The 57,671-nt window shown below is 74.5% G+C and carries 43 protein-coding genes and 1 pseudogene; 30 read left to right on the top strand and 14 right to left on the bottom strand.

What is annotated here, in order from left to right:
- The first annotated feature begins 8 nt into the window (after window positions 1–8).
- The 4 genes from Q8791_RS26750 to Q8791_RS26735 all read left to right on the top strand — a co-directional run bounded on the left by Q8791_RS26750 (window position 9) and on the right by Q8791_RS26735 (window position 3,031).
- Window positions 9–1,193 (top strand): phosphoglycerate kinase, encoded by a 1,185-nt coding sequence (locus tag Q8791_RS26750; protein WP_330094584.1) that lies wholly within the window; start codon window positions 9–11, stop codon window positions 1,191–1,193.
- Between the two features lie 78 nt (window positions 1,194–1,271).
- The gene (gene tpiA / locus Q8791_RS26745) at window positions 1,272–2,048 is read left to right on the top strand and encodes a triose-phosphate isomerase (RefSeq protein WP_330094583.1); all 777 of its coding nucleotides are present in this window, start codon (window positions 1,272–1,274) and stop codon (window positions 2,046–2,048) included.
- 290 nt (window positions 2,049–2,338) lie between these two features.
- Complete coding sequence (gene secG / locus Q8791_RS26740) at window positions 2,339–2,575, top strand: preprotein translocase subunit SecG (RefSeq protein ID WP_330094582.1); 237 nt, start codon at window positions 2,339–2,341, stop codon at window positions 2,573–2,575.
- Window positions 2,576–2,656: 81 nt separating this feature from the next.
- Window positions 2,657–3,031 carry an RNA polymerase-binding protein RbpA gene (locus Q8791_RS26735; protein ID WP_330094581.1) on the top strand — a complete coding sequence of 125 codons (375 nt, stop codon included), beginning with the start codon at window positions 2,657–2,659 and terminating at the stop codon, window positions 3,029–3,031.
- A 377-nt stretch (window positions 3,032–3,408) separates the two neighbouring features.
- On the opposite strand, the gene Q8791_RS26730 is transcribed toward Q8791_RS26735, so the two are convergent.
- Window positions 3,409–3,666, bottom strand: coding sequence for a hypothetical protein (locus Q8791_RS26730; protein WP_330094580.1), 258 nt, complete (start codon window positions 3,664–3,666; stop codon window positions 3,409–3,411).
- Window positions 3,667–3,801: 135 nt separating this feature from the next.
- On the opposite strand from Q8791_RS26730, the gene Q8791_RS26725 reads away from it, so the two are divergent.
- Entirely contained in the window at window positions 3,802–4,482 is a 681-nt protein-coding gene (locus Q8791_RS26725; RefSeq protein WP_330094579.1) for a hypothetical protein, read from the top strand.
- Here Q8791_RS26725 and Q8791_RS26720 read toward each other — a convergent pair.
- Complete coding sequence (locus tag Q8791_RS26720) at window positions 4,474–5,235, bottom strand: IclR family transcriptional regulator (protein WP_330094578.1); 762 nt, start codon at window positions 5,233–5,235, stop codon at window positions 4,474–4,476. The genes Q8791_RS26725 and Q8791_RS26720 overlap by 9 nt on opposite strands.
- Window positions 5,236–5,521: 286 nt before the next feature.
- On the opposite strand from Q8791_RS26720, the gene hutH reads away from it, so the two are divergent.
- The 6 genes from hutH (at window position 5,522) to Q8791_RS26690 (ending at window position 14,043) form a co-directional block, all read left to right on the top strand.
- Entirely contained in the window at window positions 5,522–7,069 is a 1,548-nt protein-coding gene (gene hutH, locus Q8791_RS26715; protein ID WP_330094577.1) for a histidine ammonia-lyase, read from the top strand.
- A gap of 55 nt (window positions 7,070–7,124) precedes the next feature.
- Window positions 7,125–8,783 (top strand): urocanate hydratase, encoded by a 1,659-nt coding sequence (gene hutU, locus Q8791_RS26710; RefSeq protein ID WP_330094576.1) that lies wholly within the window; start codon window positions 7,125–7,127, stop codon window positions 8,781–8,783.
- Window positions 8,780–10,021, top strand: a complete 1,242-nt coding sequence (locus tag Q8791_RS26705; protein WP_330094575.1) for an allantoate amidohydrolase — start codon at window positions 8,780–8,782, stop codon at window positions 10,019–10,021. The genes hutU and Q8791_RS26705 overlap by 4 nt, the downstream gene beginning before the upstream one ends.
- Entirely contained in the window at window positions 10,018–11,535 is a 1,518-nt protein-coding gene (locus Q8791_RS26700; RefSeq protein WP_330094574.1) for a formimidoylglutamate deiminase, read from the top strand. Before Q8791_RS26705 ends, Q8791_RS26700 begins: the two co-directional genes overlap by 4 nt.
- Window positions 11,535–12,740: an imidazolonepropionase gene (gene hutI / locus Q8791_RS26695; protein WP_330094573.1), complete on the top strand. Its 1,206-nt coding sequence runs from the start codon at window positions 11,535–11,537 to the stop codon at window positions 12,738–12,740. Before Q8791_RS26700 ends, hutI begins: the two co-directional genes overlap by 1 nt.
- A gap of 202 nt (window positions 12,741–12,942) precedes the next feature.
- Window positions 12,943–14,043, top strand: a complete 1,101-nt coding sequence (locus tag Q8791_RS26690) for a GNAT family N-acetyltransferase (RefSeq protein WP_330094572.1) — start codon at window positions 12,943–12,945, stop codon at window positions 14,041–14,043.
- 169 nt (window positions 14,044–14,212) lie between these two features.
- Here the strand turns inward: Q8791_RS26690 and Q8791_RS26685 are convergent, their stop codons facing one another.
- Window positions 14,213–14,473 (bottom strand): hypothetical protein, encoded by a 261-nt coding sequence (locus Q8791_RS26685; protein ID WP_330094571.1) that lies wholly within the window; start codon window positions 14,471–14,473, stop codon window positions 14,213–14,215.
- 526 nt (window positions 14,474–14,999) lie between these two features.
- Between Q8791_RS26685 and Q8791_RS26680 the strand changes: the two genes are divergently transcribed.
- A complete protein-coding gene (locus Q8791_RS26680) occupies window positions 15,000–15,440 on the top strand; it encodes a DUF485 domain-containing protein (protein WP_330094570.1) in 441 nt (146 codons plus the stop codon).
- The gene (locus Q8791_RS26675; protein WP_330094569.1) at window positions 15,440–17,233 is read left to right on the top strand and encodes a solute symporter family protein; all 1,794 of its coding nucleotides are present in this window, start codon (window positions 15,440–15,442) and stop codon (window positions 17,231–17,233) included. Before Q8791_RS26680 ends, Q8791_RS26675 begins: the two co-directional genes overlap by 1 nt.
- A 13-nt stretch (window positions 17,234–17,246) precedes the next feature.
- Here the strand turns inward: Q8791_RS26675 and Q8791_RS26670 are convergent, their stop codons facing one another.
- Window positions 17,247–18,323, bottom strand: a complete 1,077-nt coding sequence (locus Q8791_RS26670) for a hypothetical protein (protein WP_330094568.1) — start codon at window positions 18,321–18,323, stop codon at window positions 17,247–17,249.
- Between the two features lie 127 nt (window positions 18,324–18,450).
- Between Q8791_RS26670 and Q8791_RS26665 the strand changes: the two genes are divergently transcribed.
- Together Q8791_RS26665 and cas6 are read left to right on the top strand one after the other, a co-directional pair.
- Complete coding sequence (locus Q8791_RS26665) at window positions 18,451–18,981, top strand: DUF1697 domain-containing protein (protein ID WP_330094567.1); 531 nt, start codon at window positions 18,451–18,453, stop codon at window positions 18,979–18,981.
- A gap of 88 nt (window positions 18,982–19,069) precedes the next feature.
- Window positions 19,070–20,029, top strand: a complete 960-nt coding sequence (gene cas6 / locus Q8791_RS26660) for a CRISPR system precrRNA processing endoribonuclease RAMP protein Cas6 (RefSeq protein WP_330094566.1) — start codon at window positions 19,070–19,072, stop codon at window positions 20,027–20,029.
- Window positions 20,030–20,285: 256 nt separating this feature from the next.
- Here the strand turns inward: cas6 and Q8791_RS26655 are convergent, their stop codons facing one another.
- Complete coding sequence (locus Q8791_RS26655) at window positions 20,286–20,471, bottom strand: hypothetical protein (protein WP_330094565.1); 186 nt, start codon at window positions 20,469–20,471, stop codon at window positions 20,286–20,288.
- A 238-nt stretch (window positions 20,472–20,709) separates the two neighbouring features.
- On the opposite strand from Q8791_RS26655, the gene Q8791_RS26650 reads away from it, so the two are divergent.
- The 6 genes from Q8791_RS26650 (at window position 20,710) to Q8791_RS26625 (ending at window position 30,106) form a co-directional block, all read left to right on the top strand.
- Window positions 20,710–22,629, top strand: a complete 1,920-nt coding sequence (locus Q8791_RS26650) for a hypothetical protein (RefSeq protein ID WP_407942062.1) — start codon at window positions 20,710–20,712, stop codon at window positions 22,627–22,629.
- The gene (locus Q8791_RS26645) at window positions 22,626–23,309 is read left to right on the top strand and encodes a hypothetical protein (RefSeq protein ID WP_330094564.1); all 684 of its coding nucleotides are present in this window, start codon (window positions 22,626–22,628) and stop codon (window positions 23,307–23,309) included. Before Q8791_RS26650 ends, Q8791_RS26645 begins: the two co-directional genes overlap by 4 nt.
- 82 nt (window positions 23,310–23,391) lie before the next feature.
- Window positions 23,392–25,281 carry a hypothetical protein gene (locus tag Q8791_RS26640; protein WP_330094563.1) on the top strand — a complete coding sequence of 630 codons (1,890 nt, stop codon included), beginning with the start codon at window positions 23,392–23,394 and terminating at the stop codon, window positions 25,279–25,281.
- The gene (locus tag Q8791_RS26635) at window positions 25,278–26,966 is read left to right on the top strand and encodes an RAMP superfamily CRISPR-associated protein (protein WP_330094562.1); all 1,689 of its coding nucleotides are present in this window, start codon (window positions 25,278–25,280) and stop codon (window positions 26,964–26,966) included. Before Q8791_RS26640 ends, Q8791_RS26635 begins: the two co-directional genes overlap by 4 nt.
- A gap of 108 nt (window positions 26,967–27,074) precedes the next feature.
- Window positions 27,075–27,836 carry a hypothetical protein gene (locus tag Q8791_RS26630; RefSeq protein ID WP_330094561.1) on the top strand — a complete coding sequence of 254 codons (762 nt, stop codon included), beginning with the start codon at window positions 27,075–27,077 and terminating at the stop codon, window positions 27,834–27,836.
- Window positions 27,830–30,106, top strand: a complete 2,277-nt coding sequence (locus Q8791_RS26625; RefSeq protein ID WP_330094560.1) for a TIGR03986 family type III CRISPR-associated RAMP protein — start codon at window positions 27,830–27,832, stop codon at window positions 30,104–30,106. Before Q8791_RS26630 ends, Q8791_RS26625 begins: the two co-directional genes overlap by 7 nt.
- Before the next feature lie 89 nt (window positions 30,107–30,195).
- On the opposite strand, the gene Q8791_RS26620 is transcribed toward Q8791_RS26625, so the two are convergent.
- On the bottom strand, window positions 30,196–31,341 hold the full coding sequence (locus tag Q8791_RS26620) for a hypothetical protein (protein WP_330094559.1): 1,146 nt from the start codon (window positions 31,339–31,341) through the stop codon (window positions 30,196–30,198).
- Window positions 31,342–31,719: 378 nt separating this feature from the next.
- Here Q8791_RS26620 and Q8791_RS26615 point away from each other — a divergent pair, with 378 nt between their 5' ends.
- The 4 genes from Q8791_RS26615 to Q8791_RS26600 all read left to right on the top strand — a co-directional run bounded on the left by Q8791_RS26615 (window position 31,720) and on the right by Q8791_RS26600 (window position 38,167).
- Window positions 31,720–32,112 (top strand): hypothetical protein, encoded by a 393-nt coding sequence (locus Q8791_RS26615; RefSeq protein ID WP_330094558.1) that lies wholly within the window; start codon window positions 31,720–31,722, stop codon window positions 32,110–32,112.
- Window positions 32,113–32,304: 192 nt separating this feature from the next.
- A complete protein-coding gene (locus Q8791_RS26610) occupies window positions 32,305–34,467 on the top strand; it encodes a CRISPR-associated protein (protein ID WP_330094557.1) in 2,163 nt (720 codons plus the stop codon).
- Between the two features lie 340 nt (window positions 34,468–34,807).
- On the top strand, window positions 34,808–36,418 hold the full coding sequence (locus tag Q8791_RS26605; protein WP_407942063.1) for an alpha/beta hydrolase: 1,611 nt from the start codon (window positions 34,808–34,810) through the stop codon (window positions 36,416–36,418).
- A gap of 219 nt (window positions 36,419–36,637) precedes the next feature.
- Window positions 36,638–38,167 carry an alpha/beta hydrolase gene (locus tag Q8791_RS26600; protein WP_330094556.1) on the top strand — a complete coding sequence of 510 codons (1,530 nt, stop codon included), beginning with the start codon at window positions 36,638–36,640 and terminating at the stop codon, window positions 38,165–38,167.
- A gap of 458 nt (window positions 38,168–38,625) precedes the next feature.
- On the opposite strand, the gene Q8791_RS26595 is transcribed toward Q8791_RS26600, so the two are convergent.
- Entirely contained in the window at window positions 38,626–39,159 is a 534-nt protein-coding gene (locus Q8791_RS26595) for a hypothetical protein (protein ID WP_330094555.1), read from the bottom strand.
- Window positions 39,160–39,429: 270 nt separating this feature from the next.
- The gene (locus Q8791_RS26590) at window positions 39,430–40,518 is read right to left on the bottom strand and encodes an AraC family transcriptional regulator (protein ID WP_330094554.1); all 1,089 of its coding nucleotides are present in this window, start codon (window positions 40,516–40,518) and stop codon (window positions 39,430–39,432) included.
- Window positions 40,519–40,646: 128 nt separating this feature from the next.
- On the opposite strand from Q8791_RS26590, the gene Q8791_RS26585 reads away from it, so the two are divergent.
- Both Q8791_RS26585 and Q8791_RS26580 read left to right on the top strand, forming a co-directional pair.
- Complete coding sequence (locus tag Q8791_RS26585) at window positions 40,647–41,069, top strand: DUF6069 family protein (protein WP_330094553.1); 423 nt, start codon at window positions 40,647–40,649, stop codon at window positions 41,067–41,069.
- Between the two features lie 599 nt (window positions 41,070–41,668).
- Window positions 41,669–43,147, top strand: a complete 1,479-nt coding sequence (locus Q8791_RS26580) for a UDP-N-acetylmuramoyl-L-alanyl-D-glutamate--2,6-diaminopimelate ligase (RefSeq protein WP_330094552.1) — start codon at window positions 41,669–41,671, stop codon at window positions 43,145–43,147.
- Between the two features lie 84 nt (window positions 43,148–43,231).
- Here Q8791_RS26580 and Q8791_RS26575 read toward each other — a convergent pair.
- The 6 genes and pseudogenes from Q8791_RS26575 to tkt form a co-directional block, all read right to left on the bottom strand.
- A pseudogene (locus tag Q8791_RS26575) lies at window positions 43,232–43,780 on the bottom strand (pyridoxamine 5'-phosphate oxidase family protein); the annotation flags it as partial.
- A gap of 163 nt (window positions 43,781–43,943) precedes the next feature.
- Window positions 43,944–44,690: a 6-phosphogluconolactonase gene (gene pgl, locus Q8791_RS26570; protein WP_330094551.1), complete on the bottom strand. Its 747-nt coding sequence runs from the start codon at window positions 44,688–44,690 to the stop codon at window positions 43,944–43,946.
- Between the two features lie 2 nt (window positions 44,691–44,692).
- A complete protein-coding gene (locus tag Q8791_RS26565; protein WP_330094550.1) occupies window positions 44,693–45,613 on the bottom strand; it encodes a glucose-6-phosphate dehydrogenase assembly protein OpcA in 921 nt (306 codons plus the stop codon).
- A 28-nt stretch (window positions 45,614–45,641) separates the two neighbouring features.
- Entirely contained in the window at window positions 45,642–47,207 is a 1,566-nt protein-coding gene (zwf, locus tag Q8791_RS26560) for a glucose-6-phosphate dehydrogenase (protein WP_330094589.1), read from the bottom strand.
- A gap of 154 nt (window positions 47,208–47,361) precedes the next feature.
- On the bottom strand, window positions 47,362–48,468 hold the full coding sequence (gene tal / locus Q8791_RS26555; RefSeq protein WP_330094549.1) for a transaldolase: 1,107 nt from the start codon (window positions 48,466–48,468) through the stop codon (window positions 47,362–47,364).
- Between the two features lie 85 nt (window positions 48,469–48,553).
- A complete protein-coding gene (tkt, locus tag Q8791_RS26550) occupies window positions 48,554–50,647 on the bottom strand; it encodes a transketolase (RefSeq protein ID WP_330094548.1) in 2,094 nt (697 codons plus the stop codon).
- A 671-nt stretch (window positions 50,648–51,318) separates the two neighbouring features.
- Here tkt and Q8791_RS26545 point away from each other — a divergent pair.
- From Q8791_RS26545 to Q8791_RS26535, 3 genes are all read left to right on the top strand, one after another.
- The gene (locus Q8791_RS26545) at window positions 51,319–52,284 is read left to right on the top strand and encodes a heme o synthase (RefSeq protein ID WP_330094547.1); all 966 of its coding nucleotides are present in this window, start codon (window positions 51,319–51,321) and stop codon (window positions 52,282–52,284) included.
- 320 nt (window positions 52,285–52,604) lie between these two features.
- Complete coding sequence (locus tag Q8791_RS26540; protein WP_330094546.1) at window positions 52,605–53,498, top strand: DUF4132 domain-containing protein; 894 nt, start codon at window positions 52,605–52,607, stop codon at window positions 53,496–53,498.
- Window positions 53,495–57,671 (top strand): hypothetical protein (locus Q8791_RS26535; protein ID WP_330094545.1); only part of this gene is annotated, 4,177 nt, incomplete at its 3' end. The genes Q8791_RS26540 and Q8791_RS26535, both read left to right, overlap by 4 nt.

Below are 57,671 nucleotides of genomic sequence, written 5' to 3'. Positions count from 1 at the left end.
AGACCAGCATGCGGACGATCGACGACCTCGACGTCTCCGGCAAACGCGTGTTCGTCCGGGCCGACCTGAACGTGCCCCTGGACGGCGAGCGCATCACCGACGACGGCCGCATCCGCGCGGCCCTGCCGACCATCGACAAGCTCCGCGAGCGCGGCGCCCGTGTGATCGTCGCCGCCCACCTGGGCCGCCCCAAGGGCGCCCCGGACCCCCGCTACTCCCTTCGCCCGGTCGCCGCCCGCCTGAGCGAACTGCTCGGCGCCGAGGTGGCCTTCGCCGCCGACACCGCCGGCGAGTCCGCCCGGGCGGCGGCCGACTCCCTCGCGGACGGCCAGGTCGCGCTGCTGGAGAACGTGCGCTTCGAGCCCGGTGAGACCAGCAAGGACGACGCCGAGCGCGGCGAGCTCGCCGACCGCTTCGCGAGCCTGGCGGACCTGTACGTCGGCGACGCCTTCGGGGCCGTGCACCGCAAGCACGCCAGCGTCTACGACCTCCCCGGCAAGCTCCCCCACGCCGTCGGCGGGCTCGTGCTGACCGAGGTCGAGGTCCTCCGGAAGCTCACCGCGGACCCCCAGCGCCCCTACGCCGTGGTCCTGGGCGGCTCCAAGGTCTCCGACAAGCTCGGCGTCATCGACAACCTCCTGGGCACCGCCGACCGCATCCTCATCGGCGGCGGCATGGTCTTCACGTTCCTCAAGGCCAAGGGCTACGAGGTCGGCTCCAGCCTCCTGGAGGCCGACCAGCTCGACACCGTGCGCGGCTACCTGGAGCGCGCCGAGCGCGAGGGCGTGGAGATCGTCCTGCCCGTCGACGTCGTCGCCGCCGAGAAGTTCGCCGCCGACGCCCCGCACGCCCCGGTCGACGTCGAGGCGATCCCCGCCGACCGGATGGGCCTGGACATCGGCCCGAAGAGCCAGGAGCTCTTCGCCGGGAAGCTGGCCGACGCCAGGACCGTGTTCTGGAACGGCCCGATGGGGGTCTTCGAGATGCAGCCCTACGCCGACGGCACCCGTGCCCTGGCCCAGGCCCTGATCGACTCCGGCGCGTTCACCGTGGTCGGCGGCGGCGACTCCGCGGCGGCCGTGCGCGCCCTCGGATTCGACGAGGCCGCCTTCGGCCACATCTCCACCGGCGGAGGCGCCAGCCTGGAGTACCTGGAGGGCAAGGACCTTCCCGGTATCGACGCCCTCAGGTAGACCGGCCCGGGCGCCGCACGTCCCGACGCACCCGGTCGTCCACCGACCCCCGACCTCTCCCAGACAGGAAGAACGAACATGGCCAAGCGCCTGCCGCTCATCGCGGGCAACTGGAAGATGAACAACAACCACCTGGAGGCGATCGCGCTCGTCCAGAAGCTGGCGTTCGGACTGAACGACAAGGACTACGACAACGCCGAGGTCGTCGTCCTGCCGCCGTTCACCGACCTGCGCAGCGTCCAGACGCTCGTCGACGGCGACAGGCTCAAGATCGGGTACGGCGCGCAGGACGTCTCCGCGCACGACAAGGGCGCCTACACCGGCGAGATCTCCGGCTCGATGCTGGCCAAGCTGGACTGCTCCTACGTGCTGGCCGGCCACTCCGAGCGCCGCGAGTACCACAACGAGGACGACGCCCTGGTCAACGCCAAGGTGAAGGCCGCCTACCGGCACGGCATCGTGCCGATCCTGTGCGTCGGGGAGGGCCTGGAGGTCCGCAAGGCGGGCCGGCAGGTCGAGCACGTCCTGGCCCAGCTGGACGGCGCCCTCAAGGAGGTCACGGCGGAGCAGGCCGAGCGGATCGTGGTCGCGTACGAGCCGGTGTGGGCCATCGGCACGGGTGAGGTCGCCACCCCCGAGGACGCCCAGGAGGTGTGCTCGGCGATCCGCGTCCGCCTGGCGGAGCTGTACTCGCCCGAGGTCGCGGGTGCCGTGCGCGTGCTCTACGGCGGCTCGGTCAAGGGCGACAACGCTCCCGGCATCATGGCCAAGGAGGACGTCGACGGCGCCCTGGTCGGCGGCGCGTGCCTGAAGGCCGACGAGTTCGTCAAGGTGATCCGCTTCGGCGGCGAGTAGCCACCGATCGTCTCGCACCGTCCCGCCCGTCACCCTTCGATGTCGAATGGTGACGGGCGGAGTGCCCGACAGGTCTCCAGGGCGGGCTAGACTTCGCTGTGGGGTTCTCCGTGCCTCGCGGTTTCCCCACCCGTGCCGACTGGGCACGGTAAAATCCGAAATTGTCCCCGGTCTCCTCCTTCCCCTTCTCCGCACAGGCCCGGTGCCGCGGCGCCACCGCTGGTGCGGGTGGGAAATGGGGGATCGAGGTTTCCATCCCCCCGCTGCGGGGTCGAGCTACGGGTGAGCGTGTGATCCTCGGTCTGTCCATCTTCGTGATGCTTCTCAGCGTGCTGTTGGTCCTCCTGGTGCTCATGCACAAGGGCAAGGGTGGCGGCCTCTCCGACATGTTCGGCGGCGGCGTCACGTCCTCGCTCGGCGGATCATCGGTGGTCGAACGCAACCTGGACCGGATGACCATCGTCATCTCGGTGGCGTGGATCCTCTCGATCGTCGTCCTCGGCCTGCTGATCAACCGGGGAATGTGACCCGCGACCCGCGGGGCGCCCCCAGTCCACAGTCAAGCTCGCCCGATCATCCGGTGGGCCAGTTCGCTGAAGGAGTTTTTCGTGGGTAGTGGCAGTGCCATCCGTGGCAGCCGTGTCGGAGCCGGCCCGATGGGCGAGGCGGAGCGGGGCGAGGCAGCCCCGCGCGTGCGGGTTCCGTTCTACTGCGCGAACCTGCACGAGGTCGTGCCCAGTTTCGCGGGCGAAGCTCTGGTCCCCGACGAGTGGGACTGCCCGCGTTGCGGTTTCCCCGCGGGCAAGGACAAGGCGAACCCCCCCTCTCCGCCGCGCACCGAGCCCTACAAGACCCACCTGGCGTACGTGAAGGAGCGCCGCAGCGAGGAGGAGGGCAAGCTCATCCTGAACGAGGCCCTCGCCAAGCTGCGTGCCGACCGCGCCGCGGTCGAGGCCCACATGAGGGCCGCCGCCCAGAACTAGGCCGGGGTCCCGAAGACCTTCCGGAAGGGGTCCGTCGCAGGCGCGGCGGGCCCCTTCCCGCGTCCGCGGCGACGGGGGCGGTTCTCGTGGCCGGCCCGCCGCGCTCGGAGGCCCGGGACATCACCGAAGGCGTGCGCGGACAAGCGGAGAGTGCCGGATTTCGGGGCAGGACGTCGAAAACCCCCTTTCATACATGAAAAGGGGGATGAACTCTCTCATTCCCGGGACTGATGTGGCTGGTGAGACATAAAGTGATCGGCACGCACACCCCCGAAGCCCCTTGAGGAGATGGTGTCGATGTCAGCGTGCCCTACCGGTGGGGACCACGACTGGATTCTCGGCGACGATCGCAAGTTCCAGTGCGCCAAGTGCGGAGCTCAGAGCGCCCGGCGGTTCTGAGCCCCGGGACCGGGCTGCACGGTTCCGCGCCCGGCGAGCCCGCCCTTCTCCATGGCGCGCCAGGTCACCGGCTCTCCCAGCGTCTCGGCCACCCCCTTGGCCCAGCGCTCCAGGGGAGCGAACTGCTCCGGCCCCTCCGGAAGCACGGTACGACCCTGGTAGGACATGCCGTCGAGGACGATGATCTCGCCGTTGACCCGTAGCTCGGTCTCGTACTCGTTCGTGTTCGGCCTCATGGACCGGACTGTAGCGGGCGGCCTGCCCGGTCGTCCGGACTTTGGCGGGATTGGTCGGGCGCGGCCACCGCCAGAGCCCGCGCCCCAGGGGGTTCCGTCGCACCGAGCACACGAAAGAGTTGGGAGAATGGGGGGATGGCCTCCCCCGAGAACGCGGACGTCCCCCCTTCGGCGCCGGGCGTCCCCTCCGACCTGGTCCAGCCCTCCGGCGGCGTCTCCCACCTGCGCCGGTACGTCAGCCTGCGCGGACCCAACACGCGGATGTGGCTGGCCGCGGCGTACTTCTCGGGTGCCCTCACCCTGGGCTTCCTGGTGGTCCTGGGATCCATGCTCTGGCACGTGCTGCGCGAGGAGCCCACCGTCGGCTCGGTCTCCCTGTGGGCGGCGGCGGGCCTGACCATGCTGTTCGTCGGTCCCGGGAGCAACCTCCTCCTGGTGCGGGGGCTGCCCCAGCGCATCACCCGGCAGGGCATCAGCGCCGACAGCGACGGCGTCACGGTCCTCCAGGAGCGCAAGTGGTGGTTCCCGGGCGAGGGGACGTTCATCGCGTGGCCGGAGATCCGCCGCGTCCGGGAGGTGCACACCGGCGGGCGCCGGCTGACGTACTTCATCGAGTTCGTGCTGGACACCCACCGCACCGACACCGAGCTCCCGGGGTGGGCCGAGACCGCCGGGAGCCTCGGACTGGAGCAGGTGGACGCGCCCACGCAGTTCTACGTGCAGGTGCCCCAGGAGCACAAGGAGAGGATCCTGAGGATGGTGGAGCGCACCGCGCCGTTGCCCTCGGTCGTGGAGCGGACACCGCCGCTAGTGTGAGGCCCGCCCGTCCAGCCGCCGGGTCAGCTCCGCGGCCGCGTCGCGCGCCCTCCCGGCCAGGGCCTGCGGGGTCACGGGCCGCGCACTGGGCACCGTCAGGCTGATCGCGGCGGCGGGGCGCCCGTTGTGGTCCGACGCCGCCGCGGCCACCGACACGAACCCCTCGGTGACCTGGCCGTCCTCGATGGACCAGCCCTGGCGCCGCTCCTCCTCCAGGACCCGGCGCAGCTCCCCGGGGGTGGCCGGTCCGCGTCCGGTGCGGTCGGTGAACGCCGCCGTGTCCGGGTAGAGGGCACGCACCTGGGCGCGTGGCAGACGCGCCAGCATCGCCCGCCCCGACGCGGTCAGGTGCGCCGGAAGGCGCACCCCCACCCCGGTGATCAGCGGTGCGGCGTGCGGGGGCTGCTCCTTGAGCAGGTACAGGGTGTCGGCACCGTGCAGCACCCCCAGGTGGGCGGTCGCGCCGGTGCTCTCGGTGAGCTGGTGCAGGAGGGGGCGCGCCAGCCTCTCCACGCCGTCGTGGCGCAGGTAGGCCGAGCCGATCTCGAACGCCGCAACACCGAGACCCCAGCGGCGCTCCTCCGGCAGGTGGGTCACGAACCCCTCCTCCGCCATGGCCTCCAGCAGCTGGTAGACGCTGGAGCGCGGGACACCGAGCTCGGCGGCGATCGCCGCGGCCGACACCGGCCCGGGGCGCGTCGCCAGGAAGCGGAGCAGCCGCAGGGCGCGGGTCGCGGCCGGAACGAGGCTCATACGCCGATCCTCCCACGCGGCCCCGGGCCGGGCGGGTACCCTCCGCCCCGGGACCGGACCGCGCGGCCGGGGCGGCCCGTCGCGAGCGTGCGGGACGGCGCCCTCGGCGCCCTGCCGACCGAGGGGGAGCACCCCGCTCCGGGACCGTGCCGGTCCGGGCACGGGCGCAGGCCACCCGTCGGCGCCCCGTCCGCAGGAGGGGGGCCGGTGCCCCGCGTCTGAGATGCCAGACGGAACCGCCGTGTCAGCGCTTCACCCGCGGCCTCCGGAGGGGTCCAATGGGTGCATGTCCACGCCAGTCCCTTCCGTCGTCGTCGGCGGCGCCCCGCTCACGCCGGCCCAGGTCCTCGACGTCGCGCGCCACGGCGCCCACGTCACCCTCTCCGAGGAATCCCGCAAGGCCGTCAGGCACGGCCGCGAACGGGTCGAGTCCCTCGCCCGGGGAGAGGTCCCCGCCTACGGGGTCAGCACGGGGTTCGGCGCGCTCGCCACCCGGCACATCGCCCCCGACCTGAGGGCCCGCCTCCAGCGGTCGCTCATCCGCTCGCACGCCGCGGGCACCGGGCCCGAGGTCGAGCGCGAGGTCACACGCGCCCTCATGCTCCTGCGCCTGCGCACCCTGGCCTCCGGCAGCACCGGTGTCGAGACCGCCACCGTCGAGACCCTCGCCGCCCTGCTCAACGCCGGGATCACCCCGGTCGTCCACGAGTACGGCAGCCTGGGCTGCTCCGGCGACCTGGCGCCGCTGGCGCACGTCGCGCTCGCCCTGATGGGGGAGGGCACCGTGCACGACGCCGCCGGGGAGTCCAAGCCCGCCTTCACCGCCCTGCAGGAGGCCGGGATCCGCCCGGTGGAACTGGGGGCCAAGGAGGGACTGGCGCTCATCAACGGCACCGACGGCATGCTCGGCATGCTCGTGATGGCCTGCCTGGACCTGGAGCGGCTGCTCAAGGTCGCCGACATCACCGCCGCGATGAGCGTCGAGGCGCTGCTGGGCACCGACCGGGTGTTCGCCGAGGAGCTCCAGCGGCTGCGCCCGCACCCCGGACAGGCGGCCTCCGCCGCCAACCTGCGCGCCATGCTCGCCGACTCGCCGATCGTCGCCTCCCACCGGGGCCCCGACTGCACACGGGTCCAGGACGCCTACTCGCTGCGCTGCGCCCCCCAGGTGGCGGGAGCGGCCCGCGACACCCTCGCCCACGCCCTCCTCGTGGCCGGGCGCGAACTCGACAGCGTCATCGACAACCCGGTCGTGCTCGACGACGGGCGGATCGAGTCCAACGGCAACTTCCACGGCGCGCCCGTGGCCTACGTGCTCGACTTCCTGGCCATCGCGGTCGCCGACACCGCGTCCATCGCGGAGCGGCGCACCGACCGCATGCTCGACGTGTCCCGGTCCCACGGGCTGCCCGCCTTCCTCGCCGACGACCCCGGCGTGGACTCCGGCCACATGATCGCCCAGTACACGCAGGCCGCCATCGTCTCCGAGCTCAAGCGGCTCGCCGTGCCCGCCAGCGTCGACTCCATCCCCAGCTCGGCCATGCAGGAGGACCACGTGTCCATGGGCTGGTCGGCCGCCCGCAAGCTGCGCCGCGCCGTGGACGGCCTGACCAGCGTGCTCGCGGTGGAACTGCTCACCGCAGCCCGCGCACTGGACCTGCGTTCGCCCCTGGAGCCCGGACCGGCCACAGGCGCCGTCCTGCGCGCCGTCCGGGAGAAGGTCGACGGCCCGGGCCCCGACCGCCACCTGTCCCCGGAGATCGCCGCCGTCACGGCCCTGGTGGCCGACGGCTCCGTGGTCGCGGCCGCGGAGTCCGCCACCACGCTCGTCTGACCCCCGGGGCGGCACCGCCCCGGGCCGCCGGCCCACCACGACCGAGGAGCCCCGCATGAGCACCCCGCGCACCGTCCGCGCCGCACGCGGCACCACCCTGTCCGCGAAGGGGTGGCCGCAGGAGGCCGCCCTGCGCATGTTCCACAACAACCTCGACCCCGAGGTCGCCGAGCACCCCGAGGACCTGGTGGTCTACGGCGGCACGGGCAAGGCCGCGCGGGACTGGCGCAGCTTCGACCGCATCACCGCCTCCCTGCGCGACCTGGAGGGGGACGAGACCCTGCTCGTGCAGTCCGGGCGGCCGGTGGGCATCATGCGCACCCACGAGTGGGCGCCGCGCGTGCTGATCGCCAACAGCAACCTCGTGGGGGACTGGGCGAACTGGCCCGAGTTCCGCCGCCTGGAGGCCCGCGGCCTCACCATGTACGGGCAGATGACCGCCGGCTCGTGGATCTACATCGGCACCCAGGGCATCCTCCAGGGCACCTACGAGACCTTCGCCGCTGTCGCCGCCAAGCGGTTCGCCGGCACGCTCGCAGGGACCGTCACCCTCACCGCGGGCCTCGGCGGCATGGGGGGCGCCCAGCCGCTCGCCGTCACCATGAACGACGGCGTGGCCATCGTGGTCGAGTGCGACGGCAGCCGCATCGACCGCCGTATCGAGCACCGCTACCTCGACGTGCGCGCCGACAGCCTCGACCACGCCCTCGACCTCGCCGCGCGGGCGCGGGACGAGCGCCGCCCGCTGTCGATCGGCGTGCTCGGCAACGCCGCCGAGGTGTTCCCCGCACTGCTCTCCCGCGGTGCCCCGATCGACATCGTCACCGACCAGACCTCCGCCCACGACCCGCTCGCCTACCTGCCCGTGGGGGTCTCCGTCGACGACTGGAAGGCCCTGGCGTCCGCCGAGCCCGAGGAGTTCACCCTCCGGGCGCGCGAGTCCATGGCCGCCCACGTGGAGGCCATGGTCGGCTTCCTCGACGCGGGCGCCGAGGTGTTCGACTACGGCAACTCCATCCGCGACGAGGCGCGCGAGGGCGGTTTCACCCGGGCGTTCGACTTCCCCGGGTTCGTGCCCGCCTACATCCGGCCGCTCTTCTGCGAGGGCCGCGGGCCGTTCCGCTGGGCGGCGCTGTCCGGCGACCCCGCCGACATCGCGCGCACCGACCGGGCCGTCCTCGACCTGTTCCCCGAGAACGAGCACCTGGCCCGGTGGATCCGCCTGGCGGGGGAGCGGGTCGCCTTCCAGGGGCTCCCCGCCCGCATCTGCTGGCTCGGGCAGGGCGAGCGCGCCGCCGCAGGCCGGCGGTTCAACGAGCTGGTCGCCTCCGGGGAGATCTCCGCCCCGCTGGCCATCGGCCGCGACCACCTGGACACGGGCTCCGTGGCCTCCCCCTACCGCGAGACCGAGGGCATGAAGGACGGCTCCGACGCCATCGCCGACTGGCCGCTCCTCAACGCCCTCGTCAACACCTCCTCCGGAGCCTCCTGGGTGTCCGTCCACCACGGCGGCGGCGTGGGCATGGGCCGCTCCCTCCACGCCGGCCAGGTGAGCGTCGCCGACGGCACGGAGCTGGCAGCCGCCAAACTGGAGCGGGTCCTGACCAACGACCCGGCCACGGGCGTCATCCGCCATGTGGACGCCGGGTACGGCGAGGCCGAGCGCGTCGCCGCCGCACACGGCATCCGCGTCCCCATGCGGGAGGGCGAGTGAGCTTCGACCGCCTGTGGGCCGACCTGGCGCCCGTGGGGCGCGACGACGACAGCGGCGGCTACCACCGCTACACCTGGGCCGACGCCGACACCGAGGCCCGCGCCTGGTTCACGGACGCCGCGACCGCGCGCGGGCTCGACGTGCGCGCCGACCGCAACGGCAACCTCTGGGCCTGGTGGGGGACCCCGGGTCCGGGGGCCGTGGCCACCGGGTCCCACCTGGACTCGGTGCCCGACGGAGGGGCCTTCGACGGGCCGCTCGGGGTGGCCGCCGCACTGGCGGCCGTGGACGAGCTGCGCGGGCGCGGGGTCACACCGGTCCGGCCGCTTGCGGTCACGGTGTTCGCCGAGGAGGAGGGCGGCCGGTTCGGGGTCCCCTGCCTCGGCAGCAGGCTGAGCGCGGGGGAGATCTCCCCCGAACGCGCGCGCGGCCTCACCGACGCCTCCGGAGTCACCTGGGGGCGGGCGATGGAGGCGGCCGGGCACGACCCGCTGGCGCTCGGCGCCGACCCCGGGGCGCTCGCCGACCTGGACGTGTTCGTGGAGCTGCACGTCGAACAGGGGCGCGCACTGGAGGACACCGCGCACCCGGTGGGCGTGGCGAGCGCGATCTGGCCGCACGGGCGCTGGCGCATGGACTTCACCGGCCGTGCCGACCACGCCGGGACCACGCGGTTGGAGGACCGCAACGACCCCATGCTGCCGTTCGCTCACGCGATCCTGGCCGCCCGGTCCCTCGCCGAGAGGCACGACGCCCGTGCCACCGTCGCCAGGGCCCTGGTCTCCCCCAACGGCACCAACGCCATCCCGTCCCTGGTCAGCGCGTGGCTTGACGCCCGCGCCGCCGACTCCGGGACGCTGGACGCCGTCGTCGCCGGGGTCCGTGAGGCGGCGGCGGACGCCGCACGCGACCACGGTGTGGGCTACGCGATGACCGGTGAGTCCCTCACCCCCCTGGTCGGTTTCGCCCACGGCCTGCGCGACCGCCTGGCCGCCGTGGTCGGCACCCGGGCCCCGGACCCGCGTGTGCCGGTGCTCCCGACCGGCGCCGGGCACGACGCGGGCGTGCTCGCCGCCCACGTGCCCACCGCGATGCTGTACGTGCGCAACCCGACCGGGGTGTCCCACTCCCCGCGGGAGCACGCACGGCCCGACGACTGCCACGCCGGGGTGCTCGCCCTGGCCGACGTCCTCCAGGACCTCCTCGCCCGCCCCGTCCGCCCGGTCGGCGCCGTATGAGCGGAGGGGAGGCTCCGGGGACCGCCGCCGGGGGACCCGGTCCGGGCGACGTCCCGGGGGCCGCGTCAGGAGCCGGCCTCCGGGGTGCGGGGGAACGCGCCTCCGGGGCGCTCGACGGCAGGAGGGCGCCGGCGGCCCGCCCGTCCGGCGCGGGGCGCGGCCCCGCGCCGCGCCGCGTGTGGTGCGAGTGGGCGTGGACGGGCGCCGAGGACGGCGCCCCCGACCACGGGGTGCTCGTCGAGATCTCCGGGGGGCGGATCACCACCGTGGCCGCCGGCACCCGGGCGCCCGCCGACGCCGAGACCCTCACCGGACTCACCCTGCCTGGCCTGGCCAACGCCCACTCGCACGCCTTCCACCGGGCGCTGCGCGGACGCACCCACACCGGCGGCGGATCCTTCTGGACCTGGCGCGAGGCCATGTACCGCGTCGCCGACCGGCTCGACCCCGACACCTACCTGCGGCTGGCCAGGGCCGCCTACGCCGAGATGGCCCTGGCGGGCGTCACCTGCGTGGGCGAGTTCCACTACCTCCACCACGCCCCCGGCGGCTCCCGCTACGCCGACCCCAACGCCATGGGCGCGGCCCTGGTCGCGGCCGCCGCCGACGCCGGGGTCCGGATCACCCTGCTGGACGTGTGCTACCTGTCCGGCGGACTGGACGACCGCGGAGCCCACCGGCCGCTCGACGGGCCGCAACGGCGCTTCGGCGACGGCGACGCCGCCGGATGGGCCGAGCGCGTCGCCCGGTTCGCCCCCGCCGGGGACCACGCCCTGGTGGGCGCCGCAGCCCACTCGGTGCGGGCCGTCCCCGCCGCGCAGCTGCCCGACGTCGCCGCGTTCGCCGCCGACCGCGACGCGCCCCTGCACGTCCACGTGTCCGAGCAGCCGGCCGAGAACACGGCCTGCCTGGGCGCCTACGGCCGCACCCCCACCCGGGTGCTGTCCGACGCGGGGGCGCTCACCCCGCGCACCAGCCTCGTGCACGCCACCCACCTCACCGACGACGACGTCGGGGCCGTCCGGCTCTCCGGCGCCACCGTGTGCCTGTGCCCCACCACGGAACGGGACCTGGCCGACGGGCTCCCCCGCACCGGCGACCTGCTGCCCGCACCGCTCAGCCTGGGCACCGACCAGCACGCCCAGCTCGACCTGTTCGAGGAGGCCCGGGCGGTCGAACTACACGAGCGCCTGCGCACCCACCGGCGCGGCACCCTGGGCACCGGGGCGCTCCTGCGCGCCGCCACCGCCCACGGGCACGCCTCCCTCGGCTGGGCGGACGCGGGGGCGCTGCGCGCCGGGGCCCGGGCCGACCTGGTCAACGTCCCCCTGGACGGTGTCCGGCTGGCCGGGGCCGACCCGGCGCGCGCCGCCGACGCCGTCGTCTTCGCCGGCTCCGCCGCCGACGTGCGCCACGTGATGGCCGACGGGCGCTGGACCGTCCGCGACGGCGTCCACGCGCTCGTGCCCGACACCGCCCGCGAACTCGACACGGTGATCAAGGAGATCCACTGATGGCCCACGTGCCGGAGAGCATCCTCATCGACGACATCGCCACCCTGGTCACCAACGACCCCTCCCGGGGCCGAGGCGCGGTGGGCGAGATCCAGGACGCCGCCCTCGTGGTCGAGGGCGGCCGCGTGGCCTGGGCCGGCCCCCGCGCGCAGGCGCCCGACGCCGACGCGCGGATCGACGCGGCGGGGCGCTGCGTCCTCCCCGGGTTCGTGGACAGCCACTCCCACATCGTGTTCGCGGGGGACCGCAGCAGGGAGTTCGCCGCGCGGATGAGCGGACGGCCCTACACGGCCGGCGGTATCCGCACCACCGTCGCCGCCACCCGCGAGGCCTCCGACGCCGATCTGCTCGCACGGGCCCGGCGCCTCGTGGGGGAGGCCCGCGCCCAGGGCACGACCACCCTGGAGGTCAAGTCCGGGTACGGTCTCACCACACACGACGAGGAGCGCAGCCTGGCCGTCGCCGCCAGGGTCACCGACGAGGTGACCTTCCTCGGCGCGCACGTGGTCGCCCCCGAGTACGCCGACGACCCCTCGGGCTACCTCGACCTGGTCACCGGCCCCATGCTGGACGCGTGCGCCCCGCACGCGAGGTGGGTCGACGTCTTCTGCGAGCGCGGCGCCTTCGACGAGGACGCCTCCCGCCGCGTCCTCACCGCCGGGATGGAGCGCGGACTGCTGCCCCGGGTGCACGGCAACCAGCTGGGGGAGGGGCCGGGCGTCCGCCTGGGCGTCGAACTCGGCGCCGCCTCCGTGGACCACTGCACCCACCTGTCCGCCGCGGACGTGGACGCCCTGGCCGAGGCGGCCGCGCGTCCCGAACCCACGGTCGCCACCCTGCTGCCGGGTGTGGACTTCTCCACCCGCCAGCCCTACCCGGACGCCCGCGCCCTCATCGACGCCGGGGCGATCGTCGCCCTCGCCAGCGACTGCAACCCGGGTTCCTGCTTCACCTCCAGCCTGGCCTTCTGCGTCGCCGTCGCCGTCCGCGACATGGGCATGACCCCCGACGAGGCGGTGTGGGCGGCGACGGCGGGGGGCGCACGGGCCCTGCGGCGCACCGACGTCGGCCACCTCGCCCCCGGCGCGCGCGCGGACCTGACCCTGCTCGACGCGCCCAACCACCTCTACCTGGCCTACCGTCCCGGTGTCCCGCAGGTCGCGGCGGTCTGGAAGGACGGGGAACTGGTCGCCGGGCGTCCCTGAATCCGCCCCGCGCCCCGCAGGATGACGGAGGCATGACGCGAGGGCGAGCGGCGTCCCGCCGACCGGCCACCGAACTCAACCGGGGGCTAACGTCCGCGAAACCTTCGTCGCCCACTCTGGACCCACGTCGGTGCGCGTCCCGCCGCCGCGGAACAGCGTCGTTCCGCGGCGGCGGGTGCACCTTCTCCCAGGGAGGGTCGCAGTGAGCCTTTGGCGCATCAGGACGGCTGTCGAGGACCGGCCGGGCGGACTCGCCGGGGTGGTCGACGCCCTCGCGCGGCGCGGCGGCGACATCGTCGGGCTCTCCATCCACACGGACGTGGCCGGTGTGGTCGACGAGTTCGTCGTCGACATCCCGGGCAACCACGGCCCCGCGGTCCGCGCGATCGGGGAGCTCTGCCCCACCGGGACGGTCACGGCCGTCCCCGCCCAGCGGCGCGAGGTCGGGGACGACGTCACCCGTGCGCTGCTGCTCACCGCACGGCTGCGGGCGCACCCCAACGGGCTCCCCGACGCCCTGGCCGAGCTGCTGCTCGCGGACGAGGCCCACTGGACCAACCTGACCCGTGCCGAGGGCACCGCCGACGCGGCCCCGGGCACCACCGTGCTGGTGCCCGTCGGACCCCTCCGCGGCGTCCTCGTGCGACGGCGGTCGCACGCCTTCACCTGGACCGAGTCGAGCCGGGCCGACGCGCTGGTGCGCTCGGTCATGCCCTCGACGGGGCCGGTTCCCACGGACCGGACGATCCGCACGGCGGAGGGCGGGGGACTGTCCCTGCGCCAGGTGCGCGAGGCCGACGCGCCCGCGCTGAGCGACCTCCACCGGCGCTGCTCGCCGGAGACCGTGCGCAGCCGCTACTTCGCGGGGATGGCGGAGCTGAGCCCCCACATGCTGCGGGTGTTCTGCGACCCCGAGCGCGGCCTCACGCTGGGGGTGCGCCCCCATGGCGAGGAGGAGCCCGTCGCCCTCGGACACCTGATGTACACCCTCGACCCGGGGGTCGGCGAGATCGCCTTCCTGGTGGAGGACTCCTGGCAGGGGCGCGGGGTGGGAACCGCCCTGGCCCGGGCGCTGATCGTGATCGCCTCGGACTGGGGTCTGGCCGAGGTGCGGGCGGAGACCACGCTGGCCAACACGGCGATGATGCGGATCATGCGGGGCTTCGGCGCGTCCGTGCGGTTCCAGGGGGAGGGCGGTTCGTACGTGCACGCCCGGGTGCCGGTCGCCGAGGCGCTCAAGGGCGGGCCGGGCGGCGCCACCCGTCCCGGCGGACGGGTCGCCCGGCTGATGGGCCAGGGCTGACGGACCCGGCGCGCCGGGTCCGTGCGGGGCGCGCGCCCCGCACGGCAGGACCGGCGCCACAAGGACGCGGGGGCGGCGACCACTGGGGGTGTCGCCGCCCCCGCTCGCGGTTGAACGCGATGAGGCGTCTCCTGGGGCACGGGAGTCCGTTCCCCGGAGGTCTCTGGTGCTACTCGCTGTCCGCGGCGTCGTCGCCGTTCGCGGTGTCCTCGGTGGAGGACTTCTTGGTGACGCGGCGCTTCTTCACCGGACGGGAGTAGTCGACGAGGGGCTCCAGGCGGGCTTCGTGCTCCTTGAAGCACTCGCCGCAGGCGTCGACCTCGCGGACGGCGCCGTCCCAGGCGAACTGGATGACCTCACTCGCCTCGACCTTCTCCTCGCGGACGGCGTGGGGATCGCAGTACTTGCGCGTGAAGACCTCGGTGACCACGGCGGGGATTTCCCTTCGGTATCGCGTGAATGTGCGGACCCCATAATCATACACCTGTACGAACGCGGAAAGCGGCTGAACGCCGGGATTCCGTCATGGGTTCGGGGTCGTCCCGAAGCCTAGCGAAGACCGGCGACACATGCGCCAACGCGTGACCCGTGGGGCCCTGATGACCAGCGGGTCCGCGGGGGGTGCGGTGGGCTGTGATCCCGGTCGCCCGCGGCGCGCGGCGGTTCCGGAACCTCCGCCGCTCGGCCGGAAATGGCATCGGGGTGTTATGGGGCCGCGTGATCGACTTCCCTCTTCTTCGTCCGGTTCTCCGAGTCGGTGTCCCGAAATCCCGGAACTCGATGTGTGAATTCGGTGAACGCGGAGTGGCGGGCGTGGTTAGGGTGTTGCCAATCCGGGGTGAAGCGCCGAGTGGCGGTGCTCCGTCCTGGATATCCGGTGAGGGGAGCCCGTCGGGGCGCACCGGTGAATGGCGGGCGCCGTGGGGAGCGGGGTCCGGTCGAGGAGCGGGGGCATCGTGGTCGAGTACATGGAGGGCACGTACAGAAGGCGTGTCGACGGGGGCCGAGGGGAGGCCCCACAGGCGCGGGAGGGCAGGTCGGAGGCGGAGCGGCGCCGTGCGCGCGCGATCGCGGCGCACGCGTGCGAGCGCATCTCGGTCGATCCGCGCTTCGTGAAACTCCGAAGGAGATTCGCGATCCAGTCGGTTCTGCTGGTGTCGTCATTCCTTCTCTGTTACCTGTCCTATCTCGTCCTGTCCGCGTATGCCCGCGATTTCATGGGCATCGAGATCGTCGATTCGGTCAACGTGGCACTGGTCATGGGAATCGGGCAGTTCCTTCTCACGTTCGTGCTCGCCTGGGCGTTCGTCCGTTTCTCCGAGCGCGCGATCGACCCGCTCGCGGAGGAGATCCGTGACCGGGCGGGCGACGTGGGCGCCGGGACGGCGGTGCGCTGATGGCCGCCGCACCCGCCGGGGGAGTCGTGGGCGGTGCCGTCACGGGGGACGGCACCGCCCACGCACAGGGGTCCGCCGTCGACACCGGGACGGCGGCCGTGCTGGGCAGTGCCCTGGAGGGGCAGTTCGGCGCCGCCCATGCCTGGACGATCGGCCTGTGCGCCCTCTTCGTCCTGGTCACCCTCGCCGTCACCGTCCGGGCCGCTCGGGCCACCCGGGGAGCGGTCGACTTCTACGCGGGCGGCCGCGGGTTCTCCAGCACCCAGAACGGACTCGCCCTGACCGGCGACTACCTGTCCGCGGCGTCCTTCCTGGGCATCGCCGGGATGATCGCGCTCCAGGGCTACGACGGGTTCCTGTACTCCATCGGCTTCCTGGTGGCCTGGCTGCTGGTGCTGCCCATGGCGCAGCTGATGCGCAACACCGGCCGTTTCACCATGGCCGACCTGCCCGCCTTCCGCATGCGGCGGATGCGGGTACGCCTGGCCTGCACCGTCTCCACCGTCACCGTGTGCGTGTTCTACCTCGTCGCCCAGATGGTCGGCGCGGGGGCCCTGGTCGCGGTCCTGCTCGGCCTGCACGACGGCGGGACCTTCCTGGGGATGGGCGCGGAGCAGGCGCGCACCGGGGCGATCGTGCTCGTGGGCGTGCTGATGATCGTCTACGTCATGTACGGGGGGATGAAGGCCGCCACCTGGCTCCAGATCATCAAGGCGGTCGCGCTGCTGGGCGCGACGGGCCTGCTCACCGTCCTGGTGCTGGCCCTGTTCTCCTTCGACCCGCGCGCCCTGCTCGGCGGGGCCGCCGAGGCCAGCGGACACGGCGGGGCGTTCCTGGAACCGGGGCTGAGGTTCGGGGTGGAGGTGCCCGGCGACGCCGCCCGGACGCTGTTCAACAAGCTCGACCTGATCAGCCTGGGGCTGGCACTGGTGCTCGGCACCGTCGCGCTGCCGCACATCCTCATCCGCTTCTACACCGTTCCCGACGGCAGGTCGGCGCGGGCCTCCGTGCACCGCACCATCGTCATGGTCGGCGCCTTCTACCTGATGACGCCGGCGCTGGGCTTCGGCGCCGCCGCCCTCGTGGGCTCCGAGCGCATCCTCGCCCTGGACCCGTCGGGCAACTCGGCCGTCCCGATGCTCGCCGAGGAGGTGGGGCGGATGACGGCCGGCCCCGCGGGCGCCGCCGTGCTCCTCGCGCTGGTCTCGGCGGTGGCCCTCGCCACGATCCTCGCCGTCATCGCCAGCCTGACCCTCGCCTCGTCGTCCTCCATCGCGCACGACCTGTTCGGCCACATCCTCATGTGGGGACGGCCCAGGGAGTCGCAGGAGGTGGCGGTGGCGCGCCTCTCCGCCTGCCTGGTCGGCGCGGTCTCGATCGTGCTGGCCGTCCAGGCACAGGAGCAGAACGTGGCCTTCCTGGTGGGGCTGGCCTTCGCCATCGCGGCCGCCGCCAACCTGCCGGTCATCGTGCTCACCCTGTTCTGGCGGCGCTTCAACACCCGTGGGGTGGAGTGGGGTGTCTACGGCGGGCTGTCCGCCACGATCCTGCTCATGCTCCTGTCCCCGGTGATGTCGGGCAGGACCGACCCGGTGACCGGCGAGAACCTGTCCGTGCTGCCCGCGTGGATCGACATCCAGGTCTTCCCGATGGAGAACCCGGCCCTGGTCGCCGTGCCGATCGGGTTCGCGTGCGCGATCGTCGGAAGCCTGCTCTCCCCCGAGCGCGACACCGCGCGGTTCACCGAGCTGCGCGTGCGCTCACTGACGGGCTGGGGCGCCGACCAGGACTGAGCGGCGCCCGGGATCAGTCCCGGGACCCCTCCCGGGGGCCCGCGGCGGCCATGGCGCCGGCCAGGTCGTGCAGCAGTTCCGGCAGGCGGGGCGCGTTGCGCGCGATCCTGTCCCAGGCGAGGGCGGAACGGTCGAGCCGCTGCCGGGTGGTCGGTTCCTCGGTGCCGAGCCTGGCTGCGCGTCGCTCGGCCCGCCGGAACGACGCGGTGGCCGCCCAGACGGAGGCGGCCACCACCGGGCGGAAGACCCCCTTGCCGCGCACGTCCAGCACCGCCTCCACCGACCAGCGGCCGTCCTCGCCCGCGGTCGGCGCCAGCCAGGCGTCGACCGCGGCGATGGCGTGGTCGGCGCGCAGGCGGGCCGGGCGGTCGCCGCCCCGGCCGGCCACCGACGTGTACCAGTCCCCGGTGGAGAAGCGGAGCTCGCCCGTGGCCGACCGGAGCCAGGCGCCCCGCCCGGGCAGTTTCACCTCACCGGTCCCGGTGAGCAGCCCCGCGGGCCCGTCATGGGTGACGCTGCCCCAGGTGACCGGCGGTTCGGTGCCGCCGACCGCGTCGGGCATGCCGAAGTCCAGGGACGAGGTGCCCTCCTCGTCCCAGGCGGTGACGGTCAGCCCGGTGCCGCTCCACCCCTTCTCGCCGTCGTCGGCGGGCTCGACGCGCACGCCCTCGGGGGAGAGTTCGGTGAGGAGGTAGTGGCTCCGGGGCTCCAGGTGCGACCCGTTCAGCAGCCGCAGCGCGGTCCGCGCCGCGGCCACCGCGAGCTCGTCGGCCTCGGCCTCCGTCCGGGGGGTGCCCTCGCGCAGTCCGGCGGCGGCGTCGAGGCGTTCCCCGCGCAGCTCCTCGGCCGCCTCGTGGTCGACCAGCCCCAGTTCGTCGGCCCGCTTCTCCAGCCGGACCAGGGTCTCCTCGTCGGGCGTGAGAAGCCACCCGCGGTCGTCGAACCGACAGCTCCGGGCGACCTCGTGCAGGGCGGCGACGATCCGCTCGACCACCTCGCGGTCCACGGCGGTGATGTCGAAGGTGTGGCTCAGGCGGGGCACGGCGTCTCCGGTGTCGTGTGCGGTCGGGGCGGTGGCTGCGGTGGGCACTCCGCGTACGCGTGCCAGCGTACGCACCCATCGCCCCCGGCCGGGCTGCGGGCCGCCCCCGGAAGGCGGCGGACGGCGCGGTGCGGGCCGGTTGCGGGAGGGCGCCGATGACGGCAGGCTGGACGGTATGACCAGGTACGTCGCACTGCTGCGCGGGATCAACGTCGGCGGACACCGCCGCATCGCCATGGCCGACCTCCGGTCCCTGCTGGAGGACCTCGGCTACACCGGCGTCGCCACCTACGTGCAGAGCGGCAACGCCGTCTTCAGCGGTGCGGACGCCGACCCGGAGGCCGTGGCCGAGAGGGTGAGGACCGGGATCAGGGACGTGCTCGGGCACGACGTCCCCACCGCGGTGCGGACCGCCGCGGAACTGCGCGCCGCGGTGGCGGCCAACCCCTTCGACGTCCCCGACCCCTCCAAGTTCCTCGTCCTGTTCTGCACCGGCACCGTGGACACCGAGGGGCTGGCCGGGATCGACCTCTCCCTCCACCCCAAGGAGCGCATGGCGGTGGTCGGCGCCCAGGTCTACACCTGCCACGAGGACGGGATCAGGTTCGCCGCACTGCCGGCCGTCGTGGCCCGGCACGTCGACGGGACGACCACGAGCCGCAACTGGCGGACCGTGCTGCGCCTGGCGGAGATGGCCGGGGACTGAGGGAGGGGCCGTCCCGCGACTGTCCGAGAGAAGTCCTCGGTGAACCGAGGACGGCGCGCACCGGACGCCGTCATGACCACGCGAAGGGGTGGTGTCCGTGCCGAGACGGTGGACCGTGATCCTGCGTGACCTGTCGGACACGGCACGGCCGATCAGGCCCGAGGACTGCCACGGCCTCCTCAACCGGTGGTGGCCGCAGTCCCCCGAGGAGCACGCGGCGGCCAAACGGTGGTCCATGAACGGCTGGCCGCTCCCCCTGGGCGACCGGCTGCACCACTGGACGCTGACCTGGCTCGACGACGAGGTCCCGCCCCCGCTGGACCCCGAGGGCCTGGTCGGAGACCCGCAGCGGATCGGCGACCACCTGCTGGTGCCGCTCTCGGTGACGCGCACGCACGAGCGCACCTACGCCCAGATGCTCGTCGAGCCGAGGGGGCCGTCCGCGGTGCGCGCCGCCGAGGTGCGCAGCCGGACGCCCATCGTCATGACCACCCGCGACGCCACCGGTGAGCGCATCCCGCACATCTGGCCGAGTCCGCGGCGCCTCTTCGGCGCCGTGCACCGCTCCGGCGGCGGGATCGTCGGAGGCAGCGGAGCCGTCGGCGCCGTGGCCAGGTTCGCCCCGCCCGCCCTCGCCGAGGCCTGGCTCGAACTCGTCCTGGGCGGTATGGCGCAGGTGCGGCGCTCGCCACTGGAGGGCGAGGACGTGCGGCTCGCGGAGCACCACCACGCCGACAACCGCACCGTCCTGGGCTGGCACGGCGGCATCCGGCTGGACATGGCCGGGGGCGACCGGCGGCACACCGACGCGTTCGCCACCCTCCTCGAACTCCTCGAACTCGCCGGCGCCGGCAAGTACACCGCGCAGGGGTTCGGCGCCGTCCACGTGGACACGGTCACCTGCGGCCGACCGCCGGTGGAGATGTCGGTTCCCCGCACCCGCCGGGTGTCGAACCGCACGCCCCGGCGCACCCCCCAGCGGGTGGGCGACACCCACGCCCACGCCGTCGCCGAGGTGGAGGAGTTCGGCGGCACGCTGTTCGACTGACCCACAGACCGCCGGTTCCCGCCCGAGGACGGCGGGCGGGGACCGGTGACCCACCAGGGACCCCGGTCTCCCCGGTCCCACCGGCTCCCACCCCGTGGACGGGGGTGGGAGCCGGCGCTCCCTCCGCCCCGTCGTGCACCGTCCCCGCCCCCGGGACCGCCCGTCCTGTGCGGCCGGGGGAGGCCGGACGCCGACGCCGGTGCCCGGACGCGCACCGGCGCGGGCCGGCCCGCGGGGCCGACCGGCCCCGCACGGCTCAACCGCGCGCGTCCCCTCCGTCCCGAGCCGTCGGCCCGGCGTCCCGTTCCCGGAGGGCGCGGGCCAGCCCCCGCAGGTGCGGGACGAGTTCGCGGGGGACGAGCTCCGGCGCGTCCGGGGCCGCGGGAACAGCGTGCTGGTCGCGGTCGCGGAGCGCGATCGTCTCGGACGTGTGGGGTGCCATGGGGAGACCTCCGTGCCGGGGAAGGGCCGTGCACCCATGCTCTCTCGGACAGCGCTCCCGCCGGGCCGACCGGAACGGGCCGACCGCGGCCGTGGGGGTGACCCCGGGGCCGGCAGCTGGTATCCGTGGATTCTCGCGGCCGGTGGAAGGCGGGCACCGTCCGAGAGGAGTCCCCAGGAGCCCGGCCCCGCGCCGCCCGCGCCCCGCCCCGCACCCGCCGACGAGGAGACTCGACACGGTGACCTCCGTTCCCGCACCGCACCGCCCGCCCGGCGCCGACCCGGCCGACGGGGGGCCGCCGCCCAGCGGTGTGGTGGTCGGCGTCGACCTGCGCGGCATCCAGGCCTACGTGTACAGCGGGCGCCGCATCCTGGACGCCGTGGGGCGGGCGGCGCTCGTCGCCGAGCTGACCGACACCTCCGACGCCGAGCACGGGATCGCCGACCTGGTCCCGCCGAACTGCGTGGTGCTGCGCGACGCGGGAGGAGCGCTCACCGCGGTCTTCCCCGAGGCGGGGTCGGCACGCGAGTTCACCGCCCGCTACACACGGCGGCTCCGCGACCGCGCCGGCGACCTGACCCCCGTGGTCGCGCACGTCCCCTACGGCGCCGCCGGGGACGCGACCCCGGCGGCGCCGACGACCGGCCACGGTCCCGGACCCGTGGCGGCCCCCGGGGGCGTCCGCGCTCCGGTCTCCGGTGTGGACGAGGCCCTGGCGGTCCTCCCGGAGCGGTTGCGGGAGGCCAGGCGGCACATGTCGGCGCTGCACACCCCCGCCCACGGCTACGGCATCACCGCCGTCTGCTCCGTCGGCGGGGGCCCGGCCGAGTCGGTGGACAGCAGCCGGGCCCAGGACGACCACGCCGACGTGCACGAGCGCGTGGCCGCCGACGTCGCCCGGGCCCGCGGGATCGGCCGCCGCTGGCACCGCGCCCACAGCGCCGCCTGGCTGGCCGGAGCGGCCACCGCCACCGGCGCCCCCGCACTCGCGCTCCCGATGGAGGTCGACCGGCTCGGCCGCGACCACGGCGAGGTCAGCCGCCTCGCGGTCGTCCACATCGACGTCAACGGGCTCGGGATCATCCTGGGGGCCTACCGTGAGCGCGCGGGCGACCCCCGCGTGCCCGGCTCGGGCGCGATGGCCCAGCGCCGCCTCTCCAGCCGCATCGCCGGACTCACCGAGGGGCTGGCCCGGGTCCTGGTGCGCGCGGTGGCCGCCACCGTCCACGCCGGGCCCGGACAGGCCCCCACCATCCCCGGCGCCGGCGCCACCCGGCCCGTCACCCTCTACCACGCGCCGCCCGGCCCCGTCCGGATACCGGTGCGCCCCATCGTGGTCGCCGGGGACGACCTCACCGTCCTGTGCGACGCCCGCCTCGCCCTGAGCCTGGTGCGCTACGCGCTGGACTGGCTGGACGCCGACCCGGAGCGGATCGGGGACCCCCGCGACCCCCGGGTGGCACTGCACCGCGCGCTCGCCGCGGCCCACGGCGGCCCGCCGGGCGCGGGCCGGACCGTCAGTGGGCACGACGGGGGATCGCACACCACCTTCGTGCCCACGGTCGGGGTCGGCGTCGCGGTCCAGCCGGTCGGCGCGCCCCTCTCCCTGGGCTACGACCTGTGCGAGGCGATGTGCCACCGGGCCAAGCAGCACAGGGTCGCGCTCGCCGAGGCCGACCCCGGCACCCCGGACGAGCACGCCGTCGCCTGGACGACGCGCTTCGACGGTGTCGACCGGGTCCTGCGCCGGCTCGACCAGGCCCGTGCCGCCCCCGTCCCCCGCACCGGACTGCCGTTGACCGGGACCGGCTTCACCCGCTTCCTGGACCGGTACCTCTCCGGGACGGCCCCCGGCAGCCTGCTCGCGGGCGGGGACACCCGGCAGCGCGGCTGGCTGGTCTCGGCCCTCGTGCCCCTGCTGGAGTCGGGCACCGACCCCGGACCCGAACTCGCCCGCCGCGCACACGTGACCGGCGCCCCCGTCGAGCTTCCCCGGGACTGGACGCCCGGGGGGCTGCTCGACGCGGTCGAGATGATGGACCTGTACCTGGATCCCGGCCTGGCGGCGGCACTCGACCCCCACCGGCCCCGACCACGGGAACGGGCGGGGGCCGCAGGCCCGGGGCCCGCGCGACCGCGGGAAGGCGCGCGCCCGTGAGCCCGCCGGACCGCATCGTCGTCCACCTGGCCTCGCCCGCGCTGTTCGTGGGCGCGAGCGCGGACGGCACGGGCGCCGACACGGACGTGGTCACCGACGAGCACGGCCTGCCCTACCTGCCCCGCCACCGCCTCGCCGCACGCCTGCGCGCGGGGGCGGCCGGTGCGCTGGCGGTCGCCCCGGAGCTGGCCGCCGCCTGCGACGAGGTGTTCGGCCGGGGGCGCTCCCACGGTGCGGACCGGATGCTGCGGGTGGGGCACGCCGTCCTGGACGACGACGTGCGCTCGGCGGTCGTACGCGCCCTCGCCGGTCGGGGCGAACCCGTGCGCACCACCCTGCGCCGTGCGGTCACCGACGCCTACACCGCGCTGGAGTCGGGGACCGGGGTCGGTCCGGACGGGGCCCCCGAACCGGGGCGGCTGCGCACGAACCGGGTGCTCCTGCCGGGGCTGACCCTGTCCTCCGCGCTGACCTGGGCGACGGCCCCCGGCGAGGAGCACTGGAGGCTGCTGGCCCGTGCCTGCCTGGCCACCACACGGATCGGGCTGAGGACCACGCGCGGCCGGGGCCGGGTGGACGTGCGCCTGGCGGCGGCGGACGGGGACGATCCCCACGCGACCACGCTTCTACTGGCCGCACCGGTGAACAAGGAGCCGGACCGGGAAGGGTTACGCGTGTGAACACCGGCCCCTTCCAGGACGCGTCCCCCGGTCCGTGCCCCGTCCCCGCCGCGGGCACCGCTCCGCGTGCGGGGGTGGGTGCGTGAACCCCCTTCCCGTCAGCGGATACCTGCCGCTGCGCTACGTGCTCACCGACACCCTGGCCGTGCGCACCTCCTTCGACCCGCTGCGGATCGACTCCGAGCACTCGATCAGCGGGCGAGCCCAGCGCGGGATGCTCGCCGCGGCCCTCCAGCGCGCCGGTCGCGAGCGCGAACTGCGCGACTGGGTGGCGCGGGGCGACCGGCTCCGCTTCGCCCCCGCCTACCCGCGCCTGGAACCGGGAGCCGACCCCGGCCTCCCCGACGCCTGCGCGCCACCGAGGGCGGTCGTGGCCTACCCCGCCCCGGCCCACCTCTTCACGCCGGGCAAGAACGGCGACACCACCGTCGACGTGTTCGGGGACACCGACCCCGCCACCCCCTACCGGGCGGTCCGCGACCACATCACCCTGGACCGCTCCCTGCGCGCGGTCGTGAGCACCACCGCCGAGCAGTACCTCGGGCGGGCCCGCACGGGGGAGCGTGCCCAGGGCGTCCCCTTCTTCACCACCAGCGTCGACGCCGGCCAGGTCTTCGAGGCCCGCTGGCAGCTGCTCGCCCCCGACACCGCCTCGCTCCGCGACCTCGCGGAGCGCGTCGTGGCGGTCCTCGCCGGGGCCGACGGGACCCTCACGCTCGGCTCCGGCGGTACCCGGGCCCACGGAGGCGTCCGCGTGGCCCCGGCGGACCCCGACCGGCTGCTGTCACCCGACCGGGTCGCGCCCCTCGGCGCACGCCACTGGCCCCCCGGCGCCCCCGTCGACCTCCTCCTGCTCTCCCCGGCGCTGCTGGTCGGCGAGGACGGTCAGGCCAGTCCGGGGGCACTGGCGCCCGCCGTGCTCGACCTCCTCGCCCGCCGCCTCCCCGGCGCCGGGGCCCGGGTGCTCGCCTGCCACGTGGAGGCCGGGCTCCTCGGCGCCTACCACCGGGGCTACCGGGGGCCGATGGCCCAGCGGTGGGCGGCCAGGCCGGGAGCCGTGGTCCGGCTGCGGCTGGAGGCCGGCCTGACCGCGGACCAGGCCCGCGACCTGGAGGCGCACCCGCTGGGGGAGCGCGCGGTGGACGGCCACGGCCAGTTCACGCTGCTCCCCGCCCCGCCCCGCGAACCCCGCCCCCTCGCGCCGACAGCGGTCCCGCTCGCGGCGGGTCCGCGGGACGCGGGGCTCCCGCCGTCCACAGTGCGGGACTCCGCCCCCTCCGGCGCCGCCGGAGCCCCGGCCCCGATCCCCGCCTCCGTCCCGGACCCGGACCCGGACGAGGAGGGACCGCTCGCCGCGCTCTACGACCAACTCCTGTGGAACGCCGCCTCCCAGCCGGTCCGGGACCACGCCCGCGCCCTCGTCCGGGACTCGGTCCGAGGGCTCGCCCCCCTCACCCCCAGCCTGCTCGGCCGACTGCGCGAGGTCGTCGTCCACCCCCACCGCACCCCCGACGACGCCCTGTCCGCCCTCGGCCGCACCGTCGCCGGACGCGCCCACGGCCACACGGGCTCCGACCGGGCGGGCGCGCACAAGGTCCTGCACGACCGGGCCGTCCGCTCCCTCGCCCGCGCCCGGCTGGCCCGGCCCGGACGGCCCGGCCCCGTGTCCGTGCAGTCCTGGCTGGGATCCCTGGCGGGCGGGAGCGACGCCGTCGCCTGGTGGCGCGACAACCGGCCCGAACCCCCGCACAGCACGGACTACGCGCGTGCGATCGCCGCCGTCGACCTCTCCCTGCCGGACGGCCTGCCTCCCGGCGACCACCCCGGCGGGCTCTCCGAGCGGGCCCGCGCCTGGGAACGGCGGGCCGCGGCCCGGCTTACCCTGGTCCTCGTCTCCTCCTGGCTGGCGGAGGCCGCCAGGCTCCTGCGCGCCGCGCAGGACGGCGACCACGCGCCGGGGGGTCCCGGTTGAGCACCGACCACACCCGTCCCGGTCTCCTCTGGGAGGTCGCCGTCCGCTTGTGCCTGCTGTCGGACACCCACGTCGGCGCCGCGCAGGCGGTCCCCCGCCATGCCGCGGAGAGCGACGTGGACCTGCACGTGGACCGGGACCCGCGGACGGGGGTGCCGCGTCTGCGCGCTACCACCCTGGCCGGGCTGCTGCGCCACGAGCTCGCCGAACGCACGGGGGACCCCCGTCGGGTGCGCGAGCTCTTCGGCGCCGCCGAGTCCCGCTCCGCACCGGGTCCAGGACCGGACGGGCCCCTCACCAGCGCACTGGACGTCGACGACGCCGCCGCCGAACTGCCCGAGGACACGACGCTCGCCGTCCGGGTCGGCACCCGCGTGGACCCGGCGGGCGGCACTGTCCGGCCGGGCCGCTTGTGGCAGTGGGAGGTCCTTCCTGCGGGGACCGTGTTCACCGCCCATCTGCGGTTGCGCGTGCCCTCCCCGGCCGACGAGGCGCGTCTGCTCACCCTGCTGGTCCTGGCCGCCGGAGGACTCGCCGGGGAGGGCCCCGGCATCCGCGTCGGCGGGCGCACCGGGCGCGGCTACGGCGCGGTCCGCGCCACCCACTGGGCGGTGGAGCGGCACGACCTCACCGACGAGCACGCCTGGTTCGCCTACCACGCCCGCACCTGGTCCGAACGCTGGGAGCGCGGCGCCGACGCGCTCGGGGACGCCCCCGCCGACCTGTCCACCGCCCTGGACGTCCGGCTGCGCGCGGAGGGGCGGGCCGCGACCGCCGCCCATGTGGCCGCCCGCGCCGACCTGTGCGACCACCGCCGCCGCGCCGAACTCCACCTGACGCTGGCGGTGGCCGAGCAGCCCGCGCCAGCGGTCCCCTCCGCGCGCGGCCCCCGACCGGAGGACGACCGTCGGCGCGCCTCCGCACCCCCCGCCGACCCGTCCTCGCGCGAACCCCGACCCGGCCTGCTCATGGTCGGGGACGTGCCCGCGCCCGAGAGGCTCGGCGCGGTGGACCGGGCGCACCGGCACCGCCCGGTCGTGTCCGACCCGGACAAGGCCTCCGTCCGCCTCGCCCCGGTACTCGGCGACACCGCCCTGTTCGCGCTGTTCAAGAGGATCGCCGGCAGGCTGGCCCGGGACGCGGCCGAGCACCTCGGGGCGGAGGAACCGCGCTGGCGGGGGTGGCACGCACACTGGTGGGGGGCGGACACCGACCCCGGGACCGCCGTCCCGCACCCCTCGCGGGTCCGGCTGCGCTCCGCCCCGCACCTCCGGGGCGGGGCGTCCCTGACCACCACCCGCCTGACCGTGGACGCCCTGTTCGGCGACGCGGTGGACGGCCGGCTGTTCACGACCGACCTGCACTGCGGGGGCAGCGGCGAGGTGGTGCTGGACGTCCGCGAACCCGACGACGCGGTGCTGGGGCTGCTCGCACTCGTCGTACGCGAACTGGCGACGGTCCCCTTCGACACCCTCGGCGCAGGGGCGGGGAGCGGGAACGGGCGCCTGACCGCGACCCGGGCCGCCCTCACCACCCATGCGGGGGACGGCGGACCGCCGCACCGGGTCGACCTGCTCACGGCGCTGTTCGACCCCGCCGGCGGGGAGGCGGCGACGGCGCGGGGCTGGGTGTCCGCGCTGCGCGCCCGGCTCGCGCCCGAGAGCGGCGCGGGGGAGGGCCCGTGACCGCGTCCGGGGCCGACGGGAAAGGGCCTCGCGGCCGTGCGACCGCCGGAGGCGCGGATCCCGGTCCACAGGCGGGGCGGGACGGGCGACGACAGGAAGGGAACGACGGTGGACCACACACCCCCGAGACCGGAGGGCCTGGCCGTCCGGCGGCTGGACGGCGGCCAGGTGGAGGGCGTCCTCGCCGACGTCTTCACGCACGGCGCCCGCTGCCGCCTGCTGGACACCGGTGCCGACGGGATCCCCGGAGCGCCGGGCGCCCCCCAGTGGCTGCTCGCCGAACTCGGGGACGGCCGTATCACCGGCGCCTGCCCGCGCGGGCGCTGGCGCCGCTCCGACCACCCCTCCACCGCCCACCTGTCGGCCCGCGCCCCCGACCCGGGAACCGACCGGTGGCGGATCCTGGAGGTCCTGGTGTTCGGACCGCACGCGCAGATCAGGCTCGGGGAGGGGGCCGAGGACGGCTGGATCAGCGCGGACGGCCCCGCCCCGCTCCAGGAGTGGCTGCGCCCGCGTGCCCGCTCGTTCCTCCTCCAGGGGTGGAACGGCCCGGCGCACAGCCGCACCCTCGACGGGGACGTGCCCTTCTCGGTGACCAGCGAGCCCTCGGGATCCCAGGCCGTCCTGCCGGTGGGATGGTCCGACTTCTCCGGCCGGGCCCGGCCGCGCCCCGGCAGGCGCGGCGCCGCCCTGGAGAGCGCCGGCACCTGGCTGACCGTGCGCGAGTACTGGGCGTCGGACCCCGGGACGGGGGCCGTGGGGGTGGGCTTCCACCGGCTCACGGGGATGCGCACCGGGACCAAGCCGACCGGGCCGGAGTTCGACGTGGCCACCGGCGACGAGGTCGGGGAGGCGGAGCGCCGATGGTGAGCCCCCGCGACGTCGCCTCCCGGTTCGGGGGGAGTCCGCTCCCGGAGGCGGCCGACTCGTCCTCCCCGGACACCGGCCCCGCCGGGGGGAGGCGGGGCGGCCGGTTCCGCGCCACCGCCCCCTACGGGCTGGTCGCGCTCGCGGAGACCCCCATGCCCGCCGCGGACCTGCACGCCGGCCATGCCACGGACGACCTGCTGCGCAGCCACGACCGCACCGTGGACGGGACCCGGTCGGGGTGGATCGACCTGGCCGTCACGACGCTCACCCCCACGTTCGTCGGCCAGACCCCCGAACGCGGCCGCGTCAGCTCGTCCATCCGCTTCCCGCACGGTGACCGCCTCCTGCCGGCCCTGCCCGGCTCCACACTGCGCGGGCTCGTCCGCAACACCGTGCGCATGGTCACCGGCGGTGAGACCGGCCCGGTCAACACACCGATGCTGTTCTTCCGCGCTCCCGTGCGCATCGACCCAGGCAGTGCCGACAGCAGCCTGTCCACCCGCGCCCGGCAGGTCATGGCCAGCAAGCACGCCGACTACCGGAGGAACCGCGCGGGGCTGCGCACCAGGCAGGGGTTCCTGTTCCACTCGCCGCCCGACGGCCGCTGGTACGTGGTCGCGGTCCCGGCCACCGCGCTCGCGGCCGACCCCGGCCAGGCGCTCAAGGTGCCCTTCACGGTCCTGCGCGAGAGCCTGCGCACCTGGGACTTCGGGGTCGCGGACTTCCCCGACCCGCCCCGGGGCAACACCTACGTGCCCACCACGCACGAGCAGCACGGGCGGCTCCAGCACCGGTGGGTGCACGCCGTCCACCTGCCGGGGGAGCGAAGGATCGCCGCCGTCGCGCCCACGGCCGAGCAGGCGCGGGAGTACCTCGCCTCCCGGGTCACCAGCGTCCGCGACCTCGGCCGCGGCGGGATCGTGCAGGCCCTGGTCGTGCTGACCGGGGTCGCCGCCGGGGAGCGCCGCAACGCCTACCTCTTCCCCCGCCCCACCGACCTGCGGTCGGGGCGCCTGGGGGTCCCCGAGGCCATGGTGGAGCTGTTCGAGTCCGCCGAACAGGTCACCGGCTACCAGCGGGCGGCCTTCCCCGACGGCCTGGGCGCGGGCGGCGCCGAACCCGCCCGGGAACCGGTGGCCGGGGCCTCCGGCGGAGGGCTGCCCCGACGCAGCCTCGAACCGGTCTGGTTCGACGTCGACCCCTCCGGATCGGTGGTGTCCTTCGGCCGCTCGGGCGGCTACCGCATCGCTGTCAGCGAGGACAACCCGATCCGCCGCGCCGTTCCCGGGCCCGTGCTCGGACCCCAGCACGGCGACCCCGGCAGGGCCGACCGGGCGGGCCGTCCCGTGGACGTGTGCCGGGCCCTGTTCGGTGACACCGACACCTTCGCGGGGGAGGCCGGGGCCTCCAAGGGACGCGTCTCGTTCGGCAACGCGCTCTCCTTCGACCCCGACCCGGACTACCCGGGCGGGGCGGCCCTGCGGGTGCGCCTGCTCTCACCCCAGCGGGGATGCTTCGCCAACTACCTCGTGCAGGGGCCCGGCGCCGGGTCCGGGGACCGGCCCGACATCGTCACCTGGTCGCACGAGGGGAGTGTCCGCCTGGGCGGGTACAAGGTGTACCTGCACCGGCACCGCGGGGGCGGCGGATCCCCCTTCCGGTACGACGTCCGCACACAGGAGGACCTGGGCCTGACGGTGCTGGACCCGGGACGCCGGGCGGACCCGCCCCACGACACCCAGCGCGACGTCGTCCCCCTCCGGGACGGCCTGACCTTCCACTCGCGGATCACCTTCACCAACCTCACCGACGGGGAACTCGGCGCGCTGCTGCGCGCCCTGCTCCTCGACAACCCGGTCGACGGCGGAGATCCCACCGACCCCGGGCACGCCCACAAGCTCGGGATGGGCAAGTCCCTGGGCATGGGGAGCGTGCACCTGAGGCCGGAGCTGTACCTGGTGGACCGGCGCGCCAGGGCCCTGGACCTCGACCCCTCCGCGGGGGTCGCCCGCGCCACCGACGACCAGGTCGGGTGGTTCCTCGACGCGTTCGGCGGCGCGCTGGCGGCACGGCGCCTGCCCGGCGTGCCCCGCCCGGGGCGGTGGCGGGAGGTGGAGCAGGCGCGCGACGTGTGCCTGGCAGGCCGGTGGCGCGGCCGGCTGCCCTGGGAGGAGACGGCCGTGATGTCCCTGCGCGAGTTCGCCGAGTACCCGGTCCTGCCCCCGCTGGCCGGGCGCTTCGCCGCCGCCGGGCCGGCACGGGGCGGCTGAGCCGGCGGCGCGCGAGCGCACCCGCCGCAGGGGCCGGGTTCCGCCCCGCCGGACGCCGCCGGCCGAGCCGGGGCCGCCCCTGAGCGGGCCTACCTGTCGATGGCCTCCGCCAGAGCCTCCACCAGGTCCGCGCGCAGGTCGGGGTCGTCCTGGGCCCCCGCCCACAGAGCGGGGACGTCGGCGCCCTCGTCGAGCAGCCCGCACAGCAGGGACTCCAGGGCGCCCTGCGGGTCGGCGTCGAAGGCGGACCTCGACTCCTGGGCCCGCGTGGTCAGGGCCAGACCGGTCCGGCGCAGCCAGGACCGCTCCTCCGCGGTGAGCACCTCGCGCCGCAGGGACGGGTCCCCCACGGGGGACGGGGAGTCGGGGACGGGGGAGTAGGGGGCGCTGCGGGACCGGCCGCGCGCCCGCTGCACCAGCTCGAAGTGGCGGGGCATGGTCGTCGCCATCCGGCCCAGGACGCCGGTCAGCCGCCGGGCGACGTCCTCGCCGTTCAACTCGGGAAGGAGGCGGCGGAGCAGGAGGCGCCGCCGCTGGTCGGGCGTGCGGCCGGGGTCGGCGTCGCGTCCCGCGGCCAGTTCGGCCAGCTTGCGCAGCAGGTAGTCGCCCGTGGCGGTCGAGACCATGGGCGGTTCCTTGACGGCCGTGAGCGTGCGGCCGTGCAGGTCGGCGACGGGCACGGCGCTGCCGTCCTCGGTGAAGGAGACCGTCTCGCCCGGATGGATGTCCTCGGGCAGGTCGGCGGCGGGGTTGCCCCAGCCCGCGGTGAGCACCAGCATGGCCAGAGCCTCCTGGTCGACCACGTCCGTGGCGACCAGGGCGACGTCGCGGCGCTGCGCCCAGCGGCGCGGGCGCTCGGAGAACGCGCAGCGGATCCGGCCGTCGGGCGCGCTCTGCGGGTAGACGTGGCGCAGGTTCTTGTAGGAGCGGTCCCGGCGCACGTCGTCCAGGGCGTCCCGCAGCCGGTGCGCGGCAGTGCGGTCGACGCCTGTCCCACCGGGCGCGGCGCGTCTCATGCGCACGGCGATGACGCTCTCGGGATCCGCTCCGTGCACCGGGCACGGGCAGTGCTCGGCGCACAGGTCGACGTAGTCGCAGAACTGTTCGGAGTGGCCCGAGCAGCCCTGCGCGGTTCCGTCCGAGGAGCACGGCCCGCATCCCAGGACACGCGTGAAGACGCGCAGGAAGGCGGCGGAACCGAACAGCTCCCAGACGGAGCAGTGGTGCGTGCTCACGAACTCTTCTCCCCGGGTGTTCCGGGGCCGGGTCGCTTTCCCAGCCCTCCGGGAAAGCGCGTGCGAAAGAGACGTGAGACCTCTGTTGACACCCCCGCGTGAACGGGAGGTCGTATAGCAAAATAGAGCCACTACGGAGGAAATGTCAATTGTTGTGGCAGGTTATCGAGCATCATAAACCAATCCTGATCATCATAAAAAGGACATCCGAAACAGGGGTCCCAACCCTTTCTCGGGTTTCTCCCGTGCGGCACGCCCGCGGGGCGCCCGCGCGTGTGTCCGAGAGACTGCGGTGAAGGCCTTGGACCGGGACGCGGCACCGGCCGGACGCGGTACGCCGACCGGCCGTCGCACACCGAGACGAACGGAGGGCGCCGGATGCCGGTGGTCAACCTGACTCCGCATGCGGTGACGGTCGTGGACGAGAGCTCCCGCGTCATCCGGTGCTGGCCGGGATCCGACGAACCGGCCCGGGTCGAGGCGGTGCGCGTACCCGTCGGCCTGGAGGTCGCGGGGGTCCCGCTGATGGCGGAGGAGCGGACCAGGGCCAACCTGCCCGAGCCACAGGAGGGGGTGTGGTTCATCGTCTCCTCCGTGGTCGGCTCCGCCCATCCCGAGCGCCGGGACCTGCTCGTCCCCTCCGACCTCGTGCGCGACGGGAAGGGGGTGGTGACCGCGTGCCGCTCCTTCGTGATCAGCGGTTCGCCGGTGCGCGGGCGCGCAGCGGCCCAGGGGACCGCGACCGTCGCGGGGGAGAGGGTCGGCGCCTGACCGGCCCCGGGCCGCCCCGCCCCCGGGGCGGCGGCCCGCTGGGTGCGCCCGCCCCTTCCGCCGTTTCCGCCGTCCCTCCCGCCCGTTCGCATTCGTCGGAGAACCGGACGTCTCCCTCCCTGGAGGAAAGGGGAGCCCCGCCAGTAGCGTGGGCGTCCCGAAACCGTCCCCATCCCTCCCGTGAAGGACACCGTGGACAGTCCCCGAACCGCCGTCGTGCTCGTCGGGCAGAACCCCACCCCGGCCCTGCTGTCCTCGCTCACGCTCCCCGCCGACCACCTCCTCCTGGTCGGCAGCGACGGGACCCTCCCCGTCGCGCGCCGGGTCGCCCGCGCGGTGGGACGGCTCACCGACCGCGCGTCGGTGCGGGTGCTCAGCGTGGGACCCGACCCCCACGACTTCGGACCGGTCACCGACACCCTGGCCGCGTTCCACCGCGACAACGGGGAGGAACCCTGGTTCCTCGACTACACCGGCGGCACCAAGGTGATGAGCGTGGCCGCGGCCCTCTTCCACGAACAGGCGCTGCCCCGGGACAGGCACCCCCAGGTCCTCCGCTGGCGCCACTACCTCGACGCCCAGCGCGACCTCCTGCGCACCGCCGACGGCTCGCACCCGGGGCGCCCGGTGGTCGGGGACGGCGTCGACCTGCGCACCCTCGCGGAGATCCACGGCGCCCGCTGGCTCGACGACCGCGACCCCGAACCCGTCCGCCTGTTCGTCCAGGGCGGCAAGCAGGCACTCCTGGCGCGCTTCCCGGACATGAGCCCCGCGGTCCGCCGGGGGGTCGTCGCCGAGGGGCGGGTGCTCTCCCACCTGCTGAGGCACACGCGCCGCCACCGGGGGACCGAGGTCCTCGGCCCCCGGCAGGTCGCCGACCCGCTCCACCCCGCCGGCGCCGTCGCCGACTTCGACGCGGTCGTCCGCTACCGCCACCGGGTGCTGTGCGTCGAGGCCAAGTCCCGCCCCGACGACGTCGTCGCCCGTGCCGGGTGGACCGTGACCAAGGCCCGCCGGGTCTTCGGCGGCGCCGTCCAGGTGCTGTTCGTCCACTCGGGACCGGCCGTCCCGGGACTCCGCGAGCGCGTCACCGCGTACAACCCGGCGCTGAGCGCGCGGAGCGTCCACGTGTGGAGCCTGGACGACCTGCTCGCCCGCCTCACCTCGTTCGAGGAGGTTCGCAAGGCGTTCTTCCCCGGACTGGGCGCTCCGCCGCGCGGCACGGCTGGGGCGCGGCTCCCCACGGAGCCCGCGGCGCGGCCGGACGGGGCGGAGCCGCCCGAACGCCACCCCGGGGCCGGTGACGGTCCCGTCCTGGTCACCTCCCTGGGCGGCAGCCGCATGGGCACCCTGACCGCCGTGCACGCCCACCGTCCCGCCAGCACACTGGTCCTGCCCTCCCGGCAGAGCGTCCTCGGCGGCATGCGCGAGGCCGCCGCGCGCACCCTGTACGCGGCCGAGCACCCCGGCACGGACCGCCCCGGGGCGGCCCTGCTGAAGGAGAGCGGATACCGCGACCGCGTCCGCTTCACCCCGGAGCCGGTGGACGGGTCCGACACGGAGGCGGTCACCGCGGTCGCCCGCCGGTGGATCGCCGACCAGGGGGCCGGCACGGCCCCGGGGCCGGTGATCGTCGACATCACCACCGGGACCAAGGCCATGAGCCTCGGTCTGGCCCTGGCCGCCCGCCGGACGGGCGCCTGCGTCACCTACCAGTTGGGGCGCAGACGCACCGTGGTCTGCCTGACCCACGGTGCCGTGCCGCTGAAGGGCCGCGCCAGCGTGGACTGGCCGCTGCTCCTGCCGGGGTACTCGCCGCTGGCCGGCCCCCTGGAGGAGAGGGCGTGCGAGCCCGCCCGCGGCCAGGTCGACACCGGCCTGCTCGACGCCGCCCGCACCGCCCTGGTCCGGGCGGCCGGCGGCCCCGTCGGGGTGTGGATGGACGACTCGCTCGGCGACCCGGTGGAGTGCCTGTCCGCTCAGGAGCGGCCCAGCCTCGTGCTCACCTTCGACGACCGCGCCGTGGGCCTGGCCGCCCCCGGCTGGTCCCGGCGCCGGACCCTCGGCGGCGAGGCCCACCCGGTGGGCCGGGGCGCGTGGGCGCAGAGCGTGTTCTCGGCGACCCTGCTCCTCAACACGGGCTGCGACGTGGCGGGGACCGTGGTGGCCCTGACCCGGCCCGGAGGGGACGTCAGCCGCGCGGTCGAACTGGTCGACTGGATCACCCAGTCCGAAGAGGAGGAGCGGCGGTCCCCGGCGCGGATCGGGTTCGGGGAGCCCCTGCGCCCGCTGGTGGCGGTGGCCTCCCCGGAGGACCTCCCGGAGCTGTTCGACACCGATGTGAGCCTGCTCTGAGCCCTGCCCGGCCCGGGGGAGACCCGTGGGGGCCGGGCCCCGGCCTCCCCCGCCCTTCCGCCCCTCCGGGCGGGGCCTCTCGCATCCGTCGCCGACGGGCCCCGGAGGCCGCGCCGGAGGGGCGGCGGGCGACCGCGTCGCCTGCGGTGCGGTCCACGGGAGCGGCCACTTCTGTTTTCCGGGGTGCCGCCGGATCGGCGGGTGGATCGCCCCGGTCCCGTGCGGCACCCTCTCCGGTGGGGGACGAGCCGGTCCCGGTGTGACACGGCCGCCGCGCGGGGGCGCGGGGGCGGGAACGGAGCCGCGCGTGGTCGGTGGAGCAGCGGTCGTCGGTGACGGCGTGCGAACCGGGGCGGGAGGGGCCGGGACGGCTGCGCTGGCCGGGGCCGCGGCGACGGTGCTGCTGTGCGCGGGGTGCTCGCCGGAGCCTCCGGGGCAGGACGGGCCCTTCGCGGGGCAGGAGGTGGACTGGCGGACCTGCTACGACGGTCGGCAGGTCGGCGAGCTCGCCGGCTGGGGGGCCGACCCGGACTGGTTGGAGACCCTGGAGTGCGGGACCGTCACCGTCCCCCTGGACCACGACCGGCCGGACGGGACGGTGGTGGACATCGCCCTGATCCGGGCTCCGGCCACCGGCCCGGCGGAGGAGCGACTGGGCTCCCTGGTGCTCAACCCCGGGGGACCCGGTGTCTCCGGCATCGAGATGCTGGACTTCCCGTTCTTCGGCGACGACGTCCGCGCCGCCTTCGACCTGGTCTCCTTCGACCCGCGCGGTGTCGGGGAGAGCGGGGGGTTCGCGTGCGGGGACGTGTACGTGATGGACGACGCGCTCAGGCGCGTCGCCGACACCGACCCCGCGGACCTGACCGACGTGGAACTCCGGCCGCTGGAGGACGCCGCCCGCCGCTACGCCGAGTCGTGCACGGAGACGGTGGGCGAGGAGTTCCTCGCGCACCTGGGCACCGTGAACGTCGTCCGCGACCTGGACGTGATCCGGGACGCGCTCGGCGACGAGCGGTTGAGCTTCGTGGGCTACTCGTACGGCACGCACATCGGCGCCCTCTACGCGGAGATGTTCCCGCGGAGGACGCGGGCACTGGTCCTGGACGGAGCGGTGGAGACCGAGCTGTCCAACGCGGGGATCGCCCTGGACCAGGTCGCCGCCTACCAGAACACCTGGGACATGTTCGTCGCCCACTGCACGGCCGAGGTCGAGCGGTGTCCGTTCGCCGGTCCCGCCTCCGGTGGCGGGAACGGGTCCGACGCGCGGATGGGTGAGCTCATGGCCGGGCTCGACCGGGATCCCGCCGAGGCGGAGGGCGTCCCCGTCGACGGGGACACCCTGCTCCGGATGATCGGCATGGAGCTGTACCACGAGGAGAGCTGGGACTACCTGGCCGAGCTGCTCGCCGCGCTCGACGCCGGCGACGGGGAGGGGACCGCGCGCCGCCTCGGGGAGCTGTACGGCAACACGTTCGGCAAGTACAAGGACGTCGACCCCGAGGACGTCGACCCGCGGGCGGAGCACCAGGACGCCAACGCCGTGTTCACCGCGGTGAACTGCGCCGACCGCGCCGACCCCGACGACGTGGCGGCCTACCGGGACGCGGCCGACCGCGCGGACGTGCTGTCACCGCTGTTCGGCCCCGAACTGGTGTGGGAGCAGCTGCCGTGCGCGTACTGGCCGGAGAGCGAGGAGGCGCCCACGGGGTTCACGGCCCCGGACGCGCCGCCCATCGTGGTGATCGGGACGGTCGGGGACCCGGCCACGCCCTACGCGTGGGCCGAGGAACTCGCCGGGCAGCTGGAGACGGGCGTCCTGGTCACCTACGAGGGGGCCGGGCACACGCTGTACGGGAAGGGGCGCAGCGACTGCGTGGACGGACCCGTGGACGCCTACCTGCTGACGGGAGAGGCGCCGCGCCCCGGTCTCACCTGCCCGCGCACCTGACCCGGGGGCTGCGGCGCCAATCAAGACCGACTGTTTACCTCCCGAACAGGATGTTACCGTCCGTGATCGACCCGTTCTCAGCTGGGATGGTGCGAAAGACCCCGGCGGTGGCCGGCCGGCACTGACGGGAACGGAGCAGCGGTGCGGACAAGGCGTCAAGCGTGTGCTTTCTGGCGGTTCGGCGGAGCGGGGGCCCCGCTCGGGGCGGCGGGACTCGCCGTGGCGCTCGCGGCGACCACGGGGTTCGCGCCGCTCCCGGCCGACGTCGACGTGCCGCTCCCGTTCTACGGCCAGGACGTCGCCTGGAGCGCCTGCTTCACCCAGGCGGAGCTGGACGCGGTCGACGCCGACGCGGGCGGGGGCACCCCCGCGTGGATGGCGGGGCTCGAGTGCGGAACGCTCACGGTCCCGGTCGACTACGGCAACCCCGGCGGGGAGACGATCGGGATCGCCCTGACCCGCAGGCCGGCGCACGGACCGGAGACGGAGCGCAGGGGTTCGCTGGTGGTCGACTTCGGGGGACCCGGGGTCTCGACGGTGGACGGCATGCGCAACCCCTTCCTGGGGGAGCGTGTGCAGTCCGCCTTCGACCTGGTGGGGTTCGACCCCCGCGGTGTCGGGCAGAGCGAGGGCCTGGAGTGCGGGGGGACGCGGGCCTGGGACAGGCAGCTGGAGCGCCTCGTACCCGAGGACGCGGCGAAGGCGACCGCCACGGAACTGCGCGGGCTGGGCGAGGCGGCCCAGGCCTACGGGGAGAGCTGCGCCGAAGCGGCCGGCGAGGCCTTCCTGTCGCGGATGGGCACCGTCAACGTGGTCCGTGACCTGGACGTCCTTCGCGACGCCCTGGGCGACGACAAGCTGACGTACGTCGGCTACTCGTACGGCACCCACATCGGCGCCCTGTACGCGGACATGTTCCCCGACCGCACGAGGGCCCTGGTCCTGGACGGGGTCGTGGACACCGTGCCGTCCAACGTCCGGCTCGCCGTGGAGACCCAGGAGGCCTTCGAGCGTTCCTGGAGGATGGTCGCGGACCACTGCGTCGAGACCGCGGACGACTGCCCCTTCACGTCGGGGGAGGCCGCGGTGAAGGAGACCCTCCACCTCCTGGAGCGGTTCGACCGGGACCGGCCGACGGTCCGGGGGCACACGGTCACCGGCGGGATGCTGATGGAGATGGTCGGCACACAGCTCTACGACGAGTGGTCCTGGGCCTACCTGGTCGGGTTCTTCACCGCCCTGGCCGAGGGGGAGACCGGATCCGAGACGTACGAGCGGTACCTGGAGTACATGTTCGACCGCACGTTCGGCCGTGACACCGACGAGAGGGCGGACTCCTACACGGCCGTCATGTGCGCCGACCGGGAGGACCCGCGGGACCTGCGCGTCTACCAGGAGGCCGTCGGGGCGGCCGAGCTGCGGGCGCCGCTGTTCGGCGGAGCCCCCGTGTGGGCGACGGCGTCGTGCGCACGCTGGCCCTCCGCGGAGACGGGCGCCCAGGAGTTCACGGCGTCCGCGGCGCCGCCGATCGTGCTCGTCGGCAACGTGGGCGACCCCGCGACCTCCTACCGGTGGGCCCGGCGCATGCACGCCCGGCTCACGACCTCGGTCCTGGTCACCTACGAGGGCGGCGGCCACACCGTGTACGGCTCGGGCAAGAGCGCCTGCGTGGACGAGCCCCTGGACGAGTACCTGATCACCGGGAAGGTGCCGGCGCCGGGACTGACCTGCCCGCAGACCCTCGCCTAGGGCGTGGTCCGTGGATGCTTTCGGTTGACTCGGCGCTTGCGCCGATCGACGCGAGCGGCTTCCGGGCCATCTCTCGCAAGACGGGTAGCGCAGGGCAGCCCGGGTTTGGCTGTCCAAGCGCAGTCGGCGCGGCGAGAGGCAGCCCGGGGGACGCGAGCCCGGAATGATCCGCGGAACGCGGCCTAGTACTCCAGCCGTAGACCGTGGACTCGCCGGCGCGGACGGCTGCTGTCGGACCCGCCGCGCAGAAACTGCTGGAGCGTCGCCGAAGGGGCTCATACCTCTCGCTGCCGCGAAATGCAGCGCCTGTTCATCACCCTCGTCGTCCAGCTTGTCCACGACAGGGCCCACCGGCTCAGCCGGACCGGCCGGCGGCGCCGCCACCGGGCCCGAGCCCGGGTGGGCCACGACCGGCGACAAGCCGCACAGCCATGGAGTTCACGGACTGCGATGGGCCGTCAGCGACCGTCCAGCTCGACGAACCGGCTCACCCATGCCCTGAACCGATCGTCGGACTCCTTGCGCGCGGTCCACAGTGCGTCCAGGTCCTCCGGTGGCTCAAGGCCGAAATTCCGGTTCAACCAGGTGAGGAACTCGTGGTGGCCCTCGCTGTGTTCCTCGACTTCCTCAGGGGCAGGAAACCCGAAGTCGGCGAGAGGCTCGCCGTCGACGGCCAGAAGCTGGAAGAGTTCCCTCAGGTCGCGCGCGATCACATAGAGGTGCCCTTCATCGCCGACCAGGACGACGGGCAGAGTGGCGAGGTCGGTCCGATCGTCGCACCGCCACAGCGCGTAGTCGGAGCCGGAGTGGTTGGCCTGCGCGAAGGGGATGAACCGGCTCAGGAACTCCGGATGCTCCGACCAGGTGTGGAGGCCGGCGTCCGCGCCGTACTCGCGCAGCTCGAAACCCTCCGAGTAGTAGACCGGGCCGATCCGGTCGTCGAACTCCTTGAGCAGGTTCAGCTCCGGGATCGGCGAGTACGCCTCGCTCATGTGGCCTCCTTGCCGGGCCGGGACGCCTGGCGGAGTTGCGGACGTCCTGCACCGGCCAGGTGATGCTATCCACGCCGGAGACCACGGGGCGGTGCCGCCCACCACCGTGCGCTCTCCACTGCCACGACCGGCGACGGCAAACCACTCGTCGAGGATGGTCGCGATCTACGGCTGGAGTCCCAAGCGGCGCGCGGCGGACGGGTCCGCCGACGGCCGGAGACCTGCACGGCGGAGGGCGGGGGCGCGCGGGGACGGACGACCCCCGCCCGCCTACGCGGGATCCGGGACTGCTCGGCGGGGCCCGGAAGCCGTCTCCGGCGCCGCGTCCGCGGTGAGGAGGGCGTCCGTCCCCCGGCGGTAGCCACCGGGGGCCATCCCGAACTCGCGCTTGAACGCGTTGGCGAACGCGAACTGCGAGGAGTAGCCCACCCGGGCGGCGACGGCGCTGATCGGCGCGTCGGACTCCCGGAGCAGCAGGCCGGCCCGGGTCAGCCGCCACCAGGTCACGTACGCCAGCGGGGACTGGCCCACCAGGGAGGTGAACCTCCTGGAGAACGCGGCCCTGGACAGGCCCGCGCGCTCGCCCAGCCCCGCCACCGTCCACGGGTGGGCGGGGTCCTCGTGGACGGCCTTGACCGCGGCGCTCACCGCAGGGTCGCGCAGGGCGCCGACCCAGCCGCAGGCCCCGCCCGGGCGGTGCTCCTCCAGGAACGCCCGCAGGATGTACAGCAGCAGGATGTCCAGCAGCGACGGGATGACGGCGTCGCTGCCCTGGCGGGGTCCCCCCAGCTCGCCCCCCAGGAGGTCGACGGCGGCGGTCAGTTCGGGCCTCATCCCCACCCGTGCGGGCAGGTGGACCACCCGGGGCAGCTCGGTGAGCATCGGGTGCGGCCGGGCCGGGCACGCGTGGTAGGCGCCGCCCACGGTGACGCACGAGGGGCCGTCCGCGTCGGCGGTGCCGACGGAGGCCGAGCCGAACCGGCGCAGCAGCGGACGCGGCCCGTCGGCGTCGCAGACCAGCTCGGTCACCGGGGGGCCGGGACGGTCGAGGGGAGGGAGGGAGCCCGACTCCCGCAGCGCGCTCACGAAGGAGTGGCAGCTCGGGTCGGGAAGAGGGTGTTCGGTGCTGTCCGCGAGCGCGAACTCCTGGCCGTGCGGAAGGAACACCACGTCGCCGACCCCCAGGCGGAGGGGTTCCTCCCCGTCCATCAGCAGCCAGCACGAACCCTGGAGCACGACCTGGAACCCCGGTCCCGTGGTCTCGGGGAAGCGCATGCCCCACGGGGAGTGCCAGGCGATACGGGTCGAGCGCGGCTGCCCCGTCCGGATGGTCGAGATCACGTCACTCAGAACGTCCATGCGGTCATCGTATCCTTGGTCACACGAGACCTGGACGATCGAGTATACAAATGATCCTCTCGCACATAGGAAGTATCTTCTTGGGGTCGTACGGTCAATGTCGTACCTACACGACGTGAGGAAACACCATGACCGCGACATCCCCTGACACCCGTACCGTCCGCCCCGTGTGGAAGCCCCGCCTCGCCGCCGTCGTCGCGGCGGTGCTCGCCAACGCGCTGCTCGGCGCCCTGGCCCCGCTCGTCGGCATCGACATGCTCATCGCGCCGCCCGGGCAGCCCGAGGGCCCCGTGCCGCTCGTGGCCTTCGTCCTCTTCACGACCGTGTTCGGGCTCATCGGCTGGGGCACCTTCGCACTGGCCGAGCGCGTCCTCGGGTCCCGTGCACGCCTGGTGTGGACGATCGTCGCGGTGGTCTTCACGCTGGTCTCGTTCGCGCCCTCGATGTCGGTCGGGGGCAGCGCCGCCACCGAGGCCGTCCTCCTCCTCTCCCACGTCGTGGTGGCCGCCATCCTGATTCCGGTGTTCTGGAGGACCGCCGCGGACTCCTGACCCCGCCGGGGCGGACCCCGGCGCCCCGCCCCGTGTGCGCGCCCCGGCCCCCGCCGGGCCCCTCCCCGCTCGTGGGGGAGGGGCCCGGCCGTGCGTTCGCGGGTCCCCGTCCCGCGCGGCCTTCGCTCGCCCGCGCCCCGCCCCCGGAGCCCCTCCCGTCCGGTGCGGTCGGGCCGCGCGCTGCGGTCCGCGACCGGGCGCGTACACTCGGGATATGGCCGTTACTCGCGCGTGTGGACAGGGTTCGCCCCTCACCCGCCCGTGCCGGGCGGCCACCGCCCCCTCCGCCGTCACGGGGTCGACCTCCGCCGTACCGGAGGCTCCCCGCACCGGACTCCGGGCTCTCCACGGCCACGGCTAGCGACCTCCATCCGCGGCTCCGTCCGCTGCCGTGCCCCCGCGACCCCTGTGCGTCACGGTCCGTCGCGCTCCCGCACACACGGTGCGCCGCCCCCTGACCGGGGGCCGCGCCCGGCCCTCACCGGCCCCGCAACGCAGCACCACCGCTCCCTGCCCCGCCGGCCCTCGGCCATCCCGTCGGCCGTGCCCACCGGTGCCGCCCGTGCGAACGGAGCGCGCCCGCCCGAAGGGACCCACTCGTGAAGCTGAGCGAGCTGCTCGAAGGCCATGACCACCAGGTCCTGCACGGAGACCCGGACTCCCGGATCACCGCCGGACCGTGCCTGGACGTCCACCGGGTGGCTCCCGGGTCGCTGTACGTCGCCGTGCCCGGACACGACGGGGGCGGGACCGCCGGTGCCGTCCCCGCCCTCGTCCGGGGCGCCGCGGCCGTCCTCCTCGAGGCGGGGCCGCCGGGCGCCCCGCCCTGGTCCGCGCACCCCGACGCGTGCGTGGTCCGGGTGGCCGACGCCCGCACCGCTGCGGCGGTCGTCTCCGCGCGCTACTACGGACACCCGGGCCGGGGGATGGACGTGGTCGCCGTCACCGGGACCAACGGCAAGACCTCGGTGTCGTCCATGTACGAATCGCTGCTGAGCCTCGCCAAGGGCGCCCGTGTCGGGGTCATCGGCACCTCCGGCAGCCGCACCGGCGGCGACCCCGTCCCCATGCCCCGGTCGGTGCTGAGCACCCCGGAGTCCCCCGACCTCCAGTACATCCTGGGGCGCATGCGCGACCGCGGCACCGTCAGCGTGGTGCTGGAGGCCACCTCGATGGGGCTGCTGCACCACCGCGTGGACGGTTCCTTCGTGGACGTCGGGATCTTCACCAACCTCACCCAGGACCACCTGGACGACCACGGCACCATGGAGAACTACCGCGACGCCAAACTGCGCCTCTTCCGGGGCATGTGCCGCCACGCCGTGGTCAACGCCGACGACCCGGTCGGGGCGGCGATCCCCGCCATGATGCCCGGTGCGGTGACCACCTACGCCATCGAGGCCGAGGCCGACTACCGGGCGACGGACCTGGTCGTCGACGCCTCGGGGACGCGTTTCGTCCTGCACCACGACGGCCGCAAGTACCCGGCGGCGATTCCCGTGCCGGGCAGGTTCTCGGTCTCCAACGCGCTCGCGGCCGTGGCGGCCTGCCACCGGTTCGGCCACGAGCTGGGCCCTCTCGTGGACGCCCTCGAGCGCATGCCTCAGATCCCCGGCCGTTTCGAGCACTTCGACGCCCCGCGCGGGGTCTCCGTGATCGTGGACTACGCCCACTCACCGGACTCGCTGGACAAGGTCCTCCAGACGATCCGAGGGTTCGCCCGGGGGCGGGTGCTCACCGTCTTCGGCTGCGGAGGGGACCGCGACACCACCAAGCGCGCGCGGATGGGGGAGATCGCGGGCACCTACTCCGACCTGTGCTTCCTCACCTCGGACAACCCGCGCGGCGAGGACCCGGAAGCGATCATGGATCAGGTCGCTCCGGGGATCGCCGTGACCGGCACCCCCTTCGAGCGGCTCGGCGACCGCCGCGGGGCCATCTCCGCAGCCCTGGCCGCGGCGGAGCCGGGCGACGTCGTCCTGCTCGCCGGCAAGGGCAGCGAGTCGCACCAGATCGTCGGCGACGCGCTGCTCCCCTTCGACGACATGGCGACCGTCCGCGAGCTCTCCCGCGACTGAGGCACGGCGCCCGAGCCCCGCGCCCGCCTTCAGGACGGGGTCGGGGCGGCCCCGGGGGGGCTCCGCGGTCCGGTCGGACGGCGCGGGCACGCCGGGCAGGCCGTCGATGCTGGTGGCGTTGCGGGTGCGCCAGTAGTCGGTGAAGTAGGCGGGGTCGCGGCGTTCGTGGTGGCGGTCCAGCAGATCGCGATCGCCGCGCACGTCCATCAGGGGCACGGAGAAACCGCAGGAGTCGGAGACGCGCTGGACGTCGACCACGATGACGGCCCGCTGCCCGAGGGTCCGCTCCTTGGGGAAGTGGGAACGCAGCTCGTCGAAGCCGGCGTCGGCGGGCAGGACGACGCGCCCGCGGCCGTGGAGGCGCACGATGTTCGGCGGCCCGTCGAAGGCACAGAACATCAGGACGACGCGCCCGTTCTCCCTCAGGTGGGCGATGGTCTCCGTCCCCGACCCCGCGTAGTCGAGATAGGCCACCCGGTCCTCGCCGAGCACGGCGAAGGTGCCGCTCATGCCCTTGGGGGAGACGTTGACGTGGCCCTGCGCCCCCAGGGGCGCGGTGCCGACGAAGAACACCGGCTGGTCGAGGAGGAAGCGTGCCAGCCGGGGACCGATGGTGTCGTGGATTCTCGCCATGTCGGCAAGTCTGCCACCAGGGCGCCCCGCGGTCCCGGGCGGCCGGGCGGCCGGGGCCGGTGCGCCCCAGCGGCGGCCGGACGCGCCGACCGGACACGCGAGCGCCCCGGCCGGGCCTTTTGAATCCGCCCCCGGCCGGGGCGCTCGCGTACGCCGAGGGTCGCTACAGCTTCGAGGCCGCGGCCTCGTCCACCCAGAACACGGTCTTCTCCGAGCCGCGGGCCCCGGCCACCGGGGCCTCGTCGACCCCGCCCCCGGCCAGCCCCAGGCGCACCGCCTCGGCCTTGCCCTCACCCGAGGCCAGCACCCACACCTGGCGGGCCGTGCGGATGGACGACAGCGTCAGCGTGACCCGCTCGGCGGGGGGCTTGGGCGAGTCGTGCACCGCTGCCACGGACGCCTCGTCCTCGCGCACCGCCGACAGCCCCGGGAACAGCGACGCCACGTGCGCGTCGGGGCCGACGCCCAGCAGGCACACGTCGAACACGGGCACGGGGCCCTCGCCGCGCGCCGCCACCGCCAGCTCCCGGCCGTACCGGGTCGCCGCGTGCTCCACGTGGCCGCCGTCCAGCCCGTCGGAGGCGGGGATCGGGTGCACCTGGTGCGTCGGGATCGAGATCTGGTTGATCAGGGCCTTGCACGCCTGGGTCTCGTTGCGCTCGGGGTCCTTGTCCGGCAGGTAGCGCTCGTCCCCCCACCACAGGTGCACGTGCGCCCAGCTGATCCCGGCCTCGTTGGCGTGGTCGCGCACCGACTCCAGGGCCCGGATGCCGATCCCGCCCCCGGTCAGGACGAGGTGGAAGTCACGCTTGTCCGCCTCGGCCTGGACGATCAGGTTGACCAGCCGCAACGCCAGGCTGTCGGCCAGTCCCGCCGCGTCCGTGTGGCGGACGATCTCCGGTTCGCTCATCCTCATGCTCCGCTTCCCGTGAGCAGCGGCCCCAGGTGACGGGCCGCGCTCTCGTACGTCTCGTCGGCGTCCAGGCGGCGCAGCTCCTCGGCGAGCGCCAGGGCGGCGCCGCGCCGTGCCAGCGCCACCGTCTGGTCCGGCTGCCCGAACCGCGACAGCGTGGCCACCCTGCCGTCCACCCGGGAGATCGTGATGTCCCCCTCCGAGGTGGTCAGTCTGACCTCGGTCAGGCCGGGACCGTGGGAGGTGGCGCGTTCCACGGGCACCTCCAACCGGTCGGACAGCCAAGCCGCCAGCAGTTCGGCGCTCGGGTAGTGCGACTCGGCCGTCACCCGCGCCGAGTTCACCCACCCGGACGGCTGGTCCATGGCGCTGGCCAGGAGCGAGCGCCACGGCGTCAGCCGGGTCCAGGTCAGGTCCGTGTCGCCCGGACTGTAGTGGGCTACCCGTTCCACCAGGTCCCGCAACGGGTCGGGGGCGCGCAGCGCGTCGGTGATGCGGCGCTGGGCCAGACGGCCCACGGCGTCGGCGGCCGGGTCGACCGGGCCCACACCCGGCCACCACGCCACCACGGGGGCGTCGGGGACCAGCAGGGGCGTGACCACCGAGTCCGCGTGCTCGCCGAGCGGTCCGTACAGCCGCAGCAGGACGGCCTCGCCCGGACCGGAGGTGCCCGGCCTGCGGATCTCGGCGTCGATGGCCGGTTCGGTGTCGGGGTCGCGCCGGATCAGCGCCACCACGCGCGAGGGGTGCTCGCGGCCGGCCTCGGTGGCCGCCCGCACGGCGTCGTAGTGGTCGGCCTCGTCGGTGACGATGACCAGGGTCAGCACCATGTTCATGGCGCCGCCGCCGACGCTGAGCCGCTCGGACATGAGCGCCTCGGTGATCTGCGAGGTCGTGGTGCGCGGCAGGTAGAGCGTCATGGGTTCCTCCCCGCGTGGTCGTGGCTGGTCACGGGCGCCGCCACTGGCGGCCGTCCCTGGCGAGCAGGTTCTCGGCCGACTCCGGCCCCCAGGTGCCCGAGCCGTACTGCTCGGGCTGCCCCGACTTGGCCCAGTACTCCTCGACCGGGTCGAGGATGCGCCAGGAGAGCTCGACCTCCTCCTGACGCGGGAACAGGGGCGGGTCGCCGATGAGCACGTCCAGGATGAGCCGCTCGTAGGCCTCGGGGCTGGCCTCCGTGAAGGACTGCCCGTAGGTGAAGTCCATGCTCACGTCACGGACCTCCATGCTCGCGCCGGGCACCTTGGAGCCGAACCGCAGGGTGACGCCCTCGTCCGGCTGGATGCGCAGCACCAGGGCGTTCTGGCCCAGTTCGCTGACGTCGGTGCGGGGGAACATCTGCTGCGGGGCGGCCTGGAACACCAGGGCCACCTCGGTCACCCGGCGGCCCAGCCTCTTGCCGGTGCGCAGGTAGAAGGGCACCCCCGACCAGCGTCGGGTGTCCACCGCCAGCTTCAGCGCCGCGTAGGTCTCGGTCACGGAGTCGGAGGGGATGCCCTCCTCCTCCAGGTAGCCGCGCACCGACGCGCCGCCCTGCCAGCCCGCGGCGTACTGGCCCCGGGCGGTCCCCGTCCCCAGGTCCTCCGGCAGCGACACCGAGGCCAGGACCTTCTCCTTCTCGGCGCGGATCGCGTCCGCGCTGTAGGAGATCGGCTCCTCCATGGCCACGAGGGCCAGGAGCTGCAGCAGGTGGTTCTGGATGACGTCGCGGGCCGCGCCGATCCCGTCGTAGTAGCCCGCGCGACCGCCCACGCCGATGTCCTCGGCCATGGTGATCTGCACGTGGTCCACGTAGCTGCGGTTCCACAGCGGCTCGAACAGGGTGTTGGCGAACCGCAGCGCCAGGATGTTCTGGACCGTCTCCTTGCCCAGGTAGTGGTCGATGCGGAACACCGACGACGGCGGGAACACGTCGTCCACCACCGCGTTGAGGTCCTGGGCGCTCTCCAGGTCGTGGCCGAACGGCTTCTCGATCACCACCCGGCGCCAGGGGGCGACCCGCAGGCCTCCCTCCGTCGTGGGGCCGTCGTCCTCGCCGGGCTCGGCCAGACCGGACCGCTTGAGCTGCTTGACGACCGTCGGGAACAGCTTGGGCGGCAGGGAGAGGTAGAACGCGTAGTTCCCGCCGGTGCCGCGCACGGTGTCCAGCTCGCGCACGGTCTCCGCCAGGCGGTCGAACGCGTCGTCGTCGTCCAGGTCGCCCTGCACGAACCTCACGCCCTCGCTGAGCTGGCGCCACACGTCCTCGTGGAACGGCGTGCGCGCGTACTTGCGCACCGCCTCGTGCGCCTGCTCGGCGAAGTCCTGGTCCTCCCAGTCGCGGCGCGCGAACCCCACCAGGCCGAAGCCCGGCGGCAGCATCCCCCGGTTGGCGAGGTCGTAGACGGCGGGCAGGAGCTTCTTCCTGGCCAGGTCGCCCGTGACACCGAACAGCACCAGCACGCTGGGTCCGGCGATGCGGGGCAGTCTGCGGTCCAGGGCGTTGCGGAGCGGGTTGGGTACCGCTCCGGGCATCACCGGTTCTTTCACAGGTCCCTTTCCTTCTGAGAGTGGCCGGTGGGGCTGGCTGGGCGCCCGCGCCCGCACCGGAGTGCGGGCGCGGGGCGGTGACGGGGACCGGGTCGGAGCGCGGGCTGCGCCTCCCCGGGGCGGGCCCCGGGGGCGCCGCTCAGGCGGAGGCGTCCAGCTTGTCGGAGAGGCCCTTGAGCAGGCTCTCCCACGAGGTGACGAACTTGGCGACCCCGTCCTCCTCCAGGTGGCCGAACACCTCGGTCAGGTTCACACCCGCGGCCTCCAGGGCGGCGAAGTCGGCGTGGGCCTGCGCGTAGCTGCCGAGCACGGTGTTGCCGGAGATGACGGCGTGGTCCCCGGTGGCGTCCAGGGTGGCCTGCGGCATCGTGTTGACGGTGTCGCGCGCGACCAGCCCGGTGACGTAGAGGGTGTCCTCGTACGCGGGGTCCTTCACACCGGTGGACGCCCAGAGCGGGCGCTGCGGCTTGGCGCCCAGCGACTCCAGGGCCTTCCACTCCTTGCTCTCGAACACCTGCTCGTAGGCCTGGTAGGCCAGGCGGGCGTTGGCGAGCGCGGCGCGGCCGAGGAGGGCCGTGGCCTCCTCGGTGCCGATCGCCCTCAGCCGCTTGTCGACCTCGGAGTCCACACGGCTGACGAAGAACGACGCCACGGACTGGATCCGGGAGAGGTCGTGGCCGTTCGCGCGGGCCAGTTCCATGCCCTCCAGGAACGCGTCCATCACCTGGCGGTAGCGCTCCAGGGAGAAGATCAGCGTGACGTTGACGCTGATGCCCAGACCCAGCACCCGGGTGATCGCGGGCAGGCCCTCGGCGGTCGCGGGGATCTTGATCATCAGGTTGGGGCGGTCGACGAGCCACCACAGGGCCTTGGCCTCGGCGACCGTGCGCTCGGTCTCGCGGGCCAGGCGCGGGTCCACCTCCAGGGAGACCCGGCCGTCCACGCGGTCGGTGGAGTCGTACACCGGGCGCAGGGTGTCCGCGGCCCAGCGGATGTCGTAGGCGGTGAGCAGGCGCACGGCCTCCTCCACGGAGACGCCGCGGGCGGCGAGCTCGTTCACCTGCTCGTCGTAGGCGTCGCCCTCGGACAGCGCCTTGTCGAAGATGCTCGGGTTGGACGTGACGCCGACGACGTGGTGGGTCGACATCAGTTCGGCCAGGTTGCCCGTGCGCAGCCGCGTGCGGCTGATGTCGTCCAGCCAGACGGACACGCCCGCCTCGGACAGGGTCTTGAGTGCGTTGGTCATGGTGTTCGCGCCTTCCTCACGGGCGTTGCCGCCCTCTCGCACAAGGGGAGCGGGCCCCGCCGGTCGCCCGGCGGGACCCGCGTTGTCAGCGTCCGGCCCTGGCGACGCTCTTGCGAGCGGCGTCCACGACGGCCTCGGTGGTGAGGCCGAACTTCTTGTACAGGGTCTGGTACGGGGCGGAGGCACCGAAGTGCTCCAGGCTCACCGACTCGCCGGCGTCGCCGACGTAGGCGCGCCAGCCCATGGCGATACCGGCCTCGACGGACACGCGGGCGCGCACCGACGACGGCAGCACGCTCTCGCGGTACTCCTCGCTCTGGTCCTCGAACCACTCCACGCACGTCATGGACACGACGCGGGTGGGGGTTCCGGCCTCCTCCAGGACCTTGCGGGCCTCCAGGGCGATCTGGACCTCGCTGCCGGTCGCCATCAGGATGACCTCCGGGGAACCGCCGGTCGCCTCCGCCAGCACGTAGCCGCCCTTGACGGCCTCCTCGGCCGGGGCGTACTCGGACCGGTCCAGGACGGGCACGTTCTGGCGGGTCAGGGCGAGCGCGGACGGCCGGCCGGTGTTCTCCACGACCGCGCGCCACACGACGGCCGTCTCGTTGGCGTCGGCCGGGCGGATCACGTCGAGGCCCGGGATGGCGCGCAGCGCCCACAGGTGCTCGACCGGCTGGTGGGTGGGGCCGTCCTCGCCCAGGCCGATGGAGTCGTGCGTCCACACGTAGGTGACCGACAGCTTCATCAGCGCGGCCAGGCGGACCGCCGGGCGCATGTAGTCGCTGAACACCAGGAAGGTGCCGCCGTAGGGGCGGGTCGGTCCGTGCAGGGCCATGCCGTTGAGGATCGAGCCCATGCCGTGCTCGCGGATGCCGAAGTGCAGCACGCGCCCGTACGGGTTGCCGGGGAACTTGCTGCTGGCCCGCTCGAACGGCAGGAAGGACGGCTCGCCCTTGGGCGTGGTGTTGTTGGAGCCGGCCAGGTCGGCGGAACCGCCCCACAGCTCCGGGAGCACCGGGGCGAGGGCCGAGAGCACGTCGCCGCTGGCCTTGCGGGTGGCGACGCCCTTCTCACTGGGCTCGTAGGTGGGCAGCGCCTCCTCCCAGCCCTCGGGGAGCTTGCCGGAGACCAGGCGGTCGAAGAGTTCGCCGTGCTCGCCCGCGCCCTGGCGCCACGCCTCGAAGGAGGTGTCCCACGCGGAGCGGGCCTCGCGGCCCCGCTCCAGGGCCTTGCGGGTGTGCTCGATGACCGCGTCCTCGACCCCGAACGGCTCGTCCGGCAGGCCGAGGATGCGCTTGGTGGCGGAGATCTCGTCGGGGCCCATCGCCGCGCCGTGGACCGCGCCGGTGTTCTGCGCGTTGGGCGCGGGCCAGCCGATGACGGTGCGCAGCTTGATGAAGGTCGGGCGCTCGGTCTCGGCCTTGCCGCGCAGGATCGCCTGGTAGAGGGCGTCGATGTCCTCCACGTACGAGCCGGTGGCGGTCCAGTCGACCTCCTCGACGTGCCAGCCGTAGGCGCGGTAGCGCGCGGCGACGTCCTCGGAGTGGGCGATACGGGTGTCGTCCTCGATGGAGATCTGGTTGTCGTCCCAGATCATGATGAGGTTGCCCAGGTTCTGGGTCGCGGCCAGGGCGCTCGCCTCGTGGCTCACACCCTCCTGGACGTCGCCGTCGGAGCAGAACGCGTAGACGTGGTGGTCGAAGGGGCTCGCGCCGGGACCGGCCTCGGGGTTGAACAGGCCGCGCTCGCGGCGGGCCGCCATGGCCATGCCGACGGCGTTGCCCACGCCCTGGCCGAGGGGGCCGGTGGTGGTCTCCACGCCGGCGGTGTGGCCGACCTCGGGGTGGCCGGGTGTCAGGCTGTCCCACTGGCGCAGGGACTTGAGGTCGTCCAGGCTCAGGCCGTACCCGGCCAGGTAGAGCTGGATGTAGAGGGTGAGGCTGGAGTGGCCGATGGACAGGACGAACCGGTCCCGGCCCACCCACTCGGGAGCGGAGGGGTCGTGGCGCATGACCTTCTGGAACAGCAGGTACGCGGCGGGCGCCAGGCTCATCGCGGTGCCGGGGTGTCCGTTACCCGACTTCTCTACCGCGTCCATTGCCAGCGCCCTGACCGTGTCGACGGCGCGGAGGTCGAGGTCCGACCACTCCAGGGATTGCGGGGTGTGGGCGTTCACGGACTTTCGTTCTCCTTCTCGGGCACCTGTTGCGCCCGGTGTCCGGGCGGGGTGCGTCGGTTGCGTTGGTCGTCGGCGGCGCCGGGCACCCCGGGAAGGCCCGCCGGAGGGACGGGGCCGAGAGGAGTGCGGGGGGCTGGCTGCGCTTCGGTTGTCAAGGCGCGGACGTGTCGTCCGCGGTGCCCCGGCGACGGCCGCCGCGGCCGGGAGACCACGACAGGTTCGGCCGTGTTCGAGCCTATCGTCCGCAACCGGGGATGTCGTTGCCCGACACCTCTCATTACCAGCCAGTAACAGCCCTGGTCCGGTGGCGCGCGGGCCCTGCGCCACGGGCGGTCCGTGCTCGGAGGAGCCCGGAGCGTGGCAGGCTGGATGCACGGCAGGGCGTGTGCGAACCTTCTGTACACCCGGCGGACCCGTGCGCGAGCCTCGGCCCCGAGACCAGGGCCTTTCGTTGTGAGGGGGCTGGTCCTCGGCCCCCGCGAGGAAGTACTACAGTATGTCGTTGACGGGGTTTCCGCCGTTCCTGACGCTTTGTCGGTCCGCTCGACCCCGCGTGGCGAGCAGTGTCGAAATCCCGAGAGTTGTCGAGGTATCCGCGTGTCTGAAACCGAGCCGGTACCCCCCGTGGGGACGCGAGCGAGCCGTCCGGCCGTGAGGACGCGGCACTGATGGCGCTCACGAACCGCGTACCGGGCACCACCCCCGACGGACACGAGCCCGAGGCCTCCCGCAAGGCCACCCCGGGCGAGTACGTCAAGGCCTACGTGGCGCTCTCCAAGCCCCGCGTCATCGAACTCCTCCTCATCACCACCATCCCCGTGATGTTCGTCGCCGCCGGAGGCGTGCCACCGCTGTGGACCGCGGTCGCCACCCTGCTCTTCGGCACCATGTCCGCGGCCAGCGCGAACGCGATGAACTGCTACATCGACCGCGACATCGACCGTGAGATGCGTCGCACCCGGCAGCGCCCCGGCGCCATGGACCTGGCGACCCCCCGCGGAGCCCTCACCTACGGGCTGGTGCTCGCGATCGGCTCCACGGTCGGGTTCGCCCTCCTCGTGAACACGCTGGCGGCCGCACTGTCGGTCTTCGCGATCCTGTTCTACATCCTCGTCTACACGATGCTCCTCAAGCGGCGCACGGCCCAGAACGTCGTCTGGGGCGGCATCGCCGGATGCATGCCGGTGCTGATCGGCTGGTCGGCCGTCACCAACAGCCTGGACTGGGCCCCGTTCATCCTGTTCCTGGTCGTGTTCTTCTGGACGCCGCCGCACACATGGACCCTGGCCATGCGCTACCGGGAGGACTACGCGCAGGCCAAGGTGCCGATGCTGCCCGTGGTCGCCAGCGACCGCCGCGTCCTGCTGGAGTGCGTCCTCTACAGCTGGGCCACCGCGATCGTGTCGGTCGTCTTCTGGCCCGTCGCGGGCACCACCTGGTTCTACGGCGCGGTCGCCGTCGCCCTGGGCGCACTGCTGGTGTTCCAGGCGCACCGCCTGCTCAGCCGCTCCCGGGCGGGCGTCAGCGGCGCCCAGCTCAAGACGATGGGCTTCTTCCACCTCTCCAACGCCTACCTGGCGCTGCTGTTCGTGGCGGTCACCGTCGACCCGCTGATCGCGAACGCGCTGGGCTGAGCCTCCGCCCGACACACGTGGCGCCGTCCCCTCCGCGGGGGACGGCGCCACGTCTTCGTGCGGACCGCGTCCCGGCCCACCGCAGGCGGACCTCCGCGGTGGGGCGCCCGTCCCCGAGCGCCCGGCGGCCGGGCCGCGGCGGGACCGTCGGGGACGTCGGTCGGCGGGTCGCCCGCCTCCGCGGTCTCCCCTGCGGGGATCGGACGCCGCGGCCCGGATTCGGTGACACAGTGTCCTGACATCCCACCCTTCGTGGTGGAAGCTGAGTTTTCGGGGCGTTCCATCCCCTGGTGTCACAGGTCACCGCTATAACCTCAACCATGGCAACGACTTCCCCACCCACCGCCTCCGACCTGGTCTGGACCGACGGACCGGACGGCTACGCGCTCGCCCTCGACGGCACCACGCTCCTGTGCCGCAACGCCAAGGGCCGCACGCTCAAGAGCGTCCCCAAGAAGGTGCGCGAGTCCAGCGAGGCCGAACACCTGCGCGGCGTCCTGCTGTGGCTCGAACGCCACGAGCGCGAGTGCCTCGAACGGGTCGAGTCCTGGCTCCTGGGCTCCCTCCCCGTGCCCGCCTCGGTCATCGCCCGCGTCTGGGCCGATCCCACCTGGTGCGAGCTGCTCACCGACCTCTACGTCGTCCCCGCCGACGGCGGCGACGGCGGGTTCCTGCGCGGCGTGGACGAGCGGGGGAGGATCGGCGTCATCGACCTCGACGCCGAGAGCGCCTGGCTGGACGCCGACCGGGTCGTCCCCGTCCACCCCGTCCTCATCGAGGACCTGGACGACGTCCGCGAGTTCGCCCTCGAACTCGGTATCACCCAGCGCCTGCCGCAGCTCACCCGCGGCATCCACCGCAAACCCGCCGCGGTCGCGGCCGGCGCCACCGCCGTCGAGGACTACTCCGGCGGGGAGTTCGAGCAGCTGCGCCACGCCACCGGGCGCGCCCAGCGCCACGGCTTCACCGTGCGCGGGGGCTACGCCGTCTGCCGCGTCGTCGAGGCGGGCCGCTCCGTCCAGGCGCGCTACTGGATCGGCTCCGACGCACCCGACTACGGCACGGAGACCGGCCGACTCCTGTGGGTGGACGACGACGAGCGCCCCCTCGCCCTCCGCGACGTCGGCCCCATCGCCTGGTCCGAGGGCATCCGCATGGCCGAGCTGATCCACGCGGGCCGCAAGAACACCGAAGAGGAGACGACGCAGTCGTGACCACCACCCCCCGCACCGGCCTCCTCGACGCCGGCCTCGCCCCCCTGGACGCCACAGCGGACGGCCCCACCGACGCCGTCCGCGCCCGCGCCTACACCCACCCCCTGCTCGGCGGGCGCACCGTCGTGCGGCTGGTCCCCGACACCCTCGCCCCCGCCGAGGACGCGGCCCTGGACTTCCTCGGATTCGCCGTGGAGGACACCTCCGACCCCCTGGCGCTGACCCGCCCGCGCGGCCTCGGCTACCCCGAGTGGGCCCTGGTCAACGACCCCGGGCGCCGCTCCGAGGCCCTCGCCCTGGTCCGACCCATGGAACGTGCCGCCCGCATGGCCGCGAACCGCCCGGGACCGGCCTCGGACGAGTTCGCGCGCATCGCCGAGGACGTGCCCCTGGAGCACCTGCCGTCCTACTGGGAGCAGGCCGGGCGCGCCTTCGTCGCGGCGGGCAACGCCCGCACCGCCGCCGTCATGTTCGGACGCGCCCGCGAGGCCGAGCGCGTCTACAGCCTGCCCGTCGACGAGGAGACCCGCAGGGAGGCCTTCCTGGAGTTCGCCTTCGCCGGAGCCCTCTCGGTCAAGGCCCTGGCCGGACACGCCGCCGAACTCACCCGGCGCTACGAGCCCGCCCGCGCCTACGCCGAGTTCCGCGAGCTCAGCGTCCGACGGACCCTGGGCGGACTCCCGCCCTGGACCGCCCTGCCCAAGCAGGTGCGCGCCCTCGCCAAGGCCGCCGGGCTCGACCCGGCCGCGGAGGAGGCCGCCATCGTGCGCGAGCTCCTCGGCGTTCCCGCCACGTCCTCGGCGCCCGAGGGCTTCTGGAAGGCGGTGCGCCCGAGCCTGGTGGCCCTGGGCCGCTCCGACGACGACGTGATCCGCGACCTGCTCGGCCTCTTCGTCTCCGGGGACGGCGCGTTCAACGGGTGGTGGCTGGAGATGCTCGACGACGCGGGAGCCGTCGACCTGCTCGCCGACCCCGCCAGGCCCGTCCCGGGCGGCGCCGCCGCCTGGTTCTCCCGCATGGTCTCCCACTGCCGGGGCTGGCGGTACAGCATGCCCGGCCACCTCCTGGACCTGGTCCCGCGCCTGGCCGAGCGACTTCGGGCCGACGGCGACCCCGTCCGCATCGGGGGGCACGCCGACCGGTACTACGGCGAGGTCTCCCCGGCGCTGCTCGACACCTGCCTCGAACTCGGGGTGCCCCTCCACCCGCCGGGCCGGGCCTCCCTGGGCCTGGAGGCCTGGGTGGCCAACAGCGGGGGCCGCGCCCGGCGCGACCTCGCCCACGTGCGGGCCGATCCCGTGTGGGAACCCCAGCTGGCGGCAGCCGCCACGGGGTACGGCCAGTCCCACGGCCGGGTCCTGGACGACCTGCTGCCCTACGACTACCTGCACCCCTACGTGGACCGGCGGTTGGGCGCCCTGGTCGCGGCCATGCCCGGGACGGCGCTGGCCCAGCTCGGCCTCGACCTGGAGAACCTCAGGTCCGAGGTCAGGGGCGACGCCTTCCGGACCTTCCCCGAACGCCTCGCCCAGCTCGAGTCCGTCGACGTCGCCGAGGCGCTCGCCGTCACCCTGCGTGCCGGGATCGTCGGCGAGTACTCCTGGGACGCGCTGGAGAAGGCCGCCCGCGAGCTCGGCGCGACCGGTACGGGCCAGGGCGCCGGGATCACCGGAATCGCCAGCTGGCCGGTCCTCACCCTGGCCTCCAAGGCCAAGGCGATCGCGGTGGGTCCGCAGGGCCGGGTCGCCGAGCACGCGCCGCGCCTCCCCGCCGGCGCCAAGGACGTCCGGGCCGTGTACGCCGACGGGGCCTTCCTGATCGCCTACCGCGTCAACTACGACGAGTACGGCTACTGGTCCACCGACCCCGACACCGTCCTCCACTTCTCCGGCTACGACACCGCCGCGTACTCCTGGCGCATGAACGGCGGCAGCGCCGCGGGGGCACAGCTCACCGCGGACGGAGCCCGCATGGCCGGCCACCGCGCGATCCGGGCCGGGGACGACCCGGGCAGGGGCGACCGGCACGTGCTCAGCGACGGCCACACCTACTGGACCCTGGACCGCAACGCACTGCACGAGATCGACCCCGCCACCGGCGACCGGGGCCGCGCCAGCCTTCCCGCGTTCCTGGAGGAGCAGTCCACGGCACACGGGGAGCTGCTGGTCCCGCACGCCTGCACCCTCGGCCCCCTGAGCGAGCCCACGGAGGGCTCCCCCCTGGGCGGGACCGACGGGCTCGCCGGGTTCGCGGTCCTCGAACTCGCCCGGGTCGACGGGGGACCCACCCACAGGATCGCCGCCCCCGACGGGCGCTCGGTGGAGGTGCGCGTCCCCGAGAGGCGCAGCCGCCGCTGGTACGGCTTCGCCCACGGAACACCCAGGGCCCTGTTCACGGCGCCGGGCGGCAGCACCCACGGCCTCAGCAGCGCCGGGGGCGCCACCCTCCTCGCGGCCGACGGCTCCGGGCAGATCTGGAGCTGCCACACCGGCACGGCCTGCGACTGCACCGCCAAGTGGGGCGTCCCCTACCTGCCCGAACCCGTGTTCTGGCACTTCATGACGGTGCGCGACGCCCGCACCTCCGCGCTGCTGCGCGGAGTGGCGGCCGAGGATCTGGGACCGCTGCTGGAAGCCGCGGGGGCGGAGCACGGCACGACCCGGACCGCGGACATCGTCCTCACGCCGAAGGCCGCCACCGCGCTGCTGTCGGAGGGCGGGGCGACCCCCCACGCGAGCCTGGTGTGGGGCGTCACGGGGTTCGCGCACTCGGCCGCCAAGCTCCGCGGCACACTGGACGACTACCTGACCGCGATCCGCCGTACCGTGGAACGCGCGCCGCTGCAGTCCGAGTCGGAGCCGCTGGCCCGCGGGCTGCACCGCTTCCTCCGCGACCTGGGCGCGAGGGGCCGGGACGTCAGGGCCCACGTCGAGGCCACCGACCGGTTCCTGCGAGGGGAGACCGACGCCCGGGAGATCGAGAACCGCCCCCACGCCAGCGCGGACTGGAGCGCCCTCCTCGGCCGGGTCGGCGCCCTGGCCTGGCACGCGGCCCTGCCCACCACCGACGAGGACGAGCGGGCCGCCCTGCTGGACTTCCTGCGGCGGTGGTCGCGCACCCTCTTCGCCGACCGCGACGCGGCCGTGGAGACGGGGAGGATCATCGGCGGCGAGGAGTTCGCGCCCCTGGAGGGGAAGGAGTCCCGCCGCGTCGGCCTGGGAGTCCGGTCGAGGGTCCCGGACCAGGAGGCCCGCTACGGCAAGGGCAGCAGGGTGCACACCTTCGTGGAGTCCCGCACGGGCGGGGCCCTCCCGGTGGAGGCCCCCGAGGCCGAGTACGAGCGCCGCCGCGTCGACCTCGGCTGGGGCGACAGCGACCAGCTCACCGCGTTCGCCGACGCCGTCGCCGCGCACGGCCCGATCCCCTGGGACCCGGAGGCCGCCGCGATCGTCGCCGAGCACACCGGTCTGGTCGGGGAGGCCGCGGCCCTGCTGCTGTGCGCCCTCCACGGCTCCGGCGTCAACCCCGGCCCCGCCGGTGCGCGCACGCTCCTGGGGATCTCCTCGGCAGGGGCGAACCTCGCGGCAGAGGAACTGCGCGGCCTCACCGCCGAGGACGTGCTCGACCTGTACCGCGAGGTCCTGCCCCGGACACCGGAGGGCATCGCCGCGCTCTGGGAGCCGGGCGGCGCCGCCGGGGTCGCCGAACGCCTCGCCCGGGCGTGGAACGACCGCTTCGGGCGGCGACTGGCACTCCCGGAGGACACCCTCGCGGCGTTCTGCGCCGCGAAGCTGGAACGGGTCGACCTCCAGCGGCTGCGCCTGCTGGCCGACCACACGGGGGAGGAAGCCCTGACCCGGGACGCCGTCTCCCAGCTGACGTCGTACAAGCGGCGCCACCAGCACGTCACGGAGGTCGTCCACACGCCGGAGGCGACGGCTCGACTGTCCGCGATCCTCGTCGACCTCGCCCGCCTCATCCCGTGGGCGTACGCGGAACTCCCCGCGGGGGACCCGGTCCGCGACGGCGTCCCCGCCGCGCTGGCCGCCGTGCGGGAGCGGTTGAAGGCCCCCGGTCTCCTGCTCAGAGCGGGCGCCCTGTGGGCCGCCGACTTCGGACGGCACCTGGAGACCGTGGGGGGTGAACCCTACCGGGACGCCAGGGGCTCCACCC

Origin of the sequence: Nocardiopsis codii, from assembly GCF_036327455.1 — a bacterium.
Classification (GTDB): domain Bacteria; phylum Actinomycetota; class Actinomycetes; order Streptosporangiales; family Streptosporangiaceae; genus Nocardiopsis; species Nocardiopsis codii.
The sequence above is the reverse complement of the archived record's forward strand: the minus strand, read 5'-3'. Positions and strand labels throughout refer to the sequence as shown.

Excerpts from the sequence above, each read along its gene's own strand:
- Q8791_RS26675 (WP_330094569.1), top strand. The coding sequence starts at position 15,440 with ATGGCCGCCGCACCCGCCGGGGGAGTCGTGGGCGGTGCCGTCACGGGG.
- hutH (WP_330094577.1), top strand. The coding sequence starts at position 5,522 with ATGTCCACGCCAGTCCCTTCCGTCGTCGTCGGCGGCGCCCCGCTCACG.
- Q8791_RS26590 (WP_330094554.1), bottom strand. The coding sequence starts at position 40,518 with ATGGACGTTCTGAGTGACGTGATCTCGACCATCCGGACGGGGCAGCCG.
- Q8791_RS26595 (WP_330094555.1), bottom strand. The coding sequence starts at position 39,159 with ATGAGCGAGGCGTACTCGCCGATCCCGGAGCTGAACCTGCTCAAGGAG.
- Q8791_RS26655 (WP_330094565.1), bottom strand. The coding sequence starts at position 20,471 with ATGGCACCCCACACGTCCGAGACGATCGCGCTCCGCGACCGCGACCAG.
- Q8791_RS26720 (WP_330094578.1), bottom strand. The coding sequence starts at position 5,235 with ATGAGCCTCGTTCCGGCCGCGACCCGCGCCCTGCGGCTGCTCCGCTTC.
- Q8791_RS26665 (WP_330094567.1), top strand. The coding sequence starts at position 18,451 with ATGACCAGGTACGTCGCACTGCTGCGCGGGATCAACGTCGGCGGACAC.
- Q8791_RS26730 (WP_330094580.1), bottom strand. The coding sequence starts at position 3,666 with ATGAGGCCGAACACGAACGAGTACGAGACCGAGCTACGGGTCAACGGC.
- tal (WP_330094549.1), bottom strand. The coding sequence starts at position 48,468 with ATGACCAACGCACTCAAGACCCTGTCCGAGGCGGGCGTGTCCGTCTGG.
- Q8791_RS26585 (WP_330094553.1), top strand. The coding sequence starts at position 40,647 with ATGACCGCGACATCCCCTGACACCCGTACCGTCCGCCCCGTGTGGAAG.
- hutI (WP_330094573.1), top strand. The coding sequence starts at position 11,535 with ATGGCCCACGTGCCGGAGAGCATCCTCATCGACGACATCGCCACCCTG.
- Q8791_RS26565 (WP_330094550.1), bottom strand. The coding sequence starts at position 45,613 with ATGACGCTCTACCTGCCGCGCACCACGACCTCGCAGATCACCGAGGCG.
- zwf (WP_330094589.1), bottom strand. The coding sequence starts at position 47,207 with ATGCCCGGAGCGGTACCCAACCCGCTCCGCAACGCCCTGGACCGCAGA.
- Q8791_RS26545 (WP_330094547.1), top strand. The coding sequence starts at position 51,319 with ATGGCGCTCACGAACCGCGTACCGGGCACCACCCCCGACGGACACGAG.
- Q8791_RS26540 (WP_330094546.1), top strand. The coding sequence starts at position 52,605 with ATGGCAACGACTTCCCCACCCACCGCCTCCGACCTGGTCTGGACCGAC.
- Q8791_RS26615 (WP_330094558.1), top strand. The coding sequence starts at position 31,720 with ATGCCGGTGGTCAACCTGACTCCGCATGCGGTGACGGTCGTGGACGAG.
- Q8791_RS26700 (WP_330094574.1), top strand. The coding sequence starts at position 10,018 with ATGAGCGGAGGGGAGGCTCCGGGGACCGCCGCCGGGGGACCCGGTCCG.
- Q8791_RS26750 (WP_330094584.1), top strand. The coding sequence starts at position 9 with ATGCGGACGATCGACGACCTCGACGTCTCCGGCAAACGCGTGTTCGTC.
- tpiA (WP_330094583.1), top strand. The coding sequence starts at position 1,272 with ATGGCCAAGCGCCTGCCGCTCATCGCGGGCAACTGGAAGATGAACAAC.
- pgl (WP_330094551.1), bottom strand. The coding sequence starts at position 44,690 with ATGAGCGAACCGGAGATCGTCCGCCACACGGACGCGGCGGGACTGGCC.
- Q8791_RS26625 (WP_330094560.1), top strand. The coding sequence starts at position 27,830 with ATGGTGAGCCCCCGCGACGTCGCCTCCCGGTTCGGGGGGAGTCCGCTC.
- hutU (WP_330094576.1), top strand. The coding sequence starts at position 7,125 with ATGAGCACCCCGCGCACCGTCCGCGCCGCACGCGGCACCACCCTGTCC.
- Q8791_RS26725 (WP_330094579.1), top strand. The coding sequence starts at position 3,802 with ATGGCCTCCCCCGAGAACGCGGACGTCCCCCCTTCGGCGCCGGGCGTC.